The 54705-nt window shown below is 72.8% G+C and carries 56 protein-coding genes and 1 pseudogene (1 of these 57 only partly in view); 26 read left to right on the forward strand and 31 right to left on the reverse strand.

Going from position 1 to position 54705, the window contains the following annotated elements:
* Positions 1 to 32: 32 nt before the first annotated feature.
* Together ykgO and rpmG are read right to left on the reverse strand one after the other, a co-directional pair.
* Positions 33 to 155, reverse strand: a complete 123-nt coding sequence (ykgO, locus tag ACWEV0_RS18440; protein WP_403791108.1) for a type B 50S ribosomal protein L36 — start codon at positions 153 to 155, stop codon at positions 33 to 35.
* Between the two features lie 37 nt (positions 156 to 192).
* Positions 193 to 357: a 50S ribosomal protein L33 gene (gene rpmG / locus ACWEV0_RS18445; protein ID WP_403791106.1), complete on the reverse strand. Its 165-nt coding sequence runs from the start codon at positions 355 to 357 to the stop codon at positions 193 to 195.
* 191 nt (positions 358 to 548) lie between these two features.
* Between rpmG and ACWEV0_RS18450 the strand changes: the two genes are divergently transcribed.
* Entirely contained in the window at positions 549 to 2426 is a 1878-nt protein-coding gene (locus ACWEV0_RS18450) for a protein kinase domain-containing protein (protein ID WP_453150348.1), read from the forward strand.
* A gap of 29 nt (positions 2427 to 2455) precedes the next feature.
* Here ACWEV0_RS18450 and ACWEV0_RS18455 read toward each other — a convergent pair whose 3' ends face one another.
* Positions 2456 to 2647 carry a hypothetical protein gene (locus ACWEV0_RS18455; RefSeq protein ID WP_453150349.1) on the reverse strand — a complete coding sequence of 64 codons (192 nt, stop codon included), beginning with the start codon at positions 2645 to 2647 and terminating at the stop codon, positions 2456 to 2458.
* 264 nt (positions 2648 to 2911) lie between these two features.
* Between ACWEV0_RS18455 and ACWEV0_RS18460 the strand changes: the two genes are divergently transcribed.
* The 3 genes from ACWEV0_RS18460 (at position 2912) to ACWEV0_RS18470 (ending at position 4042) form a co-directional block, all read left to right on the forward strand.
* Entirely contained in the window at positions 2912 to 3106 is a 195-nt protein-coding gene (locus ACWEV0_RS18460) for a hypothetical protein (RefSeq protein ID WP_453150350.1), read from the forward strand.
* Positions 3107 to 3191: 85 nt separating this feature from the next.
* Positions 3192 to 3677 carry a helix-turn-helix domain-containing protein gene (locus ACWEV0_RS18465; protein WP_453150351.1) on the forward strand — a complete coding sequence of 162 codons (486 nt, stop codon included), beginning with the start codon at positions 3192 to 3194 and terminating at the stop codon, positions 3675 to 3677.
* Positions 3674 to 4042: a DUF4180 domain-containing protein gene (locus ACWEV0_RS18470; protein WP_453150352.1), complete on the forward strand. Its 369-nt coding sequence runs from the start codon at positions 3674 to 3676 to the stop codon at positions 4040 to 4042. Before ACWEV0_RS18465 ends, ACWEV0_RS18470 begins: the two co-directional genes overlap by 4 nt.
* A 142-nt stretch (positions 4043 to 4184) precedes the next feature.
* Here ACWEV0_RS18470 and ACWEV0_RS18475 read toward each other — a convergent pair.
* Both ACWEV0_RS18475 and ACWEV0_RS18480 read right to left on the reverse strand, forming a co-directional pair.
* Positions 4185 to 5099 (reverse strand): annotated as a pseudogene (locus ACWEV0_RS18475) (sigma-70 family RNA polymerase sigma factor); the annotation flags it as partial.
* Positions 5100 to 5147: 48 nt separating this feature from the next.
* Entirely contained in the window at positions 5148 to 5543 is a 396-nt protein-coding gene (locus ACWEV0_RS18480) for a nuclear transport factor 2 family protein (protein ID WP_453150405.1), read from the reverse strand.
* Positions 5544 to 5732: 189 nt separating this feature from the next.
* Here ACWEV0_RS18480 and ACWEV0_RS18485 point away from each other — a divergent pair, with 189 nt between their 5' ends.
* From ACWEV0_RS18485 to ACWEV0_RS18500, 4 genes are all read left to right on the forward strand, one after another.
* Positions 5733 to 6656, forward strand: a complete 924-nt coding sequence (locus tag ACWEV0_RS18485; protein ID WP_453150353.1) for an AurF N-oxygenase family protein — start codon at positions 5733 to 5735, stop codon at positions 6654 to 6656.
* 63 nt (positions 6657 to 6719) lie between these two features.
* Positions 6720 to 8372, forward strand: a complete 1653-nt coding sequence (locus tag ACWEV0_RS18490; protein WP_453150354.1) for an FAD-dependent oxidoreductase — start codon at positions 6720 to 6722, stop codon at positions 8370 to 8372.
* Between the two features lie 184 nt (positions 8373 to 8556).
* Positions 8557 to 9477 carry a universal stress protein gene (locus ACWEV0_RS18495; protein ID WP_453150355.1) on the forward strand — a complete coding sequence of 307 codons (921 nt, stop codon included), beginning with the start codon at positions 8557 to 8559 and terminating at the stop codon, positions 9475 to 9477.
* A gap of 139 nt (positions 9478 to 9616) precedes the next feature.
* A complete protein-coding gene (locus tag ACWEV0_RS18500) occupies positions 9617 to 10018 on the forward strand; it encodes an STAS domain-containing protein (RefSeq protein WP_453150356.1) in 402 nt (133 codons plus the stop codon).
* A 398-nt stretch (positions 10019 to 10416) separates the two neighbouring features.
* Here the strand turns inward: ACWEV0_RS18500 and ACWEV0_RS18505 are convergent, their stop codons facing one another.
* The 5 genes from ACWEV0_RS18505 to ACWEV0_RS18525 all read right to left on the reverse strand — a co-directional run bounded on the left by ACWEV0_RS18505 (position 10417) and on the right by ACWEV0_RS18525 (position 14794).
* Positions 10417 to 11142: a GNAT family N-acetyltransferase gene (locus tag ACWEV0_RS18505; RefSeq protein ID WP_453150357.1), complete on the reverse strand. Its 726-nt coding sequence runs from the start codon at positions 11140 to 11142 to the stop codon at positions 10417 to 10419.
* Between the two features lie 276 nt (positions 11143 to 11418).
* Positions 11419 to 12129 carry a ribonuclease H family protein gene (locus ACWEV0_RS18510; RefSeq protein ID WP_453150358.1) on the reverse strand — a complete coding sequence of 237 codons (711 nt, stop codon included), beginning with the start codon at positions 12127 to 12129 and terminating at the stop codon, positions 11419 to 11421.
* A gap of 87 nt (positions 12130 to 12216) precedes the next feature.
* Positions 12217 to 13230: a PfkB family carbohydrate kinase gene (locus ACWEV0_RS18515; protein ID WP_453150359.1), complete on the reverse strand. Its 1014-nt coding sequence runs from the start codon at positions 13228 to 13230 to the stop codon at positions 12217 to 12219.
* A gap of 75 nt (positions 13231 to 13305) precedes the next feature.
* On the reverse strand, positions 13306 to 13692 hold the full coding sequence (locus ACWEV0_RS18520) for a GNAT family N-acetyltransferase (protein WP_453150360.1): 387 nt from the start codon (positions 13690 to 13692) through the stop codon (positions 13306 to 13308).
* Between the two features lie 154 nt (positions 13693 to 13846).
* On the reverse strand, positions 13847 to 14794 hold the full coding sequence (locus ACWEV0_RS18525; protein ID WP_453150361.1) for a Rieske 2Fe-2S domain-containing protein: 948 nt from the start codon (positions 14792 to 14794) through the stop codon (positions 13847 to 13849).
* 154 nt (positions 14795 to 14948) lie between these two features.
* Between ACWEV0_RS18525 and ACWEV0_RS18530 the strand changes: the two genes are divergently transcribed.
* The 4 genes from ACWEV0_RS18530 to ACWEV0_RS18545 all read left to right on the forward strand — a co-directional run bounded on the left by ACWEV0_RS18530 (position 14949) and on the right by ACWEV0_RS18545 (position 17561).
* On the forward strand, positions 14949 to 15149 hold the full coding sequence (locus ACWEV0_RS18530; RefSeq protein ID WP_453150362.1) for a hypothetical protein: 201 nt from the start codon (positions 14949 to 14951) through the stop codon (positions 15147 to 15149).
* A gap of 117 nt (positions 15150 to 15266) precedes the next feature.
* The gene (locus tag ACWEV0_RS18535) at positions 15267 to 15827 is read left to right on the forward strand and encodes a hypothetical protein (protein WP_453150363.1); all 561 of its coding nucleotides are present in this window, start codon (positions 15267 to 15269) and stop codon (positions 15825 to 15827) included.
* Between the two features lie 15 nt (positions 15828 to 15842).
* Complete coding sequence (locus ACWEV0_RS18540) at positions 15843 to 16523, forward strand: hypothetical protein (protein ID WP_453150364.1); 681 nt, start codon at positions 15843 to 15845, stop codon at positions 16521 to 16523.
* A 141-nt stretch (positions 16524 to 16664) separates the two neighbouring features.
* Positions 16665 to 17561, forward strand: a complete 897-nt coding sequence (locus ACWEV0_RS18545) for an SDR family oxidoreductase (protein ID WP_453150365.1) — start codon at positions 16665 to 16667, stop codon at positions 17559 to 17561.
* Positions 17562 to 17666: 105 nt separating this feature from the next.
* On the opposite strand, the gene ACWEV0_RS18550 is transcribed toward ACWEV0_RS18545, so the two are convergent.
* Complete coding sequence (locus ACWEV0_RS18550) at positions 17667 to 17858, reverse strand: hypothetical protein (RefSeq protein ID WP_453150366.1); 192 nt, start codon at positions 17856 to 17858, stop codon at positions 17667 to 17669.
* Positions 17859 to 18056: 198 nt separating this feature from the next.
* Here ACWEV0_RS18550 and ACWEV0_RS18555 point away from each other — a divergent pair, with 198 nt between their 5' ends.
* Both ACWEV0_RS18555 and ACWEV0_RS18560 read left to right on the forward strand, forming a co-directional pair.
* Positions 18057 to 19157: a carboxylate-amine ligase gene (locus ACWEV0_RS18555; protein WP_453150367.1), complete on the forward strand. Its 1101-nt coding sequence runs from the start codon at positions 18057 to 18059 to the stop codon at positions 19155 to 19157.
* A gap of 111 nt (positions 19158 to 19268) precedes the next feature.
* Positions 19269 to 20018, forward strand: coding sequence for a HemK2/MTQ2 family protein methyltransferase (locus tag ACWEV0_RS18560; RefSeq protein WP_453150368.1), 750 nt, complete (start codon positions 19269 to 19271; stop codon positions 20016 to 20018).
* 240 nt (positions 20019 to 20258) lie between these two features.
* Here the strand turns inward: ACWEV0_RS18560 and ACWEV0_RS18565 are convergent, their stop codons facing one another.
* Entirely contained in the window at positions 20259 to 20855 is a 597-nt protein-coding gene (locus tag ACWEV0_RS18565) for an SRPBCC family protein (RefSeq protein ID WP_453150369.1), read from the reverse strand.
* A 243-nt stretch (positions 20856 to 21098) separates the two neighbouring features.
* Here ACWEV0_RS18565 and ACWEV0_RS18570 point away from each other — a divergent pair, with 243 nt between their 5' ends.
* From ACWEV0_RS18570 to ACWEV0_RS18595, 6 genes are all read left to right on the forward strand, one after another.
* Positions 21099 to 21383 carry a CDGSH iron-sulfur domain-containing protein gene (locus ACWEV0_RS18570; protein WP_453150370.1) on the forward strand — a complete coding sequence of 95 codons (285 nt, stop codon included), beginning with the start codon at positions 21099 to 21101 and terminating at the stop codon, positions 21381 to 21383.
* A complete protein-coding gene (locus ACWEV0_RS18575; RefSeq protein ID WP_453150371.1) occupies positions 21358 to 22503 on the forward strand; it encodes an iron-containing redox enzyme family protein in 1146 nt (381 codons plus the stop codon). The genes ACWEV0_RS18570 and ACWEV0_RS18575 overlap by 26 nt, the downstream gene beginning before the upstream one ends.
* 126 nt (positions 22504 to 22629) lie before the next feature.
* Positions 22630 to 23334, forward strand: a complete 705-nt coding sequence (locus tag ACWEV0_RS18580; RefSeq protein ID WP_453150406.1) for a nucleotidyltransferase family protein — start codon at positions 22630 to 22632, stop codon at positions 23332 to 23334.
* Entirely contained in the window at positions 23324 to 23590 is a 267-nt protein-coding gene (locus ACWEV0_RS18585) for a BON domain-containing protein (protein ID WP_453150372.1), read from the forward strand. The genes ACWEV0_RS18580 and ACWEV0_RS18585 overlap by 11 nt, the downstream gene beginning before the upstream one ends.
* Positions 23587 to 24363 carry a metallophosphoesterase family protein gene (locus tag ACWEV0_RS18590; RefSeq protein WP_453150373.1) on the forward strand — a complete coding sequence of 259 codons (777 nt, stop codon included), beginning with the start codon at positions 23587 to 23589 and terminating at the stop codon, positions 24361 to 24363. The genes ACWEV0_RS18585 and ACWEV0_RS18590 overlap by 4 nt, the downstream gene beginning before the upstream one ends.
* 145 nt (positions 24364 to 24508) lie before the next feature.
* Positions 24509 to 26641, forward strand: coding sequence for a PP2C family protein-serine/threonine phosphatase (locus ACWEV0_RS18595; RefSeq protein ID WP_453150374.1), 2133 nt, complete (start codon positions 24509 to 24511; stop codon positions 26639 to 26641).
* 81 nt (positions 26642 to 26722) lie between these two features.
* On the opposite strand, the gene ACWEV0_RS18600 is transcribed toward ACWEV0_RS18595, so the two are convergent.
* Positions 26723 to 27217, reverse strand: coding sequence for a hypothetical protein (locus tag ACWEV0_RS18600; protein ID WP_453150375.1), 495 nt, complete (start codon positions 27215 to 27217; stop codon positions 26723 to 26725).
* Entirely contained in the window at positions 27214 to 29700 is a 2487-nt protein-coding gene (locus tag ACWEV0_RS18605; RefSeq protein ID WP_453150376.1) for a molybdopterin oxidoreductase family protein, read from the reverse strand. The genes ACWEV0_RS18600 and ACWEV0_RS18605 overlap by 4 nt, the downstream gene beginning before the upstream one ends.
* A gap of 168 nt (positions 29701 to 29868) precedes the next feature.
* Between ACWEV0_RS18605 and ACWEV0_RS18610 the strand changes: the two genes are divergently transcribed.
* From ACWEV0_RS18610 to qcrB, 4 genes are all read left to right on the forward strand, one after another.
* Complete coding sequence (locus tag ACWEV0_RS18610; protein WP_453150377.1) at positions 29869 to 30702, forward strand: SDR family NAD(P)-dependent oxidoreductase; 834 nt, start codon at positions 29869 to 29871, stop codon at positions 30700 to 30702.
* Positions 30699 to 31877: a zinc-dependent alcohol dehydrogenase gene (locus ACWEV0_RS18615; RefSeq protein ID WP_453150378.1), complete on the forward strand. Its 1179-nt coding sequence runs from the start codon at positions 30699 to 30701 to the stop codon at positions 31875 to 31877. Before ACWEV0_RS18610 ends, ACWEV0_RS18615 begins: the two co-directional genes overlap by 4 nt.
* Positions 31878 to 31971: 94 nt before the next feature.
* Positions 31972 to 32559 carry a DUF6328 family protein gene (locus ACWEV0_RS18620; protein WP_453150379.1) on the forward strand — a complete coding sequence of 196 codons (588 nt, stop codon included), beginning with the start codon at positions 31972 to 31974 and terminating at the stop codon, positions 32557 to 32559.
* A 109-nt stretch (positions 32560 to 32668) separates the two neighbouring features.
* Complete coding sequence (gene qcrB, locus ACWEV0_RS18625; protein WP_453150380.1) at positions 32669 to 34378, forward strand: cytochrome bc1 complex cytochrome b subunit; 1710 nt, start codon at positions 32669 to 32671, stop codon at positions 34376 to 34378.
* A 118-nt stretch (positions 34379 to 34496) separates the two neighbouring features.
* Here the strand turns inward: qcrB and ctaF are convergent, their stop codons facing one another.
* On the reverse strand, positions 34497 to 34895 hold the full coding sequence (ctaF, locus tag ACWEV0_RS18630; RefSeq protein ID WP_453150381.1) for an aa3-type cytochrome oxidase subunit IV: 399 nt from the start codon (positions 34893 to 34895) through the stop codon (positions 34497 to 34499).
* Positions 34892 to 36631 carry an aa3-type cytochrome oxidase subunit I gene (gene ctaD / locus ACWEV0_RS18635; protein ID WP_453150382.1) on the reverse strand — a complete coding sequence of 580 codons (1740 nt, stop codon included), beginning with the start codon at positions 36629 to 36631 and terminating at the stop codon, positions 34892 to 34894. Before ctaD ends, ctaF begins: the two co-directional genes overlap by 4 nt.
* 275 nt (positions 36632 to 36906) lie before the next feature.
* Between ctaD and ACWEV0_RS18640 the strand changes: the two genes are divergently transcribed.
* Positions 36907 to 37182, forward strand: a complete 276-nt coding sequence (locus ACWEV0_RS18640; RefSeq protein WP_453150383.1) for an isoamylase early set domain-containing protein — start codon at positions 36907 to 36909, stop codon at positions 37180 to 37182.
* Between the two features lie 61 nt (positions 37183 to 37243).
* Here the strand turns inward: ACWEV0_RS18640 and hypE are convergent, their stop codons facing one another.
* The 15 genes from hypE to ACWEV0_RS18715 all read right to left on the reverse strand — a co-directional run bounded on the left by hypE (position 37244) and on the right by ACWEV0_RS18715 (position 52114).
* On the reverse strand, positions 37244 to 38284 hold the full coding sequence (hypE, locus tag ACWEV0_RS18645; protein ID WP_453150407.1) for a hydrogenase expression/formation protein HypE: 1041 nt from the start codon (positions 38282 to 38284) through the stop codon (positions 37244 to 37246).
* 49 nt (positions 38285 to 38333) lie between these two features.
* Complete coding sequence (gene hypD, locus ACWEV0_RS18650; protein ID WP_453150384.1) at positions 38334 to 39518, reverse strand: hydrogenase formation protein HypD; 1185 nt, start codon at positions 39516 to 39518, stop codon at positions 38334 to 38336.
* A complete protein-coding gene (locus ACWEV0_RS18655; RefSeq protein WP_453150385.1) occupies positions 39515 to 39835 on the reverse strand; it encodes a HypC/HybG/HupF family hydrogenase formation chaperone in 321 nt (106 codons plus the stop codon). The genes hypD and ACWEV0_RS18655 overlap by 4 nt, the downstream gene beginning before the upstream one ends.
* Before the next feature lie 10 nt (positions 39836 to 39845).
* Complete coding sequence (gene hypF, locus ACWEV0_RS18660) at positions 39846 to 42248, reverse strand: carbamoyltransferase HypF (protein WP_453150386.1); 2403 nt, start codon at positions 42246 to 42248, stop codon at positions 39846 to 39848.
* A complete protein-coding gene (gene hypB / locus ACWEV0_RS18665; RefSeq protein ID WP_453150387.1) occupies positions 42245 to 42940 on the reverse strand; it encodes a hydrogenase nickel incorporation protein HypB in 696 nt (231 codons plus the stop codon). The genes hypF and hypB overlap by 4 nt, the downstream gene beginning before the upstream one ends.
* Positions 42928 to 43338 carry a hydrogenase maturation nickel metallochaperone HypA/HybF gene (locus ACWEV0_RS18670; RefSeq protein WP_453150388.1) on the reverse strand — a complete coding sequence of 137 codons (411 nt, stop codon included), beginning with the start codon at positions 43336 to 43338 and terminating at the stop codon, positions 42928 to 42930. Before ACWEV0_RS18670 ends, hypB begins: the two co-directional genes overlap by 13 nt.
* A gap of 169 nt (positions 43339 to 43507) precedes the next feature.
* On the reverse strand, positions 43508 to 43627 hold the full coding sequence (locus tag ACWEV0_RS18675; protein WP_453150389.1) for a DUF6893 family small protein: 120 nt from the start codon (positions 43625 to 43627) through the stop codon (positions 43508 to 43510).
* 20 nt (positions 43628 to 43647) lie between these two features.
* The gene (locus ACWEV0_RS18680) at positions 43648 to 44175 is read right to left on the reverse strand and encodes a hydrogenase maturation protease (protein ID WP_453150390.1); all 528 of its coding nucleotides are present in this window, start codon (positions 44173 to 44175) and stop codon (positions 43648 to 43650) included.
* Entirely contained in the window at positions 44172 to 45569 is a 1398-nt protein-coding gene (locus ACWEV0_RS18685; protein WP_453150391.1) for a hypothetical protein, read from the reverse strand. The genes ACWEV0_RS18680 and ACWEV0_RS18685 overlap by 4 nt, the downstream gene beginning before the upstream one ends.
* Positions 45566 to 46204 carry a DUF6084 family protein gene (locus tag ACWEV0_RS18690; RefSeq protein ID WP_453150392.1) on the reverse strand — a complete coding sequence of 213 codons (639 nt, stop codon included), beginning with the start codon at positions 46202 to 46204 and terminating at the stop codon, positions 45566 to 45568. The genes ACWEV0_RS18685 and ACWEV0_RS18690 overlap by 4 nt, the downstream gene beginning before the upstream one ends.
* Complete coding sequence (locus ACWEV0_RS18695; protein ID WP_453150393.1) at positions 46201 to 46857, reverse strand: DUF5947 family protein; 657 nt, start codon at positions 46855 to 46857, stop codon at positions 46201 to 46203. The genes ACWEV0_RS18690 and ACWEV0_RS18695 overlap by 4 nt, the downstream gene beginning before the upstream one ends.
* Entirely contained in the window at positions 46854 to 47414 is a 561-nt protein-coding gene (locus ACWEV0_RS18700; protein ID WP_453150394.1) for a hypothetical protein, read from the reverse strand. The genes ACWEV0_RS18695 and ACWEV0_RS18700 overlap by 4 nt, the downstream gene beginning before the upstream one ends.
* Complete coding sequence (locus tag ACWEV0_RS18705; RefSeq protein ID WP_453150395.1) at positions 47411 to 49195, reverse strand: nickel-dependent hydrogenase large subunit; 1785 nt, start codon at positions 49193 to 49195, stop codon at positions 47411 to 47413. The genes ACWEV0_RS18700 and ACWEV0_RS18705 overlap by 4 nt, the downstream gene beginning before the upstream one ends.
* Positions 49196 to 49276: 81 nt before the next feature.
* The gene (locus ACWEV0_RS18710) at positions 49277 to 50359 is read right to left on the reverse strand and encodes an NADH-quinone oxidoreductase subunit B family protein (protein WP_453150396.1); all 1083 of its coding nucleotides are present in this window, start codon (positions 50357 to 50359) and stop codon (positions 49277 to 49279) included.
* Between the two features lie 54 nt (positions 50360 to 50413).
* Positions 50414 to 52114 (reverse strand): enoyl-CoA hydratase-related protein, encoded by a 1701-nt coding sequence (locus ACWEV0_RS18715; RefSeq protein ID WP_453150397.1) that lies wholly within the window; start codon positions 52112 to 52114, stop codon positions 50414 to 50416.
* A 242-nt stretch (positions 52115 to 52356) separates the two neighbouring features.
* On the opposite strand from ACWEV0_RS18715, the gene ACWEV0_RS18720 reads away from it, so the two are divergent.
* Positions 52357 to 54705: the 5' portion of a penicillin acylase family protein gene (locus ACWEV0_RS18720; protein WP_453150398.1), read on the forward strand. 114 nt of this gene lie beyond the right edge of the window; the window shows 2349 of its 2463 coding nt (coding positions 1-2349); the start codon lies at positions 52357 to 52359; the stop codon falls past the right edge of the window.

Here is a 54705-nt window from a genome sequence, read left to right on the forward strand (position 1 = left end):
GGAGGGCGCGGACGGAGCCGGAGCCACGACGGTCAGCCCTGGCGGGCCTTGGCGCGCGGGTCCTTGCGGTTGATCACGTAGATCCGGCCGCGGCGGCGGACCACCTGGGCGCCGGGGCGCGCCTTCAGGGAGCGGAGGGAGTTGCGTACCTTCATGAGGATCCTTCCGGTGTGCGGGGGGGAGCGACAGGCGTCAGCGCTGCTCGCGGAACTCGACGTGGGCGCCGAGGACGGGGTCGTACTTGCGCAGAACGAGCCGGTCGGGGTCGTTCTGGCGGTTCTTGCGGGTCACGTAGGTGACGCCGGTGCCGGCCGTGGACCTGAGGGTGACCACGGGGCGCTGGGTGGTGCGGGACATGAGTGCTCCTTCCGGCTGCGGCCGAGCCGATATCTTTGACTCGGCCATGTCAGCCACCCCCTGCAACACCAGCACCCGCGCTCGCATTCCCCCGCACCCCCGCCGAGCGGATAAGGTGCCGGGCGAGATCCGGAATCCAGCCACTCCGTGGCTGCGCCGTTCCGCAGTTCCGTACGGGGAGAACAAGCTTGATGAGTGGTCAGCAGTCGGGCAGCAGCGCCGGCACCTCCGCGGTCTTCCAGCCGCTCGCCGCGGACGATCCCACGATGGTCGCGGGCTACCGGCTGGCCGCCCGGCTCGGCGCCGGTGGCATGGGCAAGGTGTATCTGTCGTACACGCCCGGTGGCCGCCCCGTGGCCGTCAAGGTCATCCGTCCCGAGTTCGGCGAGGACGCGGAGTTCCGCCGCCGCTTCGCCCAGGAGGTTCGCTCCGCGCAGCGGGTGCAGGGGCTGTACACGGCGCCCGTGATCGACGCCGACGCCGAGGGCGCGCATCCCTGGCTCGCCACCGCCTACGTCCCCGGCCCTTCGCTCGCGGACGCGGTGGTGGCGCACGGAGCGCTGCCGGTCGAGACGGTGCTGCTGCTGGTCGCGGGGATGGCCGAGGCGCTCCAGGTGATCCACGGCGCCGGCCTCGTGCACCGCGACCTGAAGCCGTCGAACGTGCTGCTGGCCGCCGACGGGCCCCGGGTGATCGACTTCGGCATCGCGCACGCCGCCGACGCCACCTCGCTCACCGGCAGCGGCGTCACCATCGGCACGCCGGCCTTCATGGCGCCCGAGCAGGCAGCCGGCAGCCGGGTCACCCCGGCCACCGACGTCTTCGCGCTGGGTCAGGTCGCGGCGTACGCCGCGGCGGGGCTGCCCGCGTTCGGCGAGGGGTCCTCGCACGGCGTGCTGTACCGGATCGTGCACGAGGAGCCGGACCTGAGCGCGGTCCCCGAGCGGCTGCGGGAACTGGTCACCCGCTGTCTCGCCAAGGATCCCGCGGCCCGGCCGACCGTCGCCGAGGTCATCCGGCTCTGCCAGGAGGCCAACGCGGCGACCGTGCTGCGCCGCCCCGAGGACTGGCTGCCCGGCGCGGTCTCGGCCGACATCACGCTGCGCGCCGCGACCCCCGCGCCGGCGCCTCCGGTGCCACAGGCGCCCCCCACGCCGCAGCCGCCGGCGCACGCTCCGGTCCAGCCGACGCCTCAGCCGCCGGTGCAGCCGCCGACCCAGGCGCCGGTGCAGGGCCTGCCGCACCCGGCCACCGCGCCCGCCGTGGCGTACTCCCCCACGGCGCCCGCGGCCCCGGCGACCGGTCCGGTGCCCGCCCCACCGCAGGCGCCCGGCTACGCGTACGCCCCGACGCAGGGCGTGGGCGGCCCCGCGCCGTACCCGACGCAGTACCCCGGCGCCCCCACCCCGTACCCGGGACAGCAGCCGCAGGCCCCGGCGCCGCGCCGGAACGCGGCCAAGCGGACCCTGCTGGTGGGCCTCGCCGCCGCACTCGTCTTCGGCGTGGGCGGCGCGAGCCTCGCGTACGTGCTCACGAAGGACGACGACCGGCAGAGCGCCTCCGGCGACAAGGGCAAGTCCAGCGGCTCCACGAGCAGTTCCACGGGCAGTTCCTCGAACGGTTCCTCGGGCGGCGCGCAGCCGAGCGGCAAGCCGTCCGCCAAGCAGGAGCCGAAGCCGATGGAGTTCAAGAACATCAACCTCACCGCCGGCTACCACCTGACGCTCGGCGACGACGTCGTACGCCCGCAGGACGGCGAGGACGGCGGGTACGAGCTGTCCTACGACACCGGCGGCTATCTGGACGCCGAGAGCACCGGCGGGAACCTGGTGCTGCTCGATCCGGGGCAGGAGGGTTCGCTCGCCACCTGCCGCGCGGAGACCCGGTTCACCGAGGAGGTGTACGTGAACAAGCTGTCGCCGGGCCGCCAGCTCTGCGTGACCACGGGCACCGGCCACCTGGGCCTCGTCACGGTGAAGGCATTCTCCCCGGAGGGCTCGCCCAGCACGTACATGACGCTCGACCTCACCGTGTGGCGGAACGCCGCGGCCTCCGGCTCGGGCAGCTGATCCCACCGGGAGCACCGGAGCAGCAGGGGTCAGGAAGCCGCCGGGACCTCACCGGGGCGGTCGGCGACCGCCTTGGTGAGGACGGCGGTGGTGCCGTCGGCGACCGCCTTGGCGAGGACGGCGGAGCCGGCGCCGGCGAGGACCGTGCGTTCGCCGAGGAAGGCGGAGGTCGTACGGTCGAAGATCCACTGGGTCTGTTCGCCGTGGGCTGTACGGGCCACCGCGACGCCCTCGCGGCCCGCAACCGTGCCGGCGGGGCGGGCTGGCTATCGGCTGACGGCGACGGCGAAGCGGCCGCGCGGAAGCGTGACGGCGGCCTGGACGTTCACGTCGGCCACGACCAGGACCCCGACGGAACTGCCGCTCAGCGTCGTGCGGTTCACCCCGCCGCTCGGCCCGGACGGTTCGGCGGCGCCGCGCCGGGCCGGCTATGTCGGCGTGGCGGTACGGGCCGCGGCGGAGCGGTCGGGCTGCGGTCGCTGACCGTGTCCGTGTCGACGGACGGTGGCGCCGCCTGGACTCGGATCCCGGTAAGGGGCGGGCGTATCGCCGTCACGAGCTCCGGGCCGGGCAGGTCGGTCTCGCTGCGGGCAGAGCTCACCGACACGTTCGGCAACACCCTCACCCGGACCCACATCGACGCGTACGTCACGAGCACCACCACCTCCACGAATCCCTGAACTGCCGTGAAGTTATCTAACACTCCCTGATCTTCCCTGTCATTCCCTTTTTCATGCTACGTTGGGTGACGACAGGGAAGGTGGGGTGAGGAATCCGGTGCAGGAGTTCTGCACGGTCGAGCAGGTCGCGGACCTCCTCGGCCTGCACGTGAAGACCGTGCGCGGGTACGTACGCGACGGGCGGCTCCGGGCGACCCGGGTCGGCCGGCAGTACCGGATCACGCGAGGGGACCTGGAGTCGTTCACCGGCGTGCCCGTGTCCGCGGCCGCGCCGACCGCCAGGCTCGCCCACTCGTCCACCCCCGCCGCGCCCCGCGGGCCGCTCGCGGACGTGTCGACCATCGTGCAGGTCGACGAGGTGGACCGGCACACGGCCGACCGGCTCAGCAACGCGGTCATGGCCACCGTGTTCGGACGGCACGGCGACGAAGGGGCACCCGGTGGCCGGCTGAGAGTGGAGACGGTCTTCGACGAGGACCGGAACTCGCTGAAGTTCGTGATCCTCGGTGACCTCGACACGACCGCCGACCTGCTGAAGGTTCTCGACGCACTGATCGGAGGCATCCGGTGAACGTCTTCCAGGACATCCACGGCACACCCGTGCTGCTGTGCGCGGCCGACGGCCCGCTCGTGCACGGCGAGCGGGACGCGACCGATCTGATCGGCGAAGGCTCCTACGGCGGGGCCGCGTGGGTGGCGGTGCCGGTGGAACGGTTCCCGGACGACTTCTTCCGGCTGCGGACGCGGATCGCCGGGGACATCGTCCAGAAGTTCGCCCAGTACCGGGTCGGACTGGCCGTCGTGGGCGACATAGCCCGCCACCTGGAGGGGAGTTCGGCGCTCCAGGACTTCGTCCGGGAGTGCAACCGGGGCACCCAGATCTGGTTCGTCCCCGACACCGAGGCCCTCGCCGCGCGGCTCACTCCGGCGGGCTGAGCTCCGACCGGTCGAACTCCGGCCGGTCAAGCGCCGACCGGTCGACGTCCGCCCGGTGACGGCCGGACGGTTCGAGCTGCGACCCGTCGAGCTCCGACCCGTCCAGCTCCGGCGCGCCGACCGGGCCCGACCCGTCGAGCTCCGGCGCACCGAAGTCCATCGCCGCGAGCCGCTCGGGTTCGGCGACGACCTCGATCCCGGTGATCAGGCCGTCTTCCGCCACCGCGAAGGTGAGTACCAGGCGGAGGCGGCCCAGCGGCGCCATCGCCAGGCCGACCTTGCCATCCAGCAGGGCGGGACCGGTGAAGCGGGCCCGGCCCATCGCCGCCATGGCGCCCTGGGCGACGGCACGGCCGCCGGCGACGAGGATCGGTTCGGGCGTCGGGACGACCAAGCGGTCGGCGTGCAGCACGACGTCCGGGTGGAGCAGGGCGACCAGGGCCTCGAAGTCGCCGCCGCGGGTCGCGGCCAGGAACGCCTCTACGACGCGCCGCTGCCGTACCGCGTCCGCCTCGGCGACCGCGGCGCCGCCCCTGACCCGGCGCCGGGCGCGGCTCGCGAGCTGCCGGACGGCGGCCGGGGTGCGCTCCAGCATCGGGGCGATGTCCTCGAAGGGCACGGCGAACATGTCGTGCAGCACGAAGGCGAGCCGCTCGGCAGGGGCGAGGGTGTCGAGGACGACGAGCAGGGCGACGCCGACGGAGTCGGCCATCAGGGCCTCCGCCTCGGGATCGCTGCCGGGCCGGCCTGCGACCGCGCCGGCCCCTGCCCCGGCGCCCGTCCCGGCGTCGGGTTCGCTGAACCGGTCGTCGAGGGAGTCCTCGCGGCGCCTGTCACGGGACCTGAGCATGTTGAGGCAGACCCGGGACACCACGGTGGTGAGCCAGCCGCCGAGGTTCTCGACGCCCGCGATGCCGGCGCTGTTCGCCCGCAGCCATGCCTCCTGCAGGGCGTCGTCGGCCTCCGCCAGCGAACCGAGCATGCGGTAGGCCACCGCACGCAGATGCCCCCGGTCCCGCTCGAACCGCTCGGTCAGCAGTCCGCTGTCACCCGACATTCCCGCCCCCGCTCCCCCTTGACGAACGCTTCATGAAAGCACGGGCGTTCAGGCCCCGCTCACCGGGGTTCCCTGGTGGTAGTAGAGCCGCCAGCCGGCGTCACCCTCACCCTGGCGCCAGATCGAGCTGCGGCGGGCGCGGCGGCCGTCGATCTCGGTCTCGTACGTCAGATGGACGAGGCCCGGGGCAAGAAGGACCCCGCGCATGCCGGAAGCCTCGATGCGGTGGCTGTCCGCGCCTGTGCGGTGCAGTGTCGGCAGGGCCGCAACCATCTCCTCGTACGTCCAGCGCCGCCCAGAGGCGCCGACCTCGATGAACTCGGGGTCGAACAGCCGGGGAGCGTCGGCCGAGGCCCGGACGTCGGCGTCCAGCAGGCGCAGTTCGCCGTCCACGGCCGCGGCGATCGCGGCCCGCGTCTCGGCGTTCTCGCGGCCGTGGTCGATGGAGTCGCTGGTGTCGATCACGGACGGATCCTCTCTCACTCCGAGGTCCGTCGCAACGAATTCTGTACCGACGGGTAGGCACCCGGCTCGTCTTGCTATACCTTCCGACCGACAGCTTGCTAGACGCCGCGTCTAACAAGCTCCGGAAACGCGACCGATTCCGTCCCCAGGGTTTCAAGGAGCCGCACCATGGCCAACACCACCGTCCAGCCGGCGGACCAGGCCCAGGACCAGAAGCAGCCCGAGCGCGAGGCGGCCCGCCGGCTGCTCGAGTCGTCCGCCAAGCTCTCCTACGACCCCGCCACCGAGGTGGACTGGGACACCCCGCTCGACGATGACCACCACGGGATGAGCCCGGAGTGGAGCACCCTCTACGGCACCCGCTACTGGCAGGAACTGACGGAGGCCCAGCGCAAGGAGCTGACCCGGCAGGAGTCCGCCTGCGTGGCCAGTACGGGCATCTGGTTCGAGATGATCCTGCAGCAGATGGTGCTGCGCGACATGTACGCGAAGGACCCGACCGACCCGCGTTTCCAGTGGGCGCTGACGGAGATCGCCGACGAGTGCCGGCATTCGATCATGTTCGGGCGCGGCGCGGCCAAGCTGCGCGCCCCCGCCTACCGCCCGGCGCGCTGGGTCGTCGAACTCGGGCGCGTCTTCAAGACCCTGGCCGTCGGCGAGGCGGCGTACGCCTCGATCCTCGTCGCCGAGGAGGTCCTGGACGTCATGCAGCGCGACTGGATGCGCGACGAGCGGGTGGCCCCCTTCATCCGGACCATCAACAACATCCATGTCGTCGAGGAGTCGCGGCACATGAAGTTCGCCCGCGAGGAGACCCGCGCCCGGCTGCGCAAGGCCGGCCCCGTGCGCCGTCACGTCCAGGCGCTCGTCGTCTCCCTCGCCTCGTACTTCATCGTCACCAGCATGGTCAGCCGGGAGGTGTACGCGAACGCCGGTCTCGACGTCGAGCGGGCGCTCGCCGAGGCGAAGGCCAACGAGCACCACAAGTCGCTGATGCGGTCGAGCTGCGCGGGCCTGATGGAGTTCCTGTCCTCGGCGCGGCTGCTCACCAGGCCGGCCACGGCCGTCTACCGACGGGCGCACCTCATCTGAGCCCGCCGCTCCCGCGAGCCATCCGCCCCCATCCGTCCCGGAGCCCCGCGAGCTGACGACGACATGACCTACGCCATCACCCAGACCTGCTGCAACGACGCCACGTGCATCGCCGTCTGCCCCGTCAACTGCATCCATCCGACGCCCGACGAGCCGGACTTCGGCCGCACCGAGATGCTCTACATCGACCCCGGGTCCTGCATCGACTGCGGCGCCTGCGCCGACGCCTGTCCGGTCGACGCGATCCTCCCGGCCGACGCCCTGGCCGCCGCCGGGCAGGAGGAGTACGCGGCGGTCAACGCGGCCTACTACGAGGAGCGCGCGCCGCGCCCGGTGCCGGAGGGCGTGCCCACGTTCCACGCCTGGGGCGCGCCGTCGTTCGAGCGCGGCCTGCCCTCCGACTTCGCGCCGATCCGGGTCGCGGTCGTCGGCACGGGCCCGGCCGGCATGTACGCGGCCGAGGACCTGCTGCTGCACACCAACGCCGAGGTGACCCTGGTCGACCGGCTGCCGGTGGCGGGCGGGCTGGTCCGGTACGGCGTGGCCCCCGACCATCCCGCGACCAAGCGCATCGGCGACACCTTCGCCCGCTTCCACACCCACCCGCGGGTCCGGATGTACCTGGGCGTCGACGTCGGTACGGACGTCACGGCGGAGGAACTGGCCGCCCACCACGACGCCGTGGTGTACGCGGTCGGCGCGGCCGGCGACCGGCGGCTCGGCGTGCCGGGCGAGGAGCTGCCGTGCAGCGTCGCGGCGACGGGCTTCGTCGCCTGGTACAACGCGCACCCCGAGGTCGCGCCGGACGCGATCGACCTGTCGGGCACCGAGCGGGTGGTCGTCGTCGGCACCGGCAACGTCGCCCTGGACGTCGCCCGCATCCTCGTCTCCGACCCGGACACCCTTGCCGCGACGGACATCGCGGACCACGCGCTGGCCGCGCTGCGGGCCTCCGCCGTACGCGAGGTGGTCGTACTCGCGCGGCGCGGCCCCGAGGACGCCTCCTGCACGGCGCCCGAGCTCCTCGCCCTCGGACGACTGCCGGGCGTCCGCCTGGTCGTGGACGACCACGACCCGCGGATCCGGGCCGCGATCGACGCGGCCGGGCCGCAGGACAAGGCGGCGCTGCTGCGGGGCGCGGTGCGTGAGCGGGTGGACTGGAGCGGGCGGCCCGAGGCCGGGGACGCCGAGCGGCGGATCGTGTTCCGCTTCCACTCGGCCCCCGAGGAGATCGAGGCCGGCGCCGTGCGGGTGACGGGCGAGGGCGGTCCCGTCACCGTCCCGGCCGGGATGGTGCTGCGGGCGGTCGGCTACCGCGGACGCCCGGTGGCCGGGCTGCCCTTCGACGAGTCGACCGGCACGGTCCCGCACGCGGGCGGGCGGGTCGAGGGCCGGCCCGGCACCTACGTCGTCGGCTGGATCAAGCGCGGCCCCTCCGGCGGCATCGGGGCCAACCGCACCTGTGCGGCGGAGACCGTGGGCACGCTCCTGGCCGACGCCGTCGCCGGCACCCTGCCCGCGCCCGCCGGCGGCGCCCGCGCCTTCGACCGGCTGGTACGCGGTCGCGCCGGGCACGTGGTCGACGCTCGCGGCCTCGCCGCCATCGAGCGCGCCGAGCGGGCCCGCGGCGAGGAGGCGGGCCGCCCGCGGGTCAAGCTGGGGACCGTACCGGAACTGGTCGCTGCGGCGCGCGCCCGCCGTCGGCTGCTGCGCTGAACCCCCGCGGCGTCGCTCCGACAACTGCTCGGACGGCTGCTTGCACAGCTGCTCGGACGGCTGCTCGGACGGCTGCTCGACGTACTGCTCGGACGGGAGGCGCCGAGGGGCGCGGGGGGTCAGCTCCACACCCCTCGGCGTGTCACCCGAAATCGGCCTATTGATGCCGATATGAGTGCGAAGCATGAGTGAACAGTCAGCTGTGGTGGCGGGTATCGACGGTTCCGAGCACAGCCTGCGGGCCCTGGAGTGGGCCCTGCACACCGCGCGGAGCCTGGGCGCCCCGCTCACCGTCGCCCATGTCCGTCCCGAGGCGCTGCAGGTCGGCAGCGCCCGGATCGCCTCGCTCGGCCCGACGCCGGAGATCCCCGACACCGTGGTGGACGCGCTGGTCAAGGAAATCGGGCCACGGGCCGAGGGGCTCGACGTGCGGTACGAGTCGCTGGACGGCTCCGTGGTCGACGCCCTCATCGAGGCCGCGGCGGGTGCCCGGCTCCTGGTGGTCGGCTCGCGCGGGCGCGGGGGCTTCAAGAGCCTGCTGATCGGGTCCACCAGCCGCGCGCTCGCCGCCTCGGCGCCGTGCCCGCTGGTCGTCGTACCGCACGAGGCCCGGGCCGCCTCCCTGGACACCGGGGCGGCGGCGGGCCGGGTGCTGCTCGGGCTGCATCCCGAGGAGACCGCGGACGAGGTCGTCGAGTTCGCCTTCCAGGCGGCGCGGCGGCGCGGGGTGCCGCTGGAGGTGGTGACCTCCTACCCCGTGCCGCCCTCCCCCGCCCTGCTCATCGGCGCGCCCGCTCCGGCGCTGCAGGTGCCGCCGCCGATGCCCGACGAGACGCGGGAGCGCGTCGAGGCGACGGGCCGGCACCAGGAGGAGCGGCTGCGGCCGTTCGCCGAGCGCTATCCGGAGGTCGAGGTGGTCCCGGCCGTCACCCCGGCCGACGCGGCGGGACGGCTCGTGGACGACTCCCGGGAAGCGGGCCTCCTCGTCGTCGGCCGGCACCGCAGGCACCGCGTCGAGACCCTGCTCGTCGGCTCGGTCGCGCACGCCGTGCTGCACCACGCGGCCTGCCCGGTCGCGATCGTGCCGCCGACGCGGACGTCCTGACCGGCGCGAACCACCTGCCGGTGGGGCGAAAATGCCTCGTTTTCACCTCTTCGGGTGATGCCGGATGTGGAGAAACGTGTCTGCCCGCGTATAGGCCGGGAACCTCGACGCACGGGGGCCGATCCAGTGGAGCGTGTCCATGCATCTGATCCGACGCGGCGATCCGAACCTGGCCGTCCGGTCGAGCGAGGGCCGGACCACGGTCGAGCTCTACGGCGAGCTCGACCTGGTCCTGGTGCAACGCGTCCGACCCGAACTCGACGTCCTGACCCGAGAGGCGCCGGCACTCACCATCGACCTGCGCCACCTCACGTTCTGCGACGCGTCGGGCCTCGGGCTCCTGGTCCGCTGCGCCCAGCGCGTCCGCGCGCGCGGCGCGGCCTGGCACCTGATCTGCGACCAGCCGACGATCCTCCGCCTGATCCGCCTGACCGCCCTCGACGACGTCCTCACCCCCACACCACCGCCGCCCCCACTCCCGGCCTCCTGCGCCCGCCCACCGGGACCGCGGACGGGAGTACCGCGAAGGCTGCGGGTGTGAGGGGCTCCTGGCCTGGCCGCGCGCCATACGCCTGGGCAGGACAGCAGGCACTGGCGGCCCGGGCCGCCAGTGCCGAGAACGCTCGCTCCGGCAGCGGAGCGGGCGCAGCCGCCACCCGCCGCCCGGCCGGGTGCCGCCCAGTCAGGGCCGGCCGGCCAGGACTGCGCCGTAGAGCACCGGCCGGCGGCGGCCGCGGGGGTACTCCGCGCAGCCCGGGACGAAGCCTGCAAGGACCACAGTGTGATCCCCTCCGCCCGGCAGACCGGGCGGAGACGGCCCGGCCGGGCCGTGAGCAACCACGCGTGCCTCCGCGCCGTCACCGGCAGTCGTGCGGGCCGCCGGCGCCACCGCAGGCGGACCCGGGGGCCCGCCCGTGCGGCGCGGCTTCGCTCAGGCCGTCAGGCCGGCAGCAGCTCGCCCGCGCCTCCGTGCTCGTGCGTGCCGCCCTGGAACGGATTGGGCAGCGACGCCGACGGGCGCATGCCCGGGAGGCGGAGTTCGATGATGCCGCGGACGGCTGACCACTCCTCGTCGAGGATGGAGTAGAAGGCCGTGTCGCGGACGACTCCGTCCAGGCCGCGCGAGTGGGCCCGGCGGACGCCCTCGCAGGTGGCGCCGAGGCGTTCGATGGCGACCCGGGAGCGGGTGTTGCGGGCGTCGGCGCGCATGGAGATGCGGCGGACGCCCCAGGTCTCGAACGCGTGGCGCAGCATGAGGTACTTGGCCTCCGTGTTGACGCCGGTGCCGCGCGCCTCACTGGAGATCCAGGTGTTGCCGATCTCGGCGGCGTCGGGCACCGCCGTGAGCGGGTCCCCGTGCGGCACGCCGGTGGTCGGCGGCCACACCAGGGGCCCGCGCCAGTAGTCGAGTTCCAGGAAGCGGGTCGACCCCAGCACTCGCCCGTTCCGCGGATTCACCAGGGCGAAGGCCAGCGACCGGCCCGCCGCCTGTTCTTCGAGGGCGCGGGCGATGTAGTCGCAGGAAGCATCAAGGCCGTGGGGCACGGCGGTGTAGGCATAGGCCGCACGATCCAGTGCGCCCGCCCAGGCGATGCCCTCGGCGTGGCGCATGGCCAGCGGTTCCAGGCGCACGGTGCGCCCGGCAAGGACTACAGGTACTGGCACGGAACCTCGGGTCTTTCCAAGGGCAGGGGTCATCGCACGCCGGATCGCGGCGAGGATGAAAGGGAGGGGTTCCCGCATGGTGCCGCCCCCTTCGCCGAAATGGCAAAAAGGCAAGGGAAACGGTTCGTCACCGGTGCGGGGAGGAACAGTATGCAGCCCCGAGCGCTCCGAGAACAGAACCCCACACGAACCCGGGCGCACAGCTGGGTGAATGTCCGGTTTACCCCTATCCCCCGTTCGGCCCAGCACGGCCGCCGCGAGGCCCTCCCCCGGGCGCTAGGAAGCGGTGTCCGCGCAGGTCGGATGGCCCCAGCCGACCGCGTTCTTCGTGATCGTCGCACCCTTCTCGTACGGCTGTCCGCAGCGGCACCTGCCGGGGAAACGGGCCTTGAGAGTGGGGGCGGAGGCGCCGGAGCCGGTACGACGGGTGCCGGCGGCAGCGGAGGCGTTGCCGCGCCGGGGGGCGCGCTTGGCACCGGAGGGGCGCGCGGAGGCCGGCTCGGGCGGGGGCAGCGGCGAGCCGGCGGCGGATCCGGCGGGCTCCTGGCTGCGCGCGGTGTGGCTGGCGGCACGGTCCGCGGCGTCGTTGAGCGGGTCGCCGTCGACCTGGTGGGCGGGTGTGTAGACGAACTCCACGCGCCGGTCGGCGAGCAGCTCGTCGATCCGCACCACCAGCTCCTTGTTGGCCACGGGCGTGCCGGCGGCGGTCTTCCAGCCCTTGCGGCGCCAGCCGGGCAGCCAGGTGGTGACGGCCTTCATCGCGTACTGCGAGTCCATCCGGACCTCGGCGGGCACGGCGGGGTCGAGGCGCTCCAGGAGCCGGAGGAGCGCCGTGAGTTCGGCCACGTTGTTGGTCGCCGTGCCGAGCGGCCCGGCCTCCCAGTGCGCGACCCCGCCGGCCTCGTCGCCGATGACCCAGGCCCAGGCCGCGGGCCCGGGGTTGCCCTTGGAGGCGCCGTCGCACGCCGCGATGATCTTCTCTGTCATCCCTCGATCCTGACATGCCCGGGGGCATGTCCCTGACCAGGGCCGACCGACCGTCGCCGCGCCCCGGCGGGTCGCGGGCGCGGGCGCCTACGCGAGTCCCGCCACGCCCGCGAGGAGCGCGTCGCGCCCGATCGCGTCGGTACGGGTCGCGGGCACGGTGCAGGCGTACGCGCCGGCCACGGCGCCGTAGAGGGCGCAGGTGCGGACGGGCGCACCGGACAGCCAGGCGTACAGGAAGCCGGCGGCGAAGGCGTCGCCGGCGCCGTTGCTGTCGACGACGGGTGCGGGCGGAGTGACGGCGGGGATGTGGACCGGCTCCGCGTCGGGGCCGGTCAGCAGATGCGCTCCGGCCGCCCCGGCGGTGGCGACGACCACGGAGGCACGGCCGTGCTCGGCGATGTGCCGGAGGGTGCGCTCGGGGTCGTCGAGGGCGGCGGCGGAGAGGAAGACGACGTCGGCCTCGTACGCGAAAGGCCGGTGGTAGTCGTCGCGGCCGTCCCAGTCGTGCAGGTCGGTCGAGAGCGTCACGCCCGCGTCGTGCAGCAAGGGCAGCGCGTGGGCGCAGGGCTGGGTGAGGGAGACATGGGCGTGTCCGCTGCGGGCGGCGAGGGCCTTGACGGTCTCCGGGGGCAGCCGGTCGGCGTCGTGGCCGCGCGTGGCGTCGTAGAGGGAGAGCCGGCGTCCGCCGGGGTCGACGAGGTTGACGGCGCGCTTGGTGCCGGCGGGCTGGTGGACCTCGGTGAGCGGGATGCCCTGGTCGCGGTGGAAGGCGCGGACGAGTTCGCCCTCGGGGTCGGCGCCGACCATGTCGAGGTGGTGGGTGCGCAGGCCCAGGCGGTGCAGTCCGAGGGCGACGAAGTCGCCGGTCTGCCCGGCCCGGGTCTGGATCCCGGGCCGGATCATGTGGCTGTCCGCGAGCGGCAGCGGCAGCTCGGGGACGTACACGATCGTGTCGACCCCGGCACCGCCGAGGACCAGGACGTCGATGTCGTCGCTGTCGTCGAAGTCGAGGCCGAGCTCGCTTTCGAGGCCGAGGCCGCCATCGGGGTCGGGGTCGCAGTCGGGGTCGGGGTCGGGGTCGGAAGGGCTGCTGTCGCTCATGCGGGCAGTCAAACAGCGACCGCCGACCGCCCGCAAGATCTTGCAATGACTTTCCGCAAGGGTGGAGCGACTTGCTCAGCGGGCCAGTCGGGCCTCGAGCCACTGGAGCACCTCGGGGGTCACCGGGTCGGTGATGTCCGCGAACTCGGTGTGCTTCTTGAGGAACTTCGCCACGTACGGGCAGACCGGCACGATCCGCATCCCGGTGGCGCGGACGTCGGTGAGGGCCTGCTCGACGAGGATCGAGGCGAGGCCGCGACCCGCGTAGGCGTCGTCGATCTCGGTGTGGAAGAAGACCCTCCGGTCCTCCCGGTCGCGGTACGCGGTCAGTCCGGCCCGCTTGTCGTCGACGAGGATCTCGTAGCGGTGCCGGGTGTCGTTGCGGCGGACGACGGGGGCGGTGCCGTCCTGCTGTGCCTGCGCCTGGTCCTCGCTCTGGGGCTGGTTCTCGGTCTGGGTCACGACGAGCCTTTCGGTGGGTGGACATGCGCACGAAGGCATGCCCGGTCGGGGCAGGGGTGCGGCGGCCGGGCGGCCGCCGCAGACATCAGCTGTCGACGTTTGCGTCTCACGTGAAGCCCGACCAACGTATGCGTCACACCCGAGGCCCGACGACTCAGGGTGCGGACCGGCCGCGACCCGCCTGGGGAGAGGACCGGCCCCGGGTGCGGAGGCGGGCCTCGACGCGGCCGTCGACGATGCGTGTGTCGAAGACGGGCTGCGGGGCGGTGGCCGGGCCGGTGACGTTCCAGCCGTCTTCGAGGCGGAACGCGCTGCCGTGCCAGGGACAGACCAGGCAGCCGTCGACGACCTCTCCGTCGGCCAGCGGGCCGGCCATGTGGCTGCACCGTTCCGCCAGCACCCGGGCGGTGCCGTCGTCCACGCGGACGACGACCACCGCCACCTCGCCGACGTGCGCGCGGCGCGGCCGGCCGACCGGGAGGTCGGCCAGGGCCGCGACCGGGCGCCAGTCTGCCGGGGCGAGGGCGGGGACCTGCTCGGCGTGGTTGGCGCCGGCGGCCTGCCGGTACGCGAGGTGGCCGCCGATGGCCCCGCCCACCCCGACCGCGGTGAGCCCGCCGAAGCCCCAGAGCCGGCCGCGCCAGTGGTGGCCGCGGCACCTGGCCGTGAGGGAGACGGCGTAACAGACGATGCCCGTGACGTTGGCCGCCGCGTGCACGAGTCCGACGCGGAGCTGCGGACGCCGCATGTCGGCCCAGTCGACCCAGCCGGCGACGGCCGCGGGCCCCGCTCCGGCGAGCCCCGCGCCGACCAGCACCCGCGCCGCGCGGTGACCGCCCGGGACGAGGTCGAGCACGGCGGCCGACAGCCACGCCCCGAGCGGGAACTGCACGAGCAGGGGATGTACGGGGTGACCGAGCCACCGGCCGTGCAGCGCGTCGCGCGCCGGGCCGAGCGGCAGCGCCCGTACCGCTCTGCGCAGGGCGTCGGCCAGGGCGTCGGCCCGCGGGGAGTCCTCCAGCCGGTCCATCGCCCTCAGCACGCGGCCGGGCCCGTCATCGGAGGGAAGGGCCGACCGCAGGGCACTCGGAATGGTTTTCATGACTCGCGTGTAACCCGATGGCTTCGACCCGAAACGGCAGTGGCGGGCAAGATCACCCTTCCCTCCGTGGCCCCGCCGGCGATGTCTGTTCCGGCTCGGCCCGGGTAGGCGCCGGGCGAGAACGGGAAGAGCGGGAAGAGCGGGAAAGACCATCATGCGGACGCACACGAAGAAACGAAGGACCGACGACGGGGACGGCCGGGTCCGGCACAGGCTCACGGACGACGAGTTCCGGGTGCTGATGCGGGAGGCCCGCGCGGAGACCCGCCGCCGGTTCCTCGGCAAACCACCCGCGGACGAGACCGACTTCGCGCTGCGCACGCAGCACGCCGAGTTCGGTGCGGCGGCCCACTGAGACCGCCGCGACGCGGCGCCCGGCGTCCCTGGCGCCCGGGCACGGAGGACCGTTTCGCCTCTCCGCCGGTGGGCAACCGCGGAAAACAGACCCCGTCACAGCCAAGGGGGCCGGCTCATGTCCACAGGAACCCTTCTGGCCATCATCATCCCGATCGCGGTGGTGGTTGTCCTGATCGCAGTCGCGATCGTCCTGGACCGGCGCAGACGGCGCCGGCTACGGGAGCGCTTCGGCTCCGAGTACGACCGCACGGTCGACGAGGCGGGCAGCCGCCGGGCGGCCGAGCACGACCTCGGCAGCCGCGAGAAGCGTCACGAGTCCCTCGACATCCGGCCGCTCGACCCCGCTCTGAGGGATCGTTACGCACAGGAGTGGCGCGGGGTGCAGGAGCAGTTCGTCGACCGTCCCGAGTCGGCGGTCCACGACGCGGACCGGCTGGTGACCGCCCTCATGCGCGAGCGCGGCTATCCCACGGACGACTTCGAGCAGCGGGCCAGGGACCTGTCGGTCGAACACGGCCGCACCCTGGAGCACTACCGCGCGGCGCACGAGGTCGACCGGCTCAGCTCGGACCACCACGCCACCACCGAGCAGCTGCGCGGGGCGATGATCCACTACCGGGTCCTCTTCGACGAGCTGCTCTCCGACGGCGACCGGCCCGGCTCCGGCCGGGCCTGAGAGGCGGACACCGCCATGCACGGCAACGACACACCGGAAGCGGCCGGCGGCAGGCTGTCGACCGACGACATCGCCCGCTCGTCCGAGCGCGAGGCCGGCCCCGGCACGGGCCGGGCGGAGGAGGCCCGAGGCACCGAGAGGGCGCCCACGTACCCGGGGGAAGCCATCGACACCGGCGGCCCGGATCTCGGTTCCCGGGACAGGGAGGGATACGGGGAGAGCGACAGGGAGAGCGGCGCTGCCACGGGCACCGGGACTGCCACCGGAACCGGCACCGGCACGACTGGCACAACTGGCACAACCGGCACCGACATGGGTGCCGCCGCCACCCCCACCGAGGGGACCGGCTCGGCCGATGAGTCTCCGCGGCTGATGGATTCCGGGGACGAGGAGAGCTTCCGTACGCGCTGGCACGAGCTGCAGAGCATGTTCGTGGACGACCCGCGCCAGGCCGTGCACGAGGCCGACACGCTCGTGGCGGACGTGATGCAGAAGCTGGCCGCCACCTTCGCCGACCACCGCAGGTCCCTCGAAGGGCAGTGGCGGCAGGGCGAGGACGTCGATACCGAGAGCCTTCGGACGGCCCTGCGCCGTTACCGTTCCTTCTTCCACCGGCTACTGAGCACCGGCGCCGACGGGGAAGGCGCGGACTCCGGCAAGGGCGAAGCCGCCGGACGCGACCGCGCGACCGAGTGAGTGAGTGCCGGGGCGCGGGCGGCCCGGCGTCTCGGGATGCTGCCGCCCGCATGAGCAGGATGCGGGATGTCGATGCCGGTGTGTGCCGCCGGCGCGCTTCCGTAGGAACCCGTACGTGGCCGATGAGGAGGAGGGCCCGTGGTGACGAGCGACCATGACGCCTCGCAGGATCCCGGGGCGCGCCGTCCCGAGCCGCCGCAGCCGGAGCAGTCGCAGCCGCACCCCGGCACCGGGGAGCGGATGCGGCCCGAGCCGGACCATGGCGAGGACTCCTACCGGGGAGCCGGCCGCCTGAGCGACCGGATCGCCCTCATCACCGGTGCGGACTCCGGGATCGGCCGGGCTGTCGCCCTGGCCTTCGCCCGCGAGGGCGCCGACGTGGCGTTCTGTCACCTGCCCGAAGAGCAGGACGACGCCGACACCACGGCCGCCCTGATCGAGGACGCCGGCCGGCGCGCCCTGCCCGTGGCCGGTGACCTGCGTGACAAGGCGTTCTGCGCGGATCTGGTGGCCCGCTGCGTCGCCGATCTGGGTCGCCTGGACGTGCTGGTGAACAACGCCGCCTACCAGATGTCCCAGCCAGACGGGCTGGCCGCCATCAGCGACGAGCAGTTCGAGCGGGTGATGCGAACCAATCTGTACGGGATGTTCTGGCTGACCCGCGCCGCGCTGGCGCACCTGCGACCCGGCGCGACGATCATCAACAGCGCCTCTGTGCAGGCCTACAAGCCCAGCCCGCACCTCCTGGACTACGCGATGACGAAGGCGGCGATCGTGGCCTTCACGCACGGCCTGGCGCAACAGCTCGCGCCGCAGGGCATCCGGGTCAACGCCGTGGCGCCCGGGCCGGTGTGGACGCCGCTGATCCCGGCCACCATGGACGAGGAGAAGGTCGCGCACTTCGGCGAGCAGTCCCCGCTGGGCCGCGCCGCCCAGCCCGCCGAGATGGCCCCCGCCTATGTCTTCCTCGCCTCCCCGGAGGCCTCCTACATCACGGGCGAGATCCTCAACGCGACGGGCGGCACCCCGCTGCCGTGACCTCTGCTGCCGGCATCTGCTGTCGGCTGTCGGCATCTGCCCTCACACCCGCGGTGTGAGGGCAGATCTCTGCCGGCGCCGTTCACAGGTCGGTGCGGCCGGTGGTCACGGGGCCTGCTTGTCCGCCGCTCGCGATCCGCGGCGGTCGTCGTCGTCCTCGTCAGCCTTGGCCCGGACGTCCGGCGGAGTCGGCGAGGTGATGTTCCGCTGCCTCGAGGACCGCTCCCGCGTCGCCTCGTCCACCTGCGGGGTGTCGTCGCTCTGCCGTTGCCTGTCCTTCTTGTCGCCGGTAGCCATGGCGCTCCTCCTCCGCTCGGATCGGCCCGGGTGCGGTCGGGGCTCGACCCCATGCGTCTGCCCTGTTCCGGAATGCCGACACATCCGGATGCCGACACCAGCGCGCCCGGACGCGGCCGGGGCCCGCCTCCACCGCCGAAGCACACGGATGAAACGAGGCGCGGCCGGGTACTCGCGGCAGCGACGCGAGGAGAAGCCATGAAGATCCTGACCATGGGGGTGGAGGAGGAGTTCGTCCTCGTGGACCGGTCCAGCCGAGCCGCCGTCGGGCGGGCGCCCCGGGTGATCGCCGCTGCCACCGAGGTACTGGGCGACCAGGTGCAGAGGGAGTTCTTCAACGCCCAGATCGAGACCACGTCCCAGCCCACCGCCTCGTGCCGCGACCTGCGCGAAGAGCTGGTCTGGCTGCGGTCGGTGGTCGCCGAGGCCGCCCGGGCGGAGAACTGCCTGCCGGTCGCGAGCGGCACCTCCGTCGTACCGCCGGAGGCCCCGCTGACCGTGACCGACACCGATCGCTACCAGCGCATGGCCCGTCGCTTCGCCGCCCGGTTCAGTCCGGTCGACGGCCTGGTCTGTGGCTGCCACGTCCACGTGGGCACTCTCGACCGGGACCTCGCGCTCGCCCTCTCCCGGCGCATGGCCCCGTGGCTGCCCGTCCTGCAGGCCCTCATGACGAACTCGCCCTTCGCGCGCCGCCGTGACACCGGCTTCGACAGCTGGCGCTCCGTCGAGTACGCGAGCTGGCCCACCGTCGGCCCGGCCCCGGACCTCGACGAGGCCGGCTATCTCTCCCACGTCGCCGAGCTGGTGCGGACCGGCACGCTGATGGACCGGCGCATGCTCTACTGGCACGCCCGGCCGTCCGAGCACGTCCCCACGCTGGAGATCCGGGTCGGCGACGCCAACGCCGACGTGGGGACGGTGGTCATGCTCGCCGCCCTCGTCCGCGCCCTCGCGACGGTGCTGCTGGCGGAGGAGGCCGAGGGCCGGCCCGTGCCGCGCGTCCCGCTCCGACGGCTCCTGCTGGCGCACGAACTCGCCGCCTGGCACGGCCTTTCCGGCTTCGGGCTCGACCCGTACACCGGCCGGGAACGGCCCGCCGCCGAGCTGGTCGAGGGGCTGCTGCGCCGGACCCGGCCCGCGCTCGACGCCGCCGGCGACACCGAACGCGTGCTGGGTCAGTGGCACCGCGTCCAGGCCCACGGCGGCGGCGCGACGCGCCAGCGCACCGCCTTCCGCCGGCACGGCCGGCTCACCGACGTGGTGGACACGCTCGCGCAGCTCACCGTGGCGAGCTGACTCAGGCGCCACCGCGTGAGCCTGCCGTACGCACCTTCCGCGGTGCGTGCGGGTGGGCGTGAGGCGGTGTGTGCGAGGGCGGGACACGGGCACCCGCGAGGAATGAGCACCATGGGAATGATCAGGCCGCCCGGGGTCTACGCCCCGCAGGGCGACACGGTCCTGCTTCTGCGGAGTCTCGCCCGTGAATCCCTGGAGCCCGGCGCGCGGACGCTCGACCTGTGCACCGGCACCGGGATCCTCGCCGTCGCCGCGGCCCGCCGCGGAGCCGAGGCGACCGCATCCGACATCTCGCGGACCGCCGTGGCGGCGGCCCGGTCCAACGCGCGCCGGTACGGCTGCCACGTCCGCGTTCTGACCGGGGACCTCGCCGTGCCGGTGTCCGGCGAGCGCTTCGACCTCGTCACCGTCAACCCGCCGTACGTCCCCGCCGCGGCGCCGGCAGCGCCCGCCCGCGGGCGGCGCCGGGCCTGGGACGCCGGGCCGGACGGGCGGCTGCTGCTCGACCGGATCTGCCGTGTCGCCCCGACGCTCCTCGCGCCCGGCGGCGTGCTGCTCCTCGTCCAGTCCTCGCTCAGCGGAATCGGAGCCAGCCTGGCCGCACTACGCGCGGCGGGACTGCGCGCCCGCGTCGTCGCTCGGCGCGTCCAGCCCTTCGGCCCCGTGATGGAGGCGCGAGCCGACTGGTTCGAGCGCCGAGGCCTCGTCGCGCGGGGGACGCGCGCCGAGGAACTGGTGGTGATCCGCGCGGTCCGCGACGCCGCCACCCCGCGTCGTACGGACACGAGCCCGCTTCCGGGCTCGCGGGGTGACTGCGACGGGGGCCCGGGCTGGGCTGACCCCGGCGCGCCCCGGGGCTGACCCCGATGGGTCCGCGACCGAGCCGCACCCGGCCGGGCTGACCCCGGGCCCCGGGCTCGGGCGACCCCGGTGGATCCGCGCCCCGAACCGCGCCCGGCCCTGACTGGCCCCGGCCGGCCCACGCCGGGCCCGCGCCGGCCCGTGTCGGCCAGCCCCGAACCGCGCCCGGCCCTGGCCGGCCCTTGCTGGCCCCGGCCGGCCCGCTCCGGCCCGGGCCGGGACCGCCCCGCGTCGGGACCCTCAGGTGTGAGGCGTCCCGGGAACCTCCCCAGGACTGTCCGGGAGCGGGCCCGGGTAGGGGCCCGGCCGTTCCGGCGGCTCGGGTGCGGCCGCCGGTTCACCGGCGGATTCGCCCGACAGCGGTGACTCGCCCGTGCTGTCGGCGGGACGCAGGCGGCCGCGCCAGCCGCTGTCGGTGGCGTCGCCCTCCTCGACGTACCGCTTGAAGCGCTGCAGGTCGCCCCGGACCCGCTCCTCGACGAAGCCCAGGGCGTAACCGGCCTGCTCGACGATCCCCTGCGGCTCGACTTCCATGGCCAGGCTCACCCGCGTGTGCGCGTCGTCGAGACGCTGGAAGGAGACGACGCCCTTCTGCTTCACGCCCTCGCCCACCGTGCGCCAGGAGATGCGCTCGTCGGGGAGCTGGTCGACGATCTCCGTGTCGAACTCACGGGCCACACCCGCCACCCGGGTGCGCCAGTGGCAGAGGCGGTCGTCGAGCTGCCGGACCTCCTCGACACCGTCCATGAAGCGGGGAAACTCCTCGAACCGCGTCCACTTCCCGTAGACGGCGTGCAGCGGGGCAGTCACCCTGATCGTCTCCTGCACCATGCTCATGGTGTCCTCCTCGGGCGGTCTGTCGCGCACGGCGGGAATCGCCCGTGGGCTCGTCCACGAGCCCCGGCGACTCCTCTCTTCCCGCCCGCGACTACCCCTTCTCGCAGCGCGCACGCGCCCGGCGCCCGCCGCGCACGGGTCCACGCACGCGCACATGTCCGTGCACGTGTCCGCTCCCGGAGCATGATCCGGACCGAAAGGGGCATCCGCCATGGCATCGTTCCCGCCGAGCGGAGGTGCGCCGTGAAACCCACAGAAGACCAGCCCGGCGACGCGCGCCCCATGACCTCGCGGGCCGCCGCGCGGATCACTCCCGTGGCGGACGGACCGCTGCTGGTCGAAGGGCCCGTGGAGATCGTGCTCTCCGACGGAACGGTTCGCCGCAGCGACCGTCCGGTGGTCGCCCTGTGCAGATGCCGGCGCAGCCTCAGGGAGCCGTTCTGCGACACCAGCCACCGCCACCGGGCGCGGCACAAGGGGGCCGACACGAGGAGGCCGTCCCGTGACGACGACAGCCCCGAGCCGTAGGGCGGAACGCGGCCGCCAGGCCGAGGGTCCCGAACTGCCACCGCCCCGAGGTGACTTGTCGGAGGCCGTCATCGGCCGCCTCCGCGGCCGGGCCGGAGCACTGCCCGGCGGCCGCGTGGCCGAGGCCGCCGACCCGTACGGCGAGGACCTCCAACTGGCGCTCCACCTCGGATACGAGCTCCACTACCGGGGCTTCGCGGGCGTGCCAGACGACGCCGAGTGGGACCTGGGCCTGCTGGAGCTGCGGGCCCGCCTCGAAGCGCGTTTCGAGGCGGCGTTGCGCGCCGCGTGCGGACGGTCGCCCGACCCCGACGAGGTGTTCGAGACCCTGCTGACCGAACGCGACGACGGTCGAGGCGTCTCCCACTACCTGGTCCGTCACGGGACCCTGGACCAGCTGCGCGAACACGCGGTGCTGCGCTCGGTGTACCAGCTGCGGGAGGCAGACCCGCACCTGTGGGTGGTACCCAGGCTCCGGGGGCGCGCCAAGGCCGCGATGATGACGGTGCAGTTCGACGAGTACGGCTGCGGACGGGCCGAGCGCATGCACGCCCGGCTCTACGGCGACCTCCTGACCGCCCTCGGGCTCGACCCCTCGTACGGCCACTACCTGCCGGCGGTCGGCGCACCGGCGCTCGCCACGGCCAACCTGATGTCGCTGTTCGGCCTCCGCCGGGCCCGCCGGGGCGCCCTCGTCGGCCACTTCGCCGTCCTGGAGATCACGTCCTCGCCGGCCGCGTCCCGGCTGGTCGCCGCACTGCGCCGGGCCGGCGCCGGAGAGGCGGCGGTGCGTTTCTACGACGAGCACGTGGAAGCCGACGCCGTCCACGAGCAACTGGTCCGGCACGAGGTCGTCGCGCCCCTCCTCGCCGAGGAGCCCGAGCTGGCCGCCGATCTCGCCTTCGGAGCCGATGCGACGGTGCTGCTGGAGGACTGGTTCGCCGACTCCGTCACGCGCGCCTGGGAGTCCGGAGCCACGGCGCTGCGCGCGCGCCTCGACGACGTACGGCCGGAGGCACTGCCGGACGTAGGGCCGGAGGCACTGCCGGACGGACGGCCGGACATGCGGCCCACCGGTGAGCACGCCGGCTCGCCAGAAGCCGGCCGTGACCGGTCGTGACCGCAGGAGGACGCCATGAACCTCGCGGAAGAACAGGGCAGCGCCCGCTCCGGGGCGGCGCACCACCCGCACGCCCGGCCGGGGCGCTTCACCTATCTCACGCCCGGTCCGCTGGACGGGGCCGGAATGCCGGGCACACCCGACGTGGCCGACCTCGACCCGCGCACCGGGCAGCGGCCCGGCGTCGCCCTGCCGGCCGATCACACCCAGGCGATTCTGGAGGCCACGAAGGAGATCGCGGCCATCCTGAAGACCTCGGGCTGTCCCTTCGCCCTCGTCGGAAGCGTCGCCGTGTACGCGCACGGCATTCCGGTCCGTCTCCAGCACGACACGGACTTCGCCGTCCGCAGGGAGGACGCGGAGACCGTCACGCGGCTGCTGCAGCGGCGCGGCGTGCGCATCGTGGAGCCGCCGGAGGACTGGCTCGTGAAGGCCCGCACCGGTGGTGAGGAGATCGACCTGATCTTCGCCCTGGCCGGGCGGCCCGTCACCACCGAACTGCTGGCCCGCGCCTGCACCCTGCCCGTGGACTCGGTGCACATGCCGGTGATCGACCCCACGGACCTCATGGCGGTGCGGCTCTCGGCGTTCTCCGAGCACCACTGCGACTTCGGCGCGCTGCTTCCCGTGGCGCGCGGTCTGCGCGAGCGGGTGGACTGGGCGCGGGTGCGGGCGGAGACCTCGGACAACCCCATGGCGATCGCCTTCCTGTACCTGCTCGAACTGTTCGGCGTGATCGACAGGGCCGACGGGACGGACGGGACCCACGGAGCGGGCGGCACCCGGCGGCAGGGGAACGGGAGGAGAGGAGCGACCGGCGATGAGCGGTGAGCATCTCGACGCGCACGAGCACGAGTACCGCGTCGCCCGGCTGGTCGAGCGCCTCGCGCGCGACGACCTGGCCGAGCTGGGCGTGCGGGTGGAGGAGCGGGGCGACGCCGTCGTGCTGACCGGCACCGTGCCCACGGCCGCCCGGCGGGAGGAGATCCTGCGTCTCGCCCGCGCCGAACTGGCGGGGTCCACGGTGCTCGCCGACGTCGTCGTGGCGTGCGCGGACGCCCCTGACCGGTGGGAGGAGCTGTCATGAGCGCCGCGCCGGCGTCCGAGGTGGTGCGGGTCGCGGCGGTCGGCGATGTGCATCTCGGTGCGGACTGCCGGGGTCTGTTGCGCCCGGCTCTTTCGGTCCTGTCGGAATGCGCCGACCTGCTGTTGCTCGCCGGCGACCTGACCCGCCACGGCACGGCCGAGGAGGCCGCGGTGGTGGTGGAGGAGGTCCGGGACGCCGGGGTGCCGGTGGTGGCGGTCCTCGGCAACCACGACTACCACTCCGGCCAGGAGACGGAGGTGAGCCAGGTGCTCCGGGACGGCGGCGTCTCCGTACTGGAGGGCGAGGGCGTCGTGCTGCACGTGGCGGGACACAAGGTCGGCGTCGCCGGTACGAAGGGCTTCTGCGGCGGTTTCGTCGGGGCCAGCGCGAGCGAGTTCGGGGAGCCCGAGATGAAGGCGTTCGTCCGTACGACCCGGCTCAGCGCGGAGCGGCTGACGGCCGCGCTCGGCGGCCTGTCCGCCGACGGCTGCGCCGTCCGCATCGCACTGACCCACTTCTCGCCGGTACCGGACACGCTGGCGGGCGAGCCGCCGGGGATCTATCCGTTCCTCGGCAGCTATCTGCTCGCCGAGGCGATCGACTCCGCGGGGGCGGACCTGGCCGTCCACGGCCACGCCCACCTCGGCACCGAGCACGGCATGACGGCCGGCGGGGTCCGGGTCCGCAACGTCGCCCAGCCGGTGATCCGCCGCGCGTTCGCCCTCTACCGGCTCCCGGTGAACGGGCATCGCGGGCGAGCCGGTGAGGTCTGAACGGGCGCCCGGCGGCAGGGGCCCGGGTGCGCTTTCACCGGCCCGCGAAGACCGGCTGGGGTCCGCGGAAGGTTCCGTCGGTGGCGCGTCGTCCCGGGCGTATCGTCGAGATACGGGTGTCCCGGGGGCCGGGCGAGGAGCGGTGATGGGCGGACCCGAGCAGAGGCCGGAGGAAGCCGGGCTGCCGGACGAGACGCTGGTCGACACGCTGCGCCGTACCGGGGCCTCCGCCGGGGGCTTCTACCTGCTCGAGGAGGCGGGCAGGGTCCTGGGTCTGACGGTGCTCTGCGGGGTGCCGCTGGAGGTGATATGGCCGTGGCGGCGGGTTCCGTTGAGCGCTCCGGTGCCGGTGAGTGACGCGGTGCGCGAGAACCGTCTGGTGTGGGTGGGCTCGCAGAACGACCTGGTCCGCGCCTATCCGCGCGCCGCCGCCAGTCTGCCGTACCGCTTCGCCCTCGCCGCGGTACCGGTGATGGGGCATGACCGCTGCTGGGGGGCGCTGCTTCTCCTGTGGCCCGCCAGCCACCCCGCCGATGCCTCTCGCCGCGAGCGCGGCAACATCGCGTCCGCCGCCCGGCGCATGGCGCGGGTCCTGGACGACGCCCCGGTGCCGCTCAGCGTGCCCGACGAGCCCCGCCTGGTCCCGGCGGACTCCGCGGCCCCCATGTACGGCCGGCCGCCTTCCCAGGCCGCCGTGGACTACGCGGAGCGGCTGCCCGAGGGAGCCCTCGGAATGGACCTGGAGGGCCGGATCAACTTCCTGACCGCCGAGGCGGCGTCGCTGCTCGGCGCCGGTGCCGGCCGGTTGCTCGGCACCCGGCCCTGGCAGTCGCTGCCCTGGCTGGACGACGCGGTGGCGGAGGACCACTACCGCACCGCCGTCATCAGCCGTGATCCCGTCGCGTTCACGTCTCTGCGGCCGCCGGACACCTGGCTCCGGTTCCAGCTCTACCCGGACGCCAGTGGCATCAGCGTACGGATCACCCGGGCCGCCGCCGACGAACACGGCCGGCCGCCGACGGCCGTGTCGGCGCGGCCCGCCCGGTCCGCGCCGTCGGGCACCGCGCAGGTCGGGCGTCTCTACCAGCTGGTCCATCTGGCGGCGGCCCTGACCGAGACGGTGGCCGTCCGCGACGTCGTCGAGCTGATCGCCGACCAGGTGCTGCCCGCCTTCGGCGCCGACGGCCTGGTGCTGTCCGCCGCCGATGCCGGACGCCTCAAGATCCGCGGCCATCACGGCTACGACCAGGAGACGATCGACCGGCTCGACGGACTGCCCCTCGACACGGATCTCACGCCCACGGGGCAGGTGCTGGCCGACGGGGTCCCGGCGTTCTTCGCCGATCCCGAGGAGATGGCGCGCCAGTACCCCAGGGCGCCGCACATCAGTGGCAAGAAGGCATGGGCGTTCCTGCCGTTGATCGTCTCCGGTCGGCCCGTCGGCTGCTGCATCCTCTCCTTCGACCGGCCGCGGGCGTTCGGCGCCGACGAGCGGGCGGTACTGACCTCGCTCGCCGGGCTGATCGCGCAGGCCCTGGACCGTGCCCGGCTGTACGACGCCGCCCGCGACCTCGCCCGCGGCCTGCAGCAGGCCCTCCTGCCGCACAGGCTGCCCGTGCTGGCGGGGCTCGACACGGCTGCCCGCTACCTGCCGGCCAGCCACGGGATGGCCATCGGAGGCGACTTCTACGACGTCATCCGCCTCGACGGTGCCCGCGTCGCGGCCGTGATCGGCGACGTCCAGGGCCACAGCGTGGCGGCCGCCGCCCTCATGGGGCAGGTGCGCACGGCCATCCACGCCACGGCCGGAGGGCCGCCCGGCCACGTCCTCGCCCGGACCAACCGCGTCCTGGCCGACCTGGAAACCGATCTCCTGGTCTCGTGCACCTATGTGCACATCGATCTCGCCCGTCAGGAGGCCGTGGTGGCCAGCGCGGGTCATCCGCCCCCGTTGCTGCACTGTCCGGGCAAGCGGGCCGGCGCCGTGGAACTCGAACCGGGTCCCCTGCTGGGCATCGACCCGAGCCTCACGTACCCCGTCACCACGCTGTCCCTCGGCCCCGGAGCGACGCTCGCCCTCTACACCGATGGCCTCGTCGAGTCCCCTGGCGTGGATCCGGACCGGATCGCCGACGACCTGGCCGGCCAACTCGCCGAGCACAGCGGACAGGACCTCGACCGGCTCATCGACACGCTTCTGCGCCGGGCCCGGCCCACCGCTTCCTACACCGATGACATCGCCCTGCTCCTGCTCCGCACGGCCGGACGGACCGGCTGACGGTCCGCCGGTCCGCGCGTTCGACTCCGCGATCGGCTCCACGCGTCGGCTCCACGGTCGGCTCCACGCGGCGCCAGGACGTCACAGGGCGGCGGCGAGGACCTGGGGCGAGAGGTTCTTGATCATGGTGTTGGTCCAGCGCATCTGGCGCAGCGTCCGGGGGTGGCAGGAGGAGGCGAGGGAGAGCAGCCGGGTGTCCTTGGACGCCTGTGCGACCTGGGCGAGCATCTCCCAGTGCAGTGAGTTGCGGGTCGCGGCCAGATGCACCTCACGCAGGTCGCGCAGGAGCAGCAGGCCCGGTTCGGGCAGATCGCCCCCCGTGTCGGAGGTGGTCGTCGTGAACGCGGCGAAGGGCGCCCCGGCGGAGTCGCCGGGCTCGTCGTCGAGGTCCAGGCCGTAGTGGGACGCCGCGTCGGCCAGGCGCTGGAGGTGTTCCCGGGACCAGGCGGCGACGTCGGTGGCCACGTGGTGGACCTCGTGCTCGGCGCGGTGGCGCTCCGACAGGTGCTCCAGTTCACCGACGAGGTGCCCCTCGCCGTGGTGGAGGGCGCGCAGAGCCAGTTCGATGCCGTTCACCGGCGGTCCTCCTTCCGGTCCCAGGCGGTGTCGGGGGTCTGCGACACGTGCGCCGCCGGTCCTCCGGCGGTGGCGGCCGGATCCTGCGCGGCGGCCGGGGCGGAGGCGGTGGTGGTGGGGGCGGGCGAGGGTTCTCCGTCGCTCCGGGCGACGAGCGTGAGCGCGGCCGCGGCGGTCTTGAACAGCGGCTGCTTGGAGGCCGGGTCCCAGTCGGTGATCGTCGTCTCGTTGGCGGCGCGGCCCGGCGTGCCGGGGCCGGGGCCCGTGCCGGCGGGGGTGTCCCAGTAGCCGTAGTGGAAGGGGACGAAGAGCACGCCCGGCCGCAGGTCGGTGACGCGCAGCCGTCCCCGCAGGGCTCCGCGTGAGGCGGTGACTTCCACGAGGTCGCCTTCCGCGAGGTCGAGCCGTTTGGCGTCGCCGGCCGAGATCTCCACCCATACGTCGGGAGCCGCCGCGTTCAGCTGCGGTGCGCGGCCGGTCTTGGTGCGGGTGTGGAAGTGGTAGAGGGTGCGGCCGGTCGTCAGCTGGAAAGGGAACTCATCGGTCGGGGCCTCGTGCGGAGGCAGATAGGCGGCGCTCTTGAGCATGGCCCTGCCCTCGGGGTTGCGGGCGCGGTAGTCCGTGGCGCTGTCGGCCGCCCCGGTCACCAGGTCCTTGCCGTAGTCCTCGCACGTCTCGGGGTGGGCCCAGCGGATGCCGTCGGTGTAGAGGCGTGGGGTTCCCTCGGGTGCCTCCTCGTCGACCGGCCACTGGATGCCGCTGCCACGGCGCAGCATGTCGTAGGTCAGGCCCGTGTAGTCGCACGGCCGGCCGGCGCTGCAGCGCTTCCACGCCTCGAAGGCGGAGGCCGGGTCCCGCCAGGTGATCAGCGGCCCGCCGTCCTTGTCGCGGAAGTCCATGCGGCGGGCGTAGTCGAGGAAGATGTCGAGATCGGGCCGGGCCTCGCCCGGTGGTTCGACGGCCCTGTCGGACAGGTGGACCGTGCGGTCGGCGTTGGTGAAGGTGCCGGTCTTCTCCCCCCAGGTCGCGGCGGGCAGCACGACGTCGGCGTACTGGGCCGTCTCGGTGCGGAACAGGTCCTGGACGACGAGGAACAGGCGGTCCTGGGCGAGGATCGAGCGGATCCGGGCGAGTTCCGGCAGGGACACGGCGGGATTGGTCCCGCTGATCCACAGCATGCGGATCGAGCCCTGTTCGGCGTAACGGAACATCTGCATGGCGTGCGTGGGCGGCGCGTAGTGCGGGATGGCCGTGGGTTCGACGTTCCACACTTCGGCCAGTTCCGCCACGTGGGCGTCGTTCTGCCAGTTGCGAAAGCCCGGCAGGTCTCCGTCGGCTCCGCATTCGCGGGTGTTCTGGGCGGTGGGCTGCCCGTTCATCTGCAGCACCCCCGCGCCGGGCCTGCCCAGCATTCCCCTGATCAGATGCAGGTTGTTGACCTGGACGGCCGCCGCGGTGGCCTGGTGGGACTGGTAGACGCCCTGCAGCACCGTGGACAGCAGCCGGTCGGCGCCGCCCAACAGCTCGGCGGCCTCGGTGACGAGCGCGGCCGGGACGTCGCAGATCCCGGCCGCCCACTGCGGCGTGCAGTGCTCGACCTGGGCGGCGAGCTCCTCGAAGCCGACCGTGTGCGCCTCGACGTACGCGTGGTCGACCCGGTCCGTGCGGATGATCTCGTGCAGCAGGGCGTTGAGCAGCGCCAGGTTCGTGCCGGTGCGCGGGGCGAGGTGCACGGTCGCCCGGCGGGCCACCGGAGTGGGCCGGGGGTCGACGCACAGCAGCCGGGGCGGGTCGGTGCCTTCGAGCCGGTCCAGGACGCGCATCCACTGCACGGGCTGGGTCTCGGCGAGGTTGTGGCCGAAGAGCGCGATGACGTCTGCGTGGTCGATGTCGTCGAAACTGCCGGGCTGCCCGTCGCAGCCGAACGTCTCCTTGAGCGCCTCGGCGGCGGTGGCCGTGCACAGGCGGGTGTTGCCGTCGAGATGGCTGGTCCCGATCCCGGCCCGGGCGAGCACCGCGAGTGTGTAGTACTCCTCCAGGAACAGCTGTCCGCTGGTGTAGAAGCCGATGGAGCCCGGGCCCCGTTCGTCGAGGAGGGCGCGGGAGCGGGACACCACACGGCTCATCGCGGTCTCCCAGTCGCTCTCCACGAGCCGTCCGTTCTCACGGACCAGGGGGCGGGTGAGCCGGTCGGGTGAGGCGTTGGCCTGCCATCCGAAGAGGTCCTTCGGCCCGAGCCGGCCGCGGTTGACCCGGTCGGTCGCCCGTCCCCGTACACCGACCATCCGTCCGTCGACCACCGCGATGTCCATGGCGTCCCCGTCGGAGTGGAGGATCGAAGCGGTCTGGACCCACTGCTGCACCTGTTCGGGCCGGAGCCCCCCGGCCAGGTAGGTGTCCACCCGGGCCGGCCACTCCCTGTGCCGCCCGTGCGGCACCCGGCTGCCCCAGGGCTCGCGGATCCGGTCCACCGAAGACTCCATGCCGACCTCCTCGACGCGGTCCGTGGACCGACCCGTCATCGGTACCCGCGCGTCACGGCGCCTGACGCGGGCTGTCTTCCGGCACGGCGCCTGGTCTGCCGAACGCTCGATGCGGAAGCCCGCGGATCGTTTCGCGTACCCGCCGTCGGACGGGGCACTCGGCCGGACATGAACGCAATCAGGCCATTGGCGGTAGTGACCGGAGCTTCGAGCGGTATCGGGTACGAGCTGGCGCGCCAGCTGGCCGAGCGCGGATACGACCTCGTCATCAACGCCGAGGACGACGTCCGGCTCCAGAAGGCGGCGCAGCGGATCCGGCAGGCGGGCACGGAGGTGGACGTCGTGCGCGCCGACCTGCGGCGGTACGAGGACGCCGAGCGCCTGTGGCAGACGGTCGCCGCCCGTGGCCGCCCGGTCTCGGTCGTCGCCCTCAACGCGGGGGTGGGACAGGGCGGCGCGTTCGCCGAGACGGATCTGGCCGACGAGCTGGAGATCGTCGATCTCAATGTGCGCTCCACCGTGCACCTGACGAAGCGGGCGGTGCGGCACATGGTGGAGCGCGACGAGGGGAGCGTACTGATCACCTCCTCCATCGCCTCGACGATGCCGGGATCGTTCCAGGCCGTCTACAACGCGTCGAAGTCCTTCCTGCAGTCGTTCTCACAGGCGGTGCAGAACGAGCTCAAGGACTCCGGCGTCACCGTCACCGCCCTGATGCCCGGGCCCACCGACACCGACTTCTTCCGTCGCGCGGACATGCTCGACACGAAGGTCGGCCGGCAGGACAAGGACGACCCCGCGGACGTGGCCGGGCAGGGCCTGGCCGCGATGGAGTCCGGGAGCGACAAGGTCGTCGCGGGTTCGGTGAAGACCAAGGCGCAGGAGCTCCTCAACAAGGTGCTGCCGGACGCGCTCAAGGCGGAAGGGCACCGCAGGATGGCCGAACCGGACAGCGGCGACGGACACGCTCCGGCCGCGGCGGGCGAGGAGGAGTCACGATGAAGGCGCTGACCTGGCACGGCACGGCCGACGTGCGCGTCGACACCGTCGCGGACCCGGTGATCGAGCAGCCGACGGACGTGATCGTCAAGGTGACGACCACCGGACTGTGCGGTTCCGACCTGCACCTCTATCAGGTGTTCGGTCCGTTCCTCGAAGAGGGCGACATCCTGGGCCACGAACCGATGGGCATCGTCGAGGAAGCGGGCCCGGAGGTCAGCGAGGTGGGCCCCGGCGACCGGGTCGTCGTGCCGTTCAACGTCTCCTGCGGCACCTGCTTCATGTGCCGGCAGGGCCTCCACTCGCAGTGCGAGACCACCCAGGTCCACGAGCACGGCATGGGAGCGTCCCTCTTCGGCTACACCAAGCTCTACGGCCAGGTGCCCGGCGGCCAGGCCGAGTACCTGCGGGTGCCCTTCGGCAACGACCTGCCCGTCAAGGTCCCCGACGGCCCGCCGGACGACCGGTTCGTCTATCTCTCCGACGTCCTGCCGACGGCCTGGCAGGCCGTCCAGTACGCCGCCGTCCCTCCGGGCGGCAGCCTCGCCGTGCTCGGCCTCGGCCCCATCGGCGACATGTGCACCCGCGTCGCGGCCCACCTCGGCGTGGACACGGTCATCGGCATCGACCTCGTGCCGGAACGGCTGGACCGGGCACGCGGGCACGGCGTCCGGGTCTTCGACCTGGACCAGGACGGCCTCGTGGCCGCGGTGCGGGACCTGACCGACGGCCGCGGACCGGACGCGGTCATCGACGCGGTGGGCCTGGAAGCCCACGGCGCGCCGATGGTGGCGGGAGCCCAGAAGGTGACCGGGCTGCTGCCGGGCCGGCTGGCGGCCGGCCTGATGAAGCGCTTCGGGGTGGACCGACTCTCCGCCCTGTACCTGGCCATCGAGCTGGTCCGCCGGGGCGGCACCGTCTCCCTGTCGGGCGTCTACGGTGGCATGGCCGACCCCCTGCCGATGATGACCCTGTTCGACAAGCAGATCCAGCTGCGCATGGGGCAGGCCAACGTGTGGCGCTGGATACCGGACCTGCTGCCCCTGGTCACCGACGGCGACCCGCTGGGCGTCGAGGACTTCGCCACCCACCGGCTGCCTCTCCGCGAGGCACCGGATGCGTACGCCATGTTCCAGAAGAAGCAGGACGGCGCCGTCAAGGTGCTGTTCAACCCCTGAGTTGCACACGGCGCCGGAAGGGCACCCGCCTCGGAGAGCGGGACCGCGAGTTCCAGGAGGTGACCGTCATGGTCACGAACGGTACGTCTCCCACGTGCGGCGGTGCCCCGTGATCTCCCGGGCCGCCAACGTGGGCGAACGTCAGGAGACCTGCGACGAGCGGGCCGACCGCCTCTGGTCGGACCTCATGCACGAGGTACGCGTCGTCCTGACCGTCGTGCAGCTGCTGCTGGCCTTCCTCCTGGCGGCGTCGTTCACCCCCGCGTACGGGCTGCTCGACCACACCGACCGGCTGCTCTACCTCGTCTGCGTGCTGAGCGGCGCCGGAGCGACGGCGGCACTGACAGGTCCGGTCGCCCTGCACCGGCTCGTCACCGGCCTTGAGGTCAAGTCCGAGACGGTCGCCTGGGCTTCGCGGCTGGTGGCGACCGGCATGGTCCTGCTGCTGGCCATGACCGTTCTCGGGATTCTCGTCGTCCTCCGTCACATCACCGGGGCCGTCCCGGCGCTCCTCCTGGCCGCCCTCCTGGCGCTGTGGTGGATCGCGTGCTGGGCCCTGCCCGCCCTTCTCGTGCGCCGTCGCATCCGCGCGCGACTGCCGGACGTACGGTCGGCCCGGGCTGCCTCGACCGTGATGCGCGCACGCGGGACACGGCTTTCGGTCCACGGCCGCGCCGACTAATTCCACCGTGCGGCCCACACGTCGGCGTGGCCCCACTCTTTTGAGGGTCCGGGCGGGTGAGGGTCGGCATTGACGCCCCACCGCCTCGTGCAGACCTCAGGAGAGCACAGTGTTCCTTCGGAAGCGTCGCGCCCGATGGCGGGCCCAGGCCGAGGACGCGGCAAAGCGCGGCCTCACGGCCGCGGACGGCCGGCTGCCCCTGTCCGAGCTCGCCCGGGCCGCACTGCGCAAGGCGTTCCCCGACCACTGGGCCTTCCTCCTCGGGGAGATCGCCCTCTACTCGTTCGTCGTCCTGCTGCTCACCGGGGTCTACCTCACCCTGTTCTTCGACCCCAGCATGGTCGAGACCACGTACGACGGCCCTTACGTCCCCCTCCAGGGACAGCCGATGACGCAGGCCTACACCACGACGCTGTACCTCAGCTTCGAGGTGCGGGGCGGGCTGCTGATCCGGCAGGTGCACCACTGGGCGGCCCTGGTCTTCCTGGCCGCCGTCGCCGTGCACATGCTCCGCGTGTTCTTCACCGGCGCGTTCCGCAAGCCCCGGGAGGCGAACTGGGTGCTCGGCGTGACGCTGTTCATCCTGGCCATGGTGGAGGGTTTCGCCGGGTACTCGCTCCCCGACGACCTGCTGTCCGGGACCGGGCTGCGGACGGCGGCGACCATCGTGGGGTCGATCCCGGTCGTGGGCACGTATCTGGAGATGGCCGTGTTCGGCGGGCAGTTCCCCGGCCACGTGGTGATCCCGCGCCTGTACGTGCTGCACGTACTGCTCGTGCCGGCCCTGCTGGTGGCCGTGGTCACGGCGCACCTCCTGCTGGTCTTCTACCTGAAGCACACGCAGTGGGCCGTGCCGGGCCGGACCAACCGCAACGCGGTCGGGCAGCCGATGGTCCCGCACTTCGTCACCAAGTCCACCGGGCTGTTCCTGCTGGTCTTCGGGACGCTGACGATCATGGGGGCGATCGCGCAGGTCAACCCGGTCTGGAACTACGGTCCCTACCGGGCGGACCAGGATTCGGCCGGCTCCCAGCCGGACTGGTACGTCGGGTTCCTGGAGGGCGGCATGCGGCTGATGCCTCCCTGGGAGACGAACGTGGCGGGGCACACGATCATGTGGAACGTCTTCGTGCCCACACTGGTGCTGCCGGGCGTCCTGTTCACCGGTCTGCTCTTCTACCCACTGATCGAGAGGTGGCTGACGGGCGACCGCGCCGAGCACCATCTGTGCGACCGGCCGCGCAACCGCCCGGCCCGCACGGGCCTCGGCGTGGCCGGCATCGTCTTCTACGCCGTGCTGCTGCTGGCCGGCGGCAACGACGTCATCGCGTTCGGCTTCCGGCTCTCGGTCGAGGCGATCACCTGGATCCTGCGCATCGCGCTGATCGTGGCGCCGGTCCTGGCCTTCGCCGTGACCCGGCGTCTCTGCCTCGCCCTGCAGGAACGCGACCGCCGCAGGCTCTCCGAGGGCGAGGAGACCGGAGCGGTGGGACAGGCGGTCCACGGCGAACTCTCCGCCGGACACCGGGCCGTGGTGCCCGCGGTGCGCTATCGCCTGTTGATGCGCGAGACCCCCGAGCCGCTGGCGCTCCCCGACGAGGAGCGTGTCGCCCGTCGGCGGCGGCTTCGGGTCGCGGCGAGTCGCTGGTTCCAGGGGCGCCAGGTCGACCTCCCGGCGACGGAGAAGGAGCGTGCGGCCGTGGAGGAGCGCATGGCGCCGCCGGTGCGGGCCGACGGCCGGACGGACGACGCCTCCGAGGGCCCTGGTGGCCCGGAGGGTTCTCCGCACGCGGCGAAGGCGGCCGAGCAGACCGACTGAAACCCGGTCTGGTGCCCGGTGCGGCCCGACCCGGGCCGCACCGGGCCGAGTCCGGTCACGTCGGTCCGCGCCCGTCCGAGTCCGCCGGCACCGGTCCGACCGCCCCGGCCCGTGTCCGCTACCGCCGGTCCCCGTCGCCGGCGTACTGGAACACCAGGCCCGCGACACCCGCGCCGACCACGCCCGCCCCGAGCAGGAACAGCCAGACGGCGTACACCGCCCCCACGGCGAGCACGCTCGCCCCGACGGCGATCAGCACGGGCCAGGCGCTGTGCGGCGGGAAGAAGTCCAGCGGTCCGGAGCGTTCCCGTACCTCTCCGTCCGTGCGGTCCTCGGGGCGCTGCCCGATCAGCTGGTACCGGCGGGAGAAGAAGAAGGTCACGAGCAGCGCCATGAGGGTGGCGACGGTGAGCGCCGCCGTCCCCGCCGGCTCCGCCCCGGACCACACGGCGTACAGGACGTCCACGACGAGGAAGAACCCCGCCACGCCGGCGAACACGACGGCCTCGGTCTTCATGAGCGCTCCTCCTGCGACGGACCTTCGGGGCTGTGCAGCGTGTGGCGGGCGCCGGCCTCGGTCTCCGGATGATTCAGGTCGAAGGCCGGCGAGTCGGAACGGACCCGGGGGATAGCGGCGAAGTTGTGCCGCGGCGGAGGGCAGGAGGTCGCCCACTCCAGGGAACGGCCGTAACCCCACGGGTCGTCGGTCCGCACCCGGGGAGCCTTGGTCGCGGTGCGCCACACGTTGTAGAGGAAGGGCAGGGTCGACAGGCCCAGGAGGAAGGCACCGATGGAGGACACCGTGTTGAGGACGGTGAAGCCGTCGGCGTCGAGGTAGTCGGCGTAGCGGCGCGGCATGCCGGACTCCCCCAGCCAGTGCTGGACCAGGAAGGTCGTCTGGAAGCCGGTGAAGAGGCTCCAGAAATGGATCCGGCCGAGGCGTTCGTCGAGCAGGCGCCCGGTCCACTTGGGCCACCAGAAGTAGAAGCCCGCGAACATCGCGAAGACCACCGTGCCGAACAGGACGTAGTGCAGGTGGGCGACGATGAAGTACGAGTCGGTGAGGTGGAAGTCGAGCGGCGGCGAGGCGATCAGCACGCCGCTCAGGCCGCCCAGCAGGAAGGTGACCAGGAAACCGACCGCGAACAGCATGGGTGTCTCGAAGGAGAGACTGCCGTGCCACATCGTGCCGATCCAGTTGAAGAACTTGATCCCCGTGGGGACGGCGATGAGGAAGGACATGAGGGAGAAGAAGGGCAGCAGGACGGCGCCCGTGGCGAACATGTGGTGCGCCCACACGACGGCCGAGAGCATCGTGATGGTGACGGTGGCTCCCACCATGCCGACGTAGCCGAAGAGCGGTTTCCTGCTGAACACGGGGATGATCTCGCTGATGATGCCGAAGAACGGCAGCGCGACGATGTAGACCTCCGGGTGGCCGAAGAACCAGAACAGGTGCTGCCAGAGCAACGCGCCGCCGGCTTCCGAGTCGTAGACGTGCGCGCCGAGCTTCCGCTGCGCCTCGAGGGCGAGCAGGGCGGCCGTGAGCACCGGGAAGGCGAGCAGCGCGAGGATGGAGGTGAAGAGCACGTTCCAGGTGAAGATCGGCATCCGGAACATCGTCATGCCCGGGGCGCGCAGGCAGACGATGGTGGTGATGAAGTTGACGGCGGTCAGCGTGGTGCTCACGCCGGACAGGACCAGGCCCATGGTCCACAGGTCGCCGCCCGGGCCGGGTGAGAACACCGGGCCGTTCAGCGGGGCGTAGGCGAACCAGCCGAACGACGCGGCGCCGCCGGGTACGACGAGACCCGACACGACGACGAGTCCGCCGCCGAGGTAGAGCCAGTAGCTGAGGGCGTTCAGCCGTGGGAAGGCCATGTCCGGGGCGCCGATCTGCAGCGGCATCACCGCGTTGGCGAATCCGGCGAACATGGGCGTGGCGAACAGCAGCATCATCACCGTGCCGTGCACGGTGAACAGCTGGTTGTACTGGGCTGCGCTCACGATCTGGAGTCCTGGTCGGGCGAGCTCCGCGCGCATCAGCATGGCCAGCGTGCCGGCCAGCAGGAAGAACCCGAACGAGGTGACCATGTAGAGGTAGCCGATCACCTTGTGGTCGGTGGTCGTCAGCAGTCCCATGATGCGCACGCCCGTACCGAGCGCGCCGCGGGGGCTCTCCGTCGGCGCCTCCGGCTCGGTCGCACTCCACTCCGGCACCTCTCGCGGCGGTCCTGTGCCGTCCCGTTCCATGCGTTGTCCACCCCAATGCCTCGGTGTGCGGTCGGTGCCCCGATCCTGGTTCCTGAACGTCTCCGAGGAGCCGACGCGGGGGGCGACACGCACCGGAATTCACCGGTTCACCGCCGCGCCCGTTGACGGGTGCGCCGTTCCGTCCGTCCACACAGCCGACGCGGTACCACCGAACCGGGTGACCCCGTGCTCGTGTCGGGCGCGTACGACGGGAGCCGGAGGCGCCGGGGCCGAGGATGCACCCGTCGCAGTCATCTCTTCCGACAGGAGCCGACATGCTCGAACGCAAGAAGGTCAAGGGCCGTACCCAGGTCACGTTCGTCCTGCCCGACCACACCCCGGCCGGCCCCGTCAGCGTCGTCGGGGACTTCAACCACTGGAACCCCTACGCCCACCCGCTGGCACCGCGTGGTGACGGCACCCGCGCCGCCACGGTCACCCTGCCGGCCCACACCAGCCACGCCTTCCGCTATCTCGCGGCGGACGACCACTGGTTCGACGACGAGGCCGCCGACCACCACGACGGCACCAACAGCCGTCTGAACACCTGACCTCCTGACGCCGTCCCGGTGGGCGACGACACACGCCGTTCGCCGCCCACGGGTTCCCGGCTCAGCAGATCCGCGGCAGCTGCTCCCCGAGCGGCATGTCCACCACCCGCGTGCCGCCCAGGCCGGTACGGGCGACGACCATGCCGGGATGTTCCTCCACGGTCTCGCCGATGACGGTCGCGCCCGCCCCGAGCGGGTGGGCGCGCATCGCGGCCAGGACGGGTTCCGCGTGCTCGCGCGGTACGAAGGCCACCAGCTTGCCCTCGTTCGCGACGTACATCGGGTCGAGGCCGAGGATCGCGCAGGCGTTGGCCACGGGCTCGGGGACGGGCACGGCGCGCTCCTGGAGGACCACGCCGGTGCCCGAGGCGGCCGCGATCTCGTTGAGCGAGGCGGCCAGACCTCCGCGGGTGGGGTCGCGCAGCACGTGGAGATCCGGCGTGACCGCGAGCATCGTCTCGACGAGACCGCCGAGTGCCGCGCAGTCGCTCTCGATCTCCACGCCGAACTCCAGGCCCTCGCGCACGCTCATGACGGCCACGCCGTGGACGCCGACGGGCCCGCTGACGATCACCACGTCACCGGGGACGACGCGCTGTGGACGGAGATCCACACCGTCGGGCACGAGGCCGATCCCGGAGGTGTTGATGTAGACGCCGTCCCCGTGGCCGGCCTCCACGACCTTGGTGTCGCCGGTGACCACCTGGACGCCGGCCGTACGCGCGGCGGCGCCGAGGGCGTTCGCCACCCGGGCGACGACGTCGGTCCCGACGCCTTCCTCGAGGATGAAGCCGCAGGACAGGTAGGCCGCCCTGGCGCCGCTCATCGCGAGGTCGTTCACGGTTCCGTTGACGGCCAGGTCGCCGATGCTGCCGCCGGGGAAGAAGAGCGGACGCACCACGAAGGTGTCGGTGGAGAAGGCCAGCCGGGCGCCGCCGAGTTCGAGCGCGGCGGCGTCCGTGGTGACCGAGAGCGCCGGGCCACCGAAGGCGGGTGCGAAGATCTCCTCGACCAGTTCGGCGGAGAGAGCGCCGCCGCCGCCGTGGCCCATCACGATCTGCGCCTGGTCCCGCAGAGGTGCCGGGCAGGTCCAGGCGAGCATGTCGGGCGCCTGGTCCGTGGCGGTCGTGACGGTGCTGCCCGTGGTCGTGTCAGACAACGGAACTTCCTTCCCGGGGAGGGACGTTCGAGGACGGGGTGACCGGGATCGGAACTCCCGGTGCCGGGGCCCGCCGCCCCGGAGAGCCGAGGTCGAGCCGCCGGTAGAGGTAGTAGGCGGCGCAGGCCCCCTCGCTGGAGACCATCGTGGCGCCCAGCGGGGAGCGGGGCGTGCACAGGGTGCCGAAGGCTTCGCACTCGTTGGGCTTGAGCAGGCCCTGCAGGACCTCTCCACTGCGGCATTCGGCCGGTTCGCGGGTGTCGATCCCCTCGACGGAGAAACGGATCTCGGCGTCGTAGTCGCGATAACGCTCCGACAGCCGCCAGCCGCTGTCCGGGATGACGCCGATCCCGCGCCACGACCGGTCGGTGACCTCGAAGACGTCGTCGAGCATGGCCCTGGCGGCCGGGTTGCCGTCGGCCCGCACGGCACGGGGGTAGGCGTTGTCGACGGTGTGCTCGCCCCGCTCCAGCTGGAGCACCGTCCTCCGTACCCCTTCGAGGATGTCCAGGGGTTCGAACCCGGTGACCACGATCGGCACCCGGTGCCGTGCGGCGAGCTCGGGGTACTCCGCCGTTCCCATCACGCTGCAGACGTGGCCGGCAGCGAGGAAGCCCTGTACGCGGCAGTCCGGGGACCGCATGATCGCCTCGATCGCGGGCGGCACCCGGACGTGGGAGACCAGGAGGCTGAAGTTACGGATGCCCAGTCTGCGCGCCTGGTGGACCGTCATCGCGTTGGGCGGGGCGGTGGTCTCGAAACCGATGCCGAAGAACACCACCTCGCGCCGCGGATTCTGCTCGGCGATCCGCAGGGCGTCGAGCGGGGAGTAGACGACCCGGACGTCGCCGCCCCGCGCGCGCACCTGGAAGAGGTCCCGGCCGGTGCCGGGGACCCGCAGCATGTCCCCGAACGAGCAGAAGATCACGCCGGGGCGGGAGGCGATCTCCAGGGCCTTGTCGATGACCTCCAGTGGTGTCACGCACACCGGACAGCCCGGCCCGTGGATCAACTCGATCTGCTCCGGCAGGAGTTGGTCGATGCCGTGCCGGATGATGCTGTGGGTCTGGCCGCCGCAGACCTCCATCAGCGCCCACGGCCGGGTCACCGTCGCGTGGATCTCGTCGAGCAGCCGCCGGGCCAGCTCGGGGTCCTGGAACTCGTCGATGTACTTCACGGGTGCACCTCTCCGGCGACGCCCTCGCGCGCCTGCCGTTCTCCTTCGGCCGTCCCGGCGGCCGTCTCCCACGGGTCGCCGAACTCCTCCTGGAGCATGCCGAGGTTCTCGAACAGCTCCAGCGTCCTCCTGGCCGACTCCTCGTCCAGACGCTGCAGGGCGAATCCGACGTGGACGATCGCGTACTCGCCCACCTGCAGGTCGGGGAGATACTCCAGGCAGACCTCCTTGACCACGCCGCCGAAGTCGACGGTGGCCATCCGGGTGCCGTCCCGGTCCTCGACGTCCAGCACCCTTCCGGGGACTGCCAGACACATGTGCGTCTCCTCACTGTCGCTGTCGTGATCGCGCGCCCGGGGCCGGGCCGGTGGTGACACGTCCGGCCACGACCAGCTGGCCGAGGGCCAGCCCGCCGTCGTTCGGCGGCACCAGGCGGTGGCGAAGGACGGTGAAGCCGTCCCGGCGCAGAGCACGGTCACAGGCCGAGGCCAGCACCGTGTTGGCGAACACTCCCCCGGTCAACGCCACGGTCTCCACGCCGAGTTCGCCGCGGGCCGCGGCGCAGATGGTGTGCACCAGCCGGGCCACGGCGTGGTGGAACCGGGCCGCGACGAGGGCCGCCGGAGTGCCGCCGCGCACGTCGTCGGCGATCGCGGCCAGCAGCGGGGCGGGGTCGGCCGAGAGCGGGCGGCCCGGTCGCGGAGCCGTCAGACGGAAGGCGTAGCGCGCGTCGTCCTCCGCGGCCGGCGCACGGAGAGCCGCGGCCTCCAGCTCGACGGCCGCCTGCGCCTCGTGACCGGCGAGGTGGCGGATTCCCGCGAGCGAGGCGACGGCGTCGAAGAGGCGGCCCATGCTCGATGTCGGTACGCAGTTGAGTCCGCGCGCCAACTGCTGTTCGAGCACGCTCAGTTCACCGGGCGGGCACGCCTCGACGCACGGCAGCGCGGGGTCGAACGGGAGGCCGGCGGCGGACAGGTGCGCGAGGGCCATGCGGTACGGGCGCCGAACGGTCGCGTCCCCGCCGGGAAGCGGCACGTAGGCGAGGTGCGCGAACCGCGAGAACCCCTGGTAGTCAGCGAGCAGGAACTCGCCGCCCCACACGGCGCCGTCGAGGCCGTAGCCGGTGCCGTCGAAGGCGACTCCGAGGACGGGGCGGCTGCCGTCGAGGCCGTTCTCCGCCATGGCGGAGGCGATGTGCGCGTGGTGGTGCTGCACGCGCACGACCGGGCGTCCCGCCGCGTGCCGGACCGCCCAGCGCGCGGACCGGTACGCGGGGTGGTGGTCCACGGCGAGCAGGCCGGGCCTGACGCCCGTGACGGATTCCAGCTGCCGCTCGGCCGCGGTGAGGGCCAGCTGCGTCGCCAGGGTGTCCATGTCGCCGATGTGCGCGGACAGCCAGGCCTGGTGGCCCTGGCCGAGGCAGAACGTGTTCTTCAGGTCCCCGCCGACGGCGAGGGCGGGGACGACCTCGACCGGCAGGGTGAGCGGCAGCGGGGCGTAGCCGCGGGAGCGGCGCAGCACGAGCGGTTCGCCGTCACGGACGCGTACGACGGAGTCGTCGCAGGGGACGTGGATCGGGCGGTCGTGCGTCAGCCAGGCGTCCGCCAGACCGGCGAGCCTGACGAACGCGTCCGCCTCGTCGGTGACGATGGGTTCGCCGGAGAGGTTTCCACTGGTCATGACCAGGAGCCGGGGCCCCGGCTCGGGGGCGCCGACTCCGAGGAGCAGGTGGTGCACCGGGGTGTACGGGAGCATGACGCCGAGGTCCGGACTGCCGGGGGCCACCTCCGGCGCCGGGAGGGTGCCGGACGGCGGCGGGGTGTCACGGCGTCGCAGGAGGACGACGGGGCGGACGCGCCCGGTGAGGAGTTCGCGCTCCGCCGGGCCGAGGTGCACCAGGGGCTCGATGTCCGCGAGCTCCGCCGCCATCACCGCGAACGGTTTGGTCCCGCGTGCCTTGCGCCGGCGCAGTTCGGCGACCGCCGCGGAGTTCGTGGCGTCGCAGGCCAGGTGATAACCGCCCAGGCCCTTGACCGCGAGGATCGCGCCCGCCGCGAGCATCCGCCGGGCGGCGGTCACCGGGTCGACGCGCGGGTCCGCCGGGGCCGAGGGGCCCGGTCCGGCGACCAGTCGCATTCGGGGGCCGCACTTCGGGCAGGCCACTGGCTGCGCGTGGAACCGCCGGTCCGCCGGGTCCGCGTACTCCCGCGCGCAGTCGGGGCACATGGGGAAGCCGGCCATGGTCGTGTGGGCGCGGTCGTAGGGCAGGCCGGTGACGATGGTGAACCGGGGCCCGCAGTGGGTGCACGTCACGAAGGGGTGCAGGTGTCTCCGGTCGGCGGGGTCGGCGAGTTCCGCGAGGCAGTCGTCGCAGGTGGCCGTGTCCGGCGGGACGAGGGTCCGGACGTCGCCGTCCTGGCGCGAGGGGACGATGGTGAAGCCGCTGCCGCCGCGCGGGGCGACGCCGGTCGTCTCGACGGACTCCACCCGGGCCAGCGGCGGCGCCTCGGGCCCGACGCGGGCGCAGAACGCCGCCACGTCCGCGGGGTCTCCCTCGACCTCGGCCACGACGCCGTCGGGGGTGTTGGTGACGTGGCCGGACAGTCGCAGGCCGGTGGCGAGGGCGTAGACGTACGGCCGGAAGCCCACGCCCTGGACGACTCCGCGCACGACGACACGGTGGCGCAGGGCGGGCGTCGGGGGTGCGGCGACCGGTCGTACGGCGGTCACGCGCCGGCCCGGGCCATCACGGGGGTGTGGGTGTCGGCGCCCTCGGCAGCGGCCAGGGCCCGGTCGAGCAGCGTTCCGGCGCCGCGGCCGTCGCGCGCGGAGGTGAGGAGGACCTCGACGCCGGGGTTGACCTGTTCCACGTTGCGGCGGAAGGCCGCCTCGTCGAACTCGGCGGCCGCGGCGAGGTCTGTCTTCGTGACGACCACCAGCTGGGCGAGGCCGAAGGCGGTGGGGTATTTGAGGGGCTTGTCCTCGCCCTCGGTGACCGAGGCGAGGACGACGCGGAGGGATTCGCCGAGGTCGTAGCCGGCCGGGCAGACGAGGTTGCCGACGTTCTCCACGAACAGCAGCCGGGTGGCCTCGGGCAGCCAGTCGTGCAGGTGCCGGGCGACCATGTCGGCCTCCAGGTGGCACAGGCCGTCGGTGTGCACCTGCTTGACGGGGACGCCCGCCCGGGCCAGGCGTTCGGCGTCGTTCTCGGTGGCCAGGTCCGCGGTGAGCGCGGCCGTGCCGACGCCCCGCTCGACGGCCCGCCGCAGTACGCGCTCCAGCAGGGCGGTCTTTCCGCTGCCGGGGCTGGAGAGCAGGTTGATCACCGTCGTACCGCGGGCGGTCAGTTCGGCGCGCAGGATGCCCGCCGCGGCTTCGTTCCTCGCGAGGATCGCCCGCTGCAGGTCGACTACTCGGCACATGATCGGCTCTTCTCGGTGGTGGGTTCGCTGCGTGGTGCGCCGCTCGCGGCGGGTTCGGCCCAGCGGACCTCCCGGATCCGCAGTTCGCGGCCGGAGACGAGCTCGACGGCGGCTCCCCCGCAGCCGGGGCAGAGCAGGCGTGGCGGCATGCCGACCTCCCAGACCCGGGAGCAGGGCTCGCAGCGTGCGGTCCCCGGCACCGTCGTCGTGATCAGTTCGGCGCCCTCGACGAGCGTTCCGGCGCAGGCGAGTTCGAAACAGAAGGCGAGCGAGTCGGCGACGATGCCGGCCAGCTCACCCATCTCCAGGCGGATGCTGCGGACCCCCGTGGCCCCGCGGGACCGCGCGGCCGTCTCGACCTGGTCGACGACGGCCAGGGCGACGGACATCTCGTGCATCGCTCTCCGTCCCGGGGCTGCGGTGTCTCTGGGCCGCCATTACAGGACGGGAGCAGCCGCGGGTGCCGCCCGGCTCGCCGGAAGAGCGCGGAGCTGTCGTCCGTTCGGTGCAGCCGAACCGGGCGACGGCGCCCACGGCGGGGGCGCGGGCAGCGGATCCTGCGGTGGGTCACATCCTGCTGATGCGCAGGTAGCGCTGGAGGTCGGGGAGGAGCGCTTTGAGGACGGCCACGAGGGTCAGGGCGGCGGTGACGGCGACGAAGGTGGTGCCGATGACGTTCTTGTTCATGCTGCTCTCCGTGTCGGGCTTCAGACGACGACTTCCCGGCTGACGAGTTCGGTCACCATGCGGACCGCTTCGGGCAGTGCGGCGGCGACCTGCGGGCTGAGTCCCACGCCTTCGTCGAGGCAGGCGGGTTCGCAGCCGACGACGAGGATCCTGCGCGGCGGCGCGGCGCCCGTTCCCGCGCACAGGGTGTCCAGGAGGGCGAGGACGGCGTCGGGCGCCATCCGGTGGCCGTCGAGCGGCACGGCGTGCGGGTCGGTGAGCCGGCCGTCCGGCGCCGTGGCGTCGATCAGGTAGAGCGTGCCCGGCGCGCCGCCCCGTGCGGTGGCGTCGACGAGGACGAGGGTGTCCCAGCCGTCGAGGAGCCGGTAGGCGAGGTGGACGCCGCGGATTCCGACGTCCGACACCTCGACGTGGGGCGGCAGTCCCTGTCCGGCGAGGAGGCGTACGGTCTCGACGCCGAAGCCGTCGTCGCCGAGGAAGACGTTGCCGACGCCCGCCACGAGGGTGCGCGGGGCGGAGCGGGGCTCGGGGGGCCCGGGTTCGTTCACACGTCCTCCAGTGCGTGCACCTCGTCGGGCTGGAAGTAGAGGAACCGGCCCTGTTCCCGCCGGATGTCGGCGCCCGGGTCGTCCTCCAGGGTCACGGCGATGTGCACCCCGCCGTCGACGTCGTGCAGCACGGCTTCGACCAGGGCGCTGCGGCCGTCCACGAACAGGTCCTGGGCGTCGGTCCGGCGCAGCCGGGGGCGGAGGAGCACCCTGCTGCCCGCCCGGACGGCGTGTCCGTCGACGAGGACGTGGTCTCTGGCGGGGTCGACGGAGGGGTCGCCCGCCGGGTCCCACCACGGGGTGTCCGGTGCGAGGAGGTCCGCCCCGGGCGGGTGCTCGGGCGCGGTGACCTCCCGCAGGCTGCGTACGGCTCCGTGCAGCCGTTCCAGCACCTCCGGCGGCATGGTGTCCGCCAGGTCGATCACGGCCGCGGCGCGTGCGTCGGTCCCCCGTGCCTCGCGCTTCTCCTCGTCGGTGAGGGCCGCGGTGCGCAGGGCGAGGATCTCGTCGATCTCGGTGGCGTCGTAGAGCGCTCCCGGGCTCTCGGGGGCGATGGCCGGGTGGTCGTCGAGGATGATCGGCGAGGAGAGCACGAGGTCGGCGCGGCCCGGTTCGCCGGCCAGGACGGGCCAGGTGTGCCGGTTGTCGCAGGAGGCCACGGCGCCCCTGGCCCATTCCGGCGGGTCGGTCATGGACAGGAAGGAGCCGGCTTCGAGGCGAAGCAGGGTGTGCGTGGCGACCAGGGAGTACGCGAGCGCCGCGTGCCGGTCGGCGTCCGGCAGGGCGGGCCGGCGGGTGGTGTTCTCGACCGTGACGGACAGCCGCTCGACCCGGTACGGGCCGTCGAGTTCCGCCGCCGAGATCCGTACGGTGCCGCTGATCTCCTCGCGGCGGCGCACCAGTCGGCCGCGGACCCGCCCGTCGGCGTCGGTGACCTCCTCGGTCTCCTCGGCGGCGGGGCGGGTGAAGGGCACGGTCACGCCCGCGCCCGCCAGTTCGCCGACGGGGACGGCGAGGGCGATCCGCTCCTCGACGCCCTCGTCCCAGGTCGGCAGGACCCGGTCCGCCAGGCGCAGTTCGGTGACGGGCACGTGACCGCCGTCGTCGCGCAGTGCCTCCACGGTCCGCCGCTGGACGTGCAGGAAGCGGACCTCCAGGGCGAGTTCGGCGCCCGCCCTGGGCTCCATCAGGCACTCGGTGTGCTGCACGGAGGGCTCGCCGGCGGCGCTCCAGGACGGCGGAACGAGCACGCCGAACTGCCAGCGGAACCTGTTCTTCGCGGCCGACGCCCGGTACGGGTAGAGCACGTACCCCTCGAAGAGGACGGCGTCGGCGACCTGCCGGGCGACGGCGAGTCGTGTCTCGGTGCCGGGAGTGAAGACGCTGGTGGTCATCGTGTCCGCTCCCCCGCCTCTCCGAGCAGGGACTCGACGGTGGCCTGCCAGGACGGCAGGGCCCGGCGCGACCGGTAGGCGAGCAGGGCGTCCATCGCGTCGCTCGGGAGCCGGATCCAGCCGCACCCCGGGAAGTGCTGGTCGATCATCTCGCGCCAGACCTTCACGGGCATCCGGTGGACGACCTCCTTGTCCCAGGGCACGGGCTCGACGTGGAAGCCGCCGGCGCCGGTGAACGCGGTCCCGGAGAACAGCAGGAGCAGCGGTACCTCGCCGCCCGAGAGCGCGCGGAAGTAGCGGGTGGCGGCGATGTCGGTGTCGTAGGTGCACGGTACGACGAGGTCGGTCTCGATCTCGCCGGTGAAGCCGGGGACCATCACGGAGACCTGGGCGAACTGCACGGGGTTCAGGCTGCTGCCCCACCGGGACCGTTCGCCGAACAGGTCGCCCAGGGCCTCGGCCTCCTGGTCGTCGTATCCGCGCCGGGCCGGTTCGATACGGATCTGGCAGCGCAGCGCGAGTGCGTGCACCCGGGTCCCGGGTGTCGCGCTGACGCGCAGCCGGAACACGAGCGTCGGTCCGGCCGCGTAGGCGTCGGCGCGGACGCCGGTGCAGGCGAAGGAGAACTCGGTCACGGCCGGCTCCCCCGCACGTCGCGCGCCGATCCGCGGACGCGGGCGAAGACGGCGTCGAGGTCGGACCGTGCCTCCGCGCCTCCGTCGAAGCCCTGCCAGTGCAGTCGCATGCGGCCCACCAGTTCGTAGCAGACGTCGATCGGCACCAGGAAGCACTCCGTGCGCCCCTCGTGACGGCGCAGCAGCAGCGCCTCCACGTCGGGCTGGAGGAGGGCGGCGAGCCGGGTGGCGTCCAGGACGGACTGCCAGGTGGTGTCCTCCAGTTCGCTCTCGGTGGCGCCGGCGGGGCTCGGGTAGAGCGCCACCGCCGTGTCGAGGGCGGAGTTGTGGAAGAGGAAGGCGACCGAGACCGGGATGCGCAGCGTCTCCCACACGGTGTCGTCGACGCGGTGGGCCGGGTCGGCGAGGCAGCGGTCCGGAACGGCTCGGAAGCGGCCCCGCGCGGCGGCCGAGTGGTCCATGAGCTGTGTGCAGGCGCCGCAGGCGCAGACCAGGGTCCGCTTGTCGGTGTCGGCCAGGTGGCGGTGGCGCTCGCCGGCGAGCCGGGTCCCGCACAGTTCGCACCGCTCCTCCCGGGGCGGGCGCGCGGTGGTGAAGCGCCGCAGGCCGGTGGGCGCCGGGCGGGGCCCGGTACCGGTGGGGAGCCCGGTCACCGGGCGTCGCCCGAAGCGATGCCGGCCGTGGCCGCGCCGGGCGGGCGGGTGCCGATCTGGAGCAGCGCGGGCTCCGGCGCGTCCGCCGGTTCCAGTTCGACGCCGGTGACCTCGGGGGCGAAGCAGGCGAGGGCGTCCAGTGCCGCCTGCCGGGTCGTCTCCCGGGTGCTCGGGCATCCGCAGCCCGACGAGGCCGCGACGCCCAGCCGCAGCACCCCGCTCGCCGCGTCGAATCCGGCGTTCCGCACGGGCTGCGGCAGGCCGGACAGCGCCCGCTCGATGCGGGTGGGCAGGTCGTCCGGGTGCAGCCCGTGCAGGTTCAGCAGGCTCGCGACGAGTTCGTCCGCGAGCAGTGCGCCGAGCGGTTCCGCGGGGGGCCGGGCGCCGGGGCGGCCGAGGAGCTCGACGACGCGGGCGAGACCGCTGCCGTAGAACTCCATCAGGACCCGCACGAGGTCCTCGGCGGCGGCGACGGCATCGGCGTCACCCTGCTCCGCCAGCCGGTCGAGGAGCTCCTCGACCCGCCGGCCCGCCTGTTCGGCGGTCACGGCGCTCATCCGCCCAGTCCGCTCAGGCCGGTGGGCACGTGCATCGCCTTCACCGTCCGGCCGTTGCCGGTGTACATGTGCACACCGCACGGCAGGCACGGGTCGAAGCTCCGTACGGCGCGCATGATGTCGATGCCCTTGAAGTTCTCGGGCGGGTTCTCCTCGAAGATCGGGGTGTTCTGCACCGCGTCCTCGTAGGGGCCGGGGGTGCCGAAGGTGTCCCGGGTGGAGGCGTTCCACGGTGTGGGCGGATACGGGTGGTAGTTGGCGATCTTGCCGTCCCGGATCACCATGTGGTGGGAGAGGACGCCCCGGACCGCCTCGGTGAAGCCGACACCGATGGACTCGTCGGGCACCTCGAACTTCTCCCAGGTCTGGGTGCGTCCGGCGCGGACCTCCGCCAGGCCCTTCTCCGCGCAGTGCAGGGCCACGGCAGCCGCGTACGCCTGGAAGTAGGTCCGGGCGCGGTTGCGCTCCAGGGCGTTGCTCCACTGCGGGATCTTCCACTCGAAGGTGGTCTCCGGCTTGGTCAGCGTCCGGGGCAGGTTGATGACGACGCTGTGCCCGGTGGCCTTGACGTAGCCGATGTCGACCAGTCCGGACAGGGCGGTCGACCACAGCCGGGCGATGGGGCCGCCACCGGTGTCGAGCGCCAGGTGGTCCTTGCCGTCGAACCAGCGGGGCGACATCACCCAGCTGTACTTGTCGTCGAAGTTCCGCTTCTGCGGGGCGGGGATGGTGTGCTGGTTCCACGGATGACGGGGGTCGACCGGGTTGCCCAGCGGGTCGTGCGTGACGAACTGTTCCTGGCCTTCCCAGTCCTCGTAGTACGAGCTGCCGAGCAGGATGCGGATGCCGAGGTTGATCCGGGTGAGGTCGTTGGTCACGAGCTTGCCGTCGACGACGACGCCCGGGGTGACGAACATCCGCCGGCCCCAGTCGGTCATGTTGGCGTACGTGAAGTCGCAGTACTCGGGGTCGTTGAGCGCCCCCCAGCAGCCGAGCAGCACGCGACGCCGGCCGACCTCCTCGTAGCCGGGCAGGGCTTCGTAGAAGAAGTCGAAGAGGTCGTCGTGGAGCGGGACGACCCGCTTCATGAACTCCACGTAGCGCATGAGCCGGCTGAGGTAGTCGGTGAAGAGCTGCACCGACGCGATGGTGCCGACGCCGCCGGGGTAGAGCGTGGAGGGGTGCACGTGGCGCCCCTCCATCAGGCAGAACATCTCCCTGGTGTAGCGGCTGACCTGCAGCGCCTCGCGGTAGAACTCGCCTTCGAGGGGGTTGAGGGAGCGCATGATGTCGGCGATGGTCCGGTAGCCGTGTTCGGCGGCGTGCGGGGCCTCGGTGCGCTCGGCGAGTTCGAGCACGCCGGGGTTGGTCTCGCGGACCATCTTCTCGCAGTAGTCGACGCCGACCAGGTTCTCCTGGAAGATGTTGTGGTCGAACATGTACTCCGCGGACTCGCCGAGGTTGATGACCCACTCGCCCAGGTGCGGAGGCTTCACGCCGTACGCCATGTTCTGCGCGTACACGGAGCACGTGGCGTGGTTGTCGCCGCAGATGCCGCAGATGCGGCTGGTGATGAAGTGCGCGTCGCGCGGGTCCTTGCCGCGCATGAAGACGCTGTAGCCGCGGAAGACGGACGACGTGCTGTAGCACTCGGCGACCCGCCGCTGCTTGAAATCGATCTTGGTGTGGATGCCGAGACTGCCCACGATCCGGGTGATGGGATCCCAGGCCATCTCCACCAGGCCGCTGCCGTCCCCCGTCGTCTTCGCCGGAGATGCCATTGTCTGTACGGTGCCCTTCGTCGGTTCTTCGGTTTCACGAACGGTGCGGGGGTGAGGGGGTTTCCGGGCGGCCGGCCCCCGTCACCAAGGCGGCCGGTATCCGGTGGTGATCCGGTCGCCGGTGTGCCGCCACTTCGGCTCCTTGTCCACGGTCCTGGCCGTGATGTCCCGCAGCCGGCGGATCACGGAGCCGTACACGCCGCTCGCGGTGCTGGACACCTTGGCTCCGGGTGGTTCGTCCATGAACGGCATGAACTTGTCCGGGAAGCCTGGCATCGTGCAGGCGATGCAGATGCCGCCGACGTTCGGGCATCCGCCGATGCCGTTCATCCAGCCGCGCTTGGGGACGTTGCACTTCACGACCGGTCCCCAACAGCCCAGTTTGACCAGGCACTCGGGCGAGTCGTACGCGGTGGCGAACTGGCCCTGCTCGTAGTAGCCCGCGCGGTCGCAGCCCTCGTGCACCGTCGCCCCGAACAGCCAGGTCGGGCGGAGCCGGTCGTCGAGCGGAATCATCGGCGCGGAGCCGGCGGCCTGGTAGAGCAGGTACGTCAGGGTCTCCGCGAAGTTGTCCGGCTGGATGGGGCATCCGGGCACGCACACGATGGGGATGCCGGCCTTCGACTTCCAGTCCCACCCGAGGTAGTCCGGCACGCCCATCGCGCCGGTCGGGTTGCCGGCCATGGCGTGGATGCCGCCGTACGTGGCGCAGGTGCCGATCGCGACCACCGCGAGCGCCTTGGGGGCCAGGCGGTCGATCCACTCGCTCGTGGTGATGGGCTGGCCGGTCTCGGGGTTGTCGCCGAAGCCGCACCAGTACCCCTCCGGTTTGATGTCCTCGTTGGGGACCGAGCCCTCGACCACCAGCACGAACGGGTCGATCTCTCCGCGTTCGCCCTTGAAGAACCACTCGATGAACGTGTCGGCGCCGCCCACCGGACCGCACTCGAAGTCGATCAACGGCCAGTGGACCGCGATCTTCGGCAGTCCGGGCAGCCCCGCCAGGGCGATCTCCTCGATGCTGGGCTGCATGGCCGCGGTCAGCGCCACCGAGTCGCCGTCGCAGCTCAGACCCGCGTTGATCCAGAGGATGTGGATCGGCTTCTCGTCACTGCCGGCAGCGGCGCCCTGATCGTCGACCTGGGCCTGCGTGCTTGCGTTCATGGGTCGCCTCCTGCGGAGGGTGGGACAGGGGCCGTCTCAGGGCCCGCGTACGTGTCAACGGTCGGCCGGACCGGCCGCGCCCGCATCCCAGGCGTCAGGCGATCCCGCGGCCCGGCCCTCCTTACGGGCGAACGCCCGGCGCAGGGAGTGGTAGGGCGCGGTGGGATCGTCGAAGATCACCCGCATGCGGCTGAGCTCCTGCTCCCGGTGGGCTGCGAGGGGTGTGATCGACTCCCTGGCCTCGTACTCCGCCTTCTTCGCCGCCACTCGGGAGGCGACGGCGGGATGCGATGCCAGCCGGGCGGCCAAGCGGGTGACCTCGGCGGAGAAATCCGCCGGCCCGCACTCGACGACCCGGTCGACGAGCCCCGTGCTGCGGGCGGCCGCGGCGGAGACGGGCCTGGCGGCCTGGGTGAGGCGCTCCGCCAGGGCCGGGCCCACCCTGCGGGGCAGGGTGTGGGTCCAGTACTCCGACCCGTACAGGCCCATGCGCCGGTAGTGGGGGTTGAGGACGGAGCCCGACCGGCACCAGACCTCGTCGGCGGCCAGGGCCAGCATCACGCCGCCCGCGGCGGCGTTGCCGCCGATCGCGCTGACGACGAGCCGGTCGGTGGTGGTGAGCACCGCCTCGACCAGGTCGTTCATGGCGTTGATGTTGGCCCAGGACTCGGCGGCCGGGTCGGCGGCGGCCTCGATCACGTTGAGGTGGATGCCGTTCGAGAAGAAGTCGCGCTGTCCGCCGAGCACGAGGACGGAGGTGGGACGCCGGCAGGCGGTCTCGTAGGCCCGCAGCAGGCGGCGGCAGTGGTCGGTGCTCATCGCTCCGCCGGGGAAGGCGAAGGACAGCACACCGACGGGGCCCTGCTCCCGGTACCGGATGTCGGACCAGGTCCGGCCCGCCTCCGCGTCGACCGGCGCGGGCAGTTCGGGGAGGTCCGGCAGCCGTCCCGCGAGGCCGAGGGCCAGGGTGGCGGGCAGCTTGCAGGCCCGCTCCTCACCCCGCCCGGTACGGGCGCGCAGCTCCGGGATCCACACGGCGCCGTCGCCCGTGGCGCGGCAGACCGCGCCGGCCCGGGTCGCCAGCAGCTCACCGGGCTCACCGCGCAGGCCGTCCTCCGCGTGGCCGCCGTGCAGGAACCAATCGGCCCCGAGCAGCTCGTCCAGGACGCCCGGCTGTGAGTCGGCGGCGCGCAGGGTGCGCAGGACCGTCTCGGTGGCCTCGTCCCAGGAGATCCGGCGCTGCTCCTGACGGAAGTGGGGCCGGACCCGGACCTGCCCCGTCTGCGGGTGCGGTGCGGCTCCGGCGGCGACCCGCTCGACGGCGAGGTGCACGGCGGTCATGGCGGCGTCGGACAGCTCGTTCCGGTACAGGTCGCTCTTGGCCACCGCCGGGAGAGGGAAGGTCACCGTCGCCCAGACGTCGCCCGCGTCCATCTCCTCATCGGCCTGAAGGACGGTCACGCCCCATTCGGCGGCGCCCTCGTGGATCGCCCAGTCCAGCGAGGACGGCCCGCGATCGCCGACCGGCCCCGGGTGCACGATCAGACAGAGCCGGCTCTCCCAGACGTCCCGGGGCACGACCGCCTTCAGCATGGGGGCGACGACCAGCTCGGGCGCGTGCCGCCCGACCGCGTCCCGCACCGCCGCCGAGTCGGGCGTGACCTCCACGGAAACGGCGTGCCCGCGGTCCTGCAGCTCGGCCCGAGCCCGCTGGGTGAGGCTGTTGTAGCTGCTGGCGATGAGCAGAACGCGCATGGCAGCCCTTCCGGATCGTCGTGGAGGCCCGCGCCGGAGCGGCGGTTCGGTACGCGGCCCCAGCGATCGTCGGCTCACCCCGCGCGGGGATCGGGGCGACGCATCCCTCGCCTCACTCGATCGAGACCCGTTTCCCACCACTTGGCGGCAGCCGGCCGGGTGGCGGCATCATCGGGATTTCATCGCTCCTCCTTAGCGTGACCGGGTTCGGACAACGGCTGGACCAAGGGGAGGACGAATCGATGGCGCGCTGGAGATTCGGAGCGAGGCTGCCGGTGGCGGCCATGGCCGCGGTGGCGGTGATCAGCACGGTGACGGCCGCCGGACCACGGGCCGCCGGGGCTGCGGCGGAAGGGCAGGGGCCGGACCGGCCGACGATCCGCTACACCGAGTACGGCATACCGCACATCATCGCCTCGGACTGGGAAGGGCTGGGCACGGGCTACGGGTACGCGGCGGCCAAGGACAACATCTGCACCCTGGCCCAGACGTATCTGATGGTCAACGCCCAGCTGTCCCGGTATCTGGGACCCGACGGCAGGGCGAGCCCCGGCGAGCACCAGAACACCACGACCAACCTCAACAGCGACATCTACTTCCAGCGGATCAACGACAACCGGGTCGTGGAACGGCTGCTCGGCCAGCCCGCGCCCAACGGGCCTGAGCCGGAGGTCAAGGAGGCCATTCGCGGCTACGTCCAGGGGTACAACAGGTATCTGGCCGAGACGGGCGTCGGCAACATCACCGACCCGGCCTGCCGCGGCGCGGCCTGGGTGCGGCCGATCACCGAGCTGGATGTCTACCGGCACGCGCACGCCGAGATCATCATGGGCACCGCCGACGCGCTCCTGGACGGTGAGGTGAACGCCGTGCCGCCAGGGGCGCCGGCCTCCGCAAAGGCGCCGGCGGCCTCGCCCGAGCAGACCGCGAGGAGGATCCGTGACGCGATGGCCGCCGGCCGCAAAACGAGCATGGGCAGCAACGCACTGGCGGTCGGTTCGCAGGGCGTGGCCGAGGGCACCAGCATGATGCTGGCCAACCCGCACTTCCCGTGGCAGGGCAAGAACCGGATGTGGCAGAGCCAGCTGACGATCCCCGGGAGGATCAACGTCACCGGGGCCAGTCTGCTCGGCTTCCCCGCCGTCAACATCGGCCACAACGACAACGTCGCCTGGAGCCACACGGTCGCCACGGTCGCCCCGTTCGGACTGTTCGACGTGCAGGTGGATCCGCTCGACCCCACCAGCTATCTGGTGGACGGCGCCTGGCAGAAGATGACCTCGCAGCAGGTCAGCGTCGACGTGCTCAGCAAGGACGGCTCCATCGGCAAGGTCACCAGGACGCTGTGGGCCACCCGCTACGGCCCGGTCACCACGTCGGTCCAGGGCATCCCGCTGCCCTGGGTGGTCAGCGCGCACGCGGTCCGCGACGTGAACATGGACAACCTGCGGGCGCTGAACACCTGGTTCCACCTCGACCAGGCCACGGACGTCCACGACGTGGTGAACACCCTGGAGACCACCGAGGGCGTGCCCTTCTTCAACACCGTCGCCTCCGACCGCAAGGGCAACGCCCTGTACGCGGACATCCAGGCCACGCCGAACATCACCGACGAGCACGCCCAGTCGTGCCTCACCGCGACCGGCCAGCTCCTGTTCAACCAGTCGCTGCGGCTGCCGAACGTACCGCCGGTCTCCATCTTCGACGGCAAGCGCAGCGAGTGCGACTGGCCGAACGACCCGAACGCGGTCGCCCCGGGCCTGCTCGACCCGCACAAGCAGCCGCGCCTGATCCGGTCCGACTACGCGGGCAACGCCAACGACAGCGCCTGGCTGCCCAACCCCGAGCAGCCGCTGACCTTCCCCAGGGTGATGGGTGACATGGCGGCGCCCCGTTCGCTGCGCACCCAGGAACTGCTCCTGACCGCGCAGAACCGGATCGACGGCACCGACGGCCTGCCGGGCCGGGGCTTCACGCCGGCGAACATGCGGCAGCTGCTGTTCGCCGACAACAGCAGGGCGGCCGACCTGGCGCTGGACGCCGCGGTGACGGCATGCCAGAACACCCTGTTCGGGCTGGTCGTGGTGGACGGCAACCTGGTCAACATCAGTGAGGCGTGCCCGATCCTGGCCGGTTGGAAGAGCCACAAGTACACGTCGGACAGCCGGGGCTCCTTGCTGTTCGAGAACTTCTGGGCCTACCTGCAGAACGGGCAGGCGATCGAGAAGCTGCCGTGGCGGATCGGTTTCGACGCCAAGGATCCGTTGCACACGCCCAATTCGCTGGACTCCGGCAACTCCGCCGTCCGCGACTCGCTCGCCCGGGCGGTCCTCGCGCTGCGCAACGCGGGCGTCGCGCTGGACGCACCTCTGTCGAGCATCCAGAACGTCACCCGCAACGGTGAGAAGATCCCGATCCACGGCTCGATCCACGAGCTGGGCGTGCTGAACGTGGTCACCCCCGCCATGGTCGACGGCAAGGTGGACATCGTCTTCGGGTCCAGTTTCATCCAGCAGGTGCGGTTCACCGCCGACGGGCCGCCCGAGGCGTACTCGTTGCTGGCCTACTCCCAGTCGGCCAACCCGAACTCG

It is taken from the genome of Streptomyces sp. NPDC003943, assembly GCF_053605265.1.

What these genes read in the sequence shown, in the direction of transcription:
- ykgO (WP_403791108.1), bottom strand. Translation starts at nt 155, where the DNA reads ATGAAGGTACGCAACTCCCTCCGCTCCCTGAAGGCGCGCCCCGGCGCC.
- rpmG (WP_403791106.1), bottom strand. Translation starts at nt 357, where the DNA reads ATGTCCCGCACCACCCAGCGCCCCGTGGTCACCCTCAGGTCCACGGCC.
- ACWEV0_RS18450 (WP_453150348.1), top strand. Translation starts at nt 549, where the DNA reads ATGAGTGGTCAGCAGTCGGGCAGCAGCGCCGGCACCTCCGCGGTCTTC.
- ACWEV0_RS18485 (WP_453150353.1), top strand. Translation starts at nt 5,733, where the DNA reads ATGGCCAACACCACCGTCCAGCCGGCGGACCAGGCCCAGGACCAGAAG.
- ACWEV0_RS18490 (WP_453150354.1), top strand. Translation starts at nt 6,720, where the DNA reads ATGACCTACGCCATCACCCAGACCTGCTGCAACGACGCCACGTGCATC.
- ACWEV0_RS18495 (WP_453150355.1), top strand. Translation starts at nt 8,557, where the DNA reads ATGAGTGAACAGTCAGCTGTGGTGGCGGGTATCGACGGTTCCGAGCAC.
- ACWEV0_RS18500 (WP_453150356.1), top strand. Translation starts at nt 9,617, where the DNA reads ATGCATCTGATCCGACGCGGCGATCCGAACCTGGCCGTCCGGTCGAGC.
- ACWEV0_RS18510 (WP_453150358.1), bottom strand. Translation starts at nt 12,129, where the DNA reads ATGACAGAGAAGATCATCGCGGCGTGCGACGGCGCCTCCAAGGGCAAC.
- ACWEV0_RS18515 (WP_453150359.1), bottom strand. Translation starts at nt 13,230, where the DNA reads ATGAGCGACAGCAGCCCTTCCGACCCCGACCCCGACCCCGACTGCGAC.
- ACWEV0_RS18525 (WP_453150361.1), bottom strand. Translation starts at nt 14,794, where the DNA reads ATGAAAACCATTCCGAGTGCCCTGCGGTCGGCCCTTCCCTCCGATGAC.
- ACWEV0_RS18530 (WP_453150362.1), top strand. Translation starts at nt 14,949, where the DNA reads ATGCGGACGCACACGAAGAAACGAAGGACCGACGACGGGGACGGCCGG.
- ACWEV0_RS18535 (WP_453150363.1), top strand. Translation starts at nt 15,267, where the DNA reads ATGTCCACAGGAACCCTTCTGGCCATCATCATCCCGATCGCGGTGGTG.
- ACWEV0_RS18540 (WP_453150364.1), top strand. Translation starts at nt 15,843, where the DNA reads ATGCACGGCAACGACACACCGGAAGCGGCCGGCGGCAGGCTGTCGACC.
- ACWEV0_RS18550 (WP_453150366.1), bottom strand. Translation starts at nt 17,858, where the DNA reads ATGGCTACCGGCGACAAGAAGGACAGGCAACGGCAGAGCGACGACACC.
- ACWEV0_RS18555 (WP_453150367.1), top strand. Translation starts at nt 18,057, where the DNA reads ATGAAGATCCTGACCATGGGGGTGGAGGAGGAGTTCGTCCTCGTGGAC.
- ACWEV0_RS18560 (WP_453150368.1), top strand. Translation starts at nt 19,269, where the DNA reads ATGGGAATGATCAGGCCGCCCGGGGTCTACGCCCCGCAGGGCGACACG.
- ACWEV0_RS18565 (WP_453150369.1), bottom strand. Translation starts at nt 20,855, where the DNA reads ATGAGCATGGTGCAGGAGACGATCAGGGTGACTGCCCCGCTGCACGCC.
- ACWEV0_RS18580 (WP_453150406.1), top strand. Translation starts at nt 22,630, where the DNA reads ATGCCGGGCACACCCGACGTGGCCGACCTCGACCCGCGCACCGGGCAG.
- ACWEV0_RS18585 (WP_453150372.1), top strand. Translation starts at nt 23,324, where the DNA reads ATGAGCGGTGAGCATCTCGACGCGCACGAGCACGAGTACCGCGTCGCC.
- ACWEV0_RS18590 (WP_453150373.1), top strand. Translation starts at nt 23,587, where the DNA reads ATGAGCGCCGCGCCGGCGTCCGAGGTGGTGCGGGTCGCGGCGGTCGGC.
- ACWEV0_RS18595 (WP_453150374.1), top strand. Translation starts at nt 24,509, where the DNA reads ATGGGCGGACCCGAGCAGAGGCCGGAGGAAGCCGGGCTGCCGGACGAG.
- ACWEV0_RS18605 (WP_453150376.1), bottom strand. Translation starts at nt 29,700, where the DNA reads ATGGAGTCTTCGGTGGACCGGATCCGCGAGCCCTGGGGCAGCCGGGTG.
- ACWEV0_RS18610 (WP_453150377.1), top strand. Translation starts at nt 29,869, where the DNA reads ATGAACGCAATCAGGCCATTGGCGGTAGTGACCGGAGCTTCGAGCGGT.
- ACWEV0_RS18615 (WP_453150378.1), top strand. Translation starts at nt 30,699, where the DNA reads ATGAAGGCGCTGACCTGGCACGGCACGGCCGACGTGCGCGTCGACACC.
- ctaF (WP_453150381.1), bottom strand. Translation starts at nt 34,895, where the DNA reads ATGAAGACCGAGGCCGTCGTGTTCGCCGGCGTGGCGGGGTTCTTCCTC.
- ctaD (WP_453150382.1), bottom strand. Translation starts at nt 36,631, where the DNA reads ATGGAACGGGACGGCACAGGACCGCCGCGAGAGGTGCCGGAGTGGAGT.
- ACWEV0_RS18640 (WP_453150383.1), top strand. Translation starts at nt 36,907, where the DNA reads ATGCTCGAACGCAAGAAGGTCAAGGGCCGTACCCAGGTCACGTTCGTC.
- hypE (WP_453150407.1), bottom strand. Translation starts at nt 38,284, where the DNA reads ATGCTCGCCTGGACCTGCCCGGCACCTCTGCGGGACCAGGCGCAGATC.
- ACWEV0_RS18655 (WP_453150385.1), bottom strand. Translation starts at nt 39,835, where the DNA reads ATGTGTCTGGCAGTCCCCGGAAGGGTGCTGGACGTCGAGGACCGGGAC.
- hypB (WP_453150387.1), bottom strand. Translation starts at nt 42,940, where the DNA reads ATGTGCCGAGTAGTCGACCTGCAGCGGGCGATCCTCGCGAGGAACGAA.
- ACWEV0_RS18670 (WP_453150388.1), bottom strand. Translation starts at nt 43,338, where the DNA reads ATGCACGAGATGTCCGTCGCCCTGGCCGTCGTCGACCAGGTCGAGACG.
- ACWEV0_RS18675 (WP_453150389.1), bottom strand. Translation starts at nt 43,627, where the DNA reads ATGAACAAGAACGTCATCGGCACCACCTTCGTCGCCGTCACCGCCGCC.
- ACWEV0_RS18685 (WP_453150391.1), bottom strand. Translation starts at nt 45,569, where the DNA reads ATGACCACCAGCGTCTTCACTCCCGGCACCGAGACACGACTCGCCGTC.
- ACWEV0_RS18700 (WP_453150394.1), bottom strand. Translation starts at nt 47,414, where the DNA reads ATGAGCGCCGTGACCGCCGAACAGGCGGGCCGGCGGGTCGAGGAGCTC.
- ACWEV0_RS18705 (WP_453150395.1), bottom strand. Translation starts at nt 49,195, where the DNA reads ATGGCATCTCCGGCGAAGACGACGGGGGACGGCAGCGGCCTGGTGGAG.
- ACWEV0_RS18710 (WP_453150396.1), bottom strand. Translation starts at nt 50,359, where the DNA reads ATGAACGCAAGCACGCAGGCCCAGGTCGACGATCAGGGCGCCGCTGCC.
- ACWEV0_RS18715 (WP_453150397.1), bottom strand. Translation starts at nt 52,114, where the DNA reads ATGCGCGTTCTGCTCATCGCCAGCAGCTACAACAGCCTCACCCAGCGG.